Genomic DNA, 57671 nt, shown 5'->3' with positions numbered 1-57671 from the left:
AATAGGCGAAAGATTGAGGCTGTCCAAAAGGTAAAAGCAAAAGTAATCGAGCTTAAATAATTTTGACGACAAATCCCTCTCTATTAGTTAGAGAGGGAAATAGGGTGAGTCTGAAAATAGCCTAAATTATTTAAGCGGTTATTGAAGTACACTGCCTTTTTGGACAACCTCATTAAGGCAGGGGAGGTTGATTGAATTATGCACTGCTGGCTAAGTTAGATCAATTTTACCTGTCTAACCATCGATAGTGTTCTTACTGGGGTGTCATCAATATCCCGCTTCTCTATCAACTTTATGCAACAGCTCCATTCCGGAAAGCATTCGCTTGTAATTTTCCAGGATCAGTTCGGCTGATTCCTTTGGGTCGGTTACAGACGCAATGTGTGGAGTGATAGTAATCTTCTCACGTCCCCAAAAGGGATGAGACTCCGGCAGGGGTTCTTGTGAAAAAACATCGAGAGTGGCGTGGTGAATCAAATCGGTGTCCAAGGCATAGATCAAATCTTCCTGAACCAAATGCTCACCCCTGGCAACATTGATTAAATAAGCCGGTTTTTTGAGTCCTTTGAAAAGATCGAGGTCTAAAATTCCGTTTGTTTCAGGAGTTAGCGGAAGAAGACAAATAACAATATTTGTTTGATTTAAAAATGCACCGAGTTCACCTTTTGTATAGCAGTTTACCCCATCAATTGATTTCCTGGATCTTGCCCACCCGCAAACCGAAAAGCCATTTTTTTTCAACATTTCGGCAACTTCTGATCCTATTTCACCCAGGCCCATCACACCAACCGTTATGTCGCTTTTTTTGAGTGACTCTAAAGGTTTCCAAACGGCTTTTCGCTGCTGATCGATATAGTGATCCGTTTTCCGGATAATATTCAGTACGGCCGTAAGTACGTAATCTGCCATTTGTCCTGAGAGGGATGGAGCAACAATTCTGGTGAACCGGATGGATTCAGGAATGGTGTCGTCTTTAAGAAGATGATCAACTCCGGCGCCTAAAGATGAGATCACTTTCAGGTTGGGAAACTTTTCAAACAGGTTGGCCGGATGTCTCCACGCCACGGCAAATTGCACTTTTTCAGGTTTACTGATTCCCGGCCATATTTCTATATCCAAATTTGGATCAAGCTCGAGAAGAGCCTCCTTATACGGCTTCAGATTTCTGTTTTTAGAGACAAGCAGCAGAGACATAAATCAGTTTATGAATTCAATTTTCAGCGCTCTTCAAAATAGCAGAAATCTGCCGGATGTGTGTACATATTTACAAACTGCATTTTTTGCTGTGATATGTGTGGGATGAAGCACAGAGATGAAGAGTCTATGTCCACATATTGGATAAGATTATTCATTCATCAAAACTAAAAGCAAGCATGGCAGAGGCATAGATCTTTTTAAATAAATGAACAAAATATTGTCATTTAACATTATTCACACATATATTAGATATGTGTTAACCCGAAAAGACTTACTCTATGAAAGCAGCTATCGCCTATCCCAAAATTGCAGAAAAAGAATCTCAAACGACAGGATTGAATGAAACCGGATTTCCATCACCGGCAACCGATCATCTGGAGAGCCGGCTCAATTTGCATGAGCATATCGTAAAACATCCCGCGTCCACATTTTTCAGTCGGGTTGAAGGGGAGTCGAACAGTGCACTTGGTGTAGAAAACGGGGATCTATTGGTGGTTGACAGATCACAGGCTCCCAAGAATAATTCGTTGGTTTTGGCCGTCATTGATGGAGAAATTACCATATGCAGAGTTGAGAGACGCTTCAATGAATGGTACCTGTTTTTCGGAGATGGAAGTTACCGGCCGGTCAATTTTGATGAGGATACGGTGATTTGGGGTAAAGTGACGCATGTAGTGCATGCTGTGTAGTAACCATCAGAATTTGATTTATGCCCTCGGCTTTTGCTCTGATCGATTGTAACAATTTCTATGCTTCCTGTGAGCGGGTTTTTGATCCATCTCTTCGAAACCGCCCGGTTGTCATCCTTTCCAATAATGACGGATGTGTGATTGCACGTTCTAACGAAGCAAAAGAGTGTGGAGTTGAAATGGGAGTGCCCGAATTTAAAGTTCGTCCGCGGGTAAATCGCCATAATATTGCAGTTCGCTCTTCAAACTACGCGCTTTACGGTGACATGAGCCGTCGGGTGATGGAGACCATTCAAACTGTGACGCCCAATATGGAGGTCTATAGCATTGACGAAGCGTTTGCGGAAATTTCGGGCCGCGATCATCAGGAGATCATCGAGAAAGGAAGAGAGATCAGAAAAAAGGTTTTGCAGTGGACGGGAATTCCGGTTTCGGTGGGATTAGCCCGGACAAAAACACTTGCCAAGCTCGCTAACGAAACGGCGAAATCTGATAAGAAATTGGAAGGCGTGATGGCGCTTCGCTCAAAACGGGATCACCGGAATTTATTGAAAAGTACAGCGGTAGATGATATTTGGGGAGTTGGAAGAAATTATTCAAAAACACTGCAGAAATATGGGATTTTTACCGCCTGGGATCTGATTCAGCAGCCCGATTCCTGGATCCGGGGCCAGATGAAAGTGACCGGCTTGCGAACGGCGTGGGAGCTGCGCGGTCATTCTTGCCTGGAGATTGAGCACGCTGTTGATCAGCGGAAGGGAATTTTGAGCTCGAGATCATTTGGCCGCCCGGTCTATCAAGTAAATGACCTGGTTGAAGCTGTATCATCGTTTACAGAGCGGGCATCCGAGAAGTTGAGAAAACAGAGCAGCCTGGCAGGAATGATTACGGTGACTTTGGTGACTGACAAATACTCAAACCCCGGATTACCCTATAAGTTCGGATTGAGTGTGGATCTGGAAACGCCAACGGCAGATGTAACTACTTTGATCTCAATTGCAAGAAAGTGCGCCATTCATCTTTTTGAGAAAGGAAGGAAATATAAAAAAGCGTGGGTGATGCTAACCGGTTTGGTACCTGATTCTGAAATTCAAACCGGACTTTTTTCTGAAGTGGACTATTCACATCAGAAAAAATCACTGATGGAGAGCTTGGATCATATCAATTCCAGGTTTGGAAAGCGTACTCTCCATTCGGCTTCATCGGGCATTGATCAGCCCTGGCAAATGAAACAGCAGTTTCTGAGTCCGAAATACACGACCCGATGGGATGAGATATTAAAGGTTCGCCTGTAGATTTTTGTCTGTCCAAAACGGATATCTTCAGTTAATAATAGATATTCATTTTTTTACATCTTCGATTGTTAGATTACGGTATCAATTAAAACTTAATCCGGATTCGATGCTAAATCAGTTACTAAAGAAATCTCTATATCTTTTCCTTTTCTCCACACTACTTTCAGTGATATTCTTTAATCAAACTGTTCAGGCTCAGGGACAGCTTACATTTGAGGATGTCATGAAATTTGAAGACATCAAATCACCCGTCATTTCAGACGATGGAAACTGGGTGGCATATGGTGTCTGGCCGGAAATCGGCGATGGAAAAGTGGTGGTGAAGAGTGTTGATGGCCGCCACGAGTTTACGATAGAGCGAGGAGAACGTCCGCAAATAAGCTCTGATGGGAAATGGGCCGGAACTCTTGTTCAGCCACCTTATATCGAAGCTCAAAACGCAGGTGAAAACGGTCCCAAACAGGGACTGACTTTGCTGAACACATCCTCAGGAGAGACGATGGAGTTCGAAGAAGTTAGAAATTTCTCTTTTTCAAATGACGGGCGATGGGTGATGATACATCATCATCAAACCAAAGAAGTTAGCGATGGAGAGTTTAAAAATTCCGAGATTGGTCTGCCGGTTACCGTTTTAAATCTGGAGAATAATCAGCAACATTCGATGCCTTTTGTGAATGAGGCAGAAATGGACAGCACATCATCCTATTTCGCCTATTCGGTTGTTGATACATCCGGACAGGAGAATGGGCTTTATGTTTTAGATTTGAAGTCCGAAAATGAAAGTCCGGAAAAAATTATCGGTGATGAACATTCCTTTTACTCAAACCTCAGCTGGAACGACAGTGAATCAGTTCTGGCATTTACACAAAGCAATTTTGATCCTGAATTTGAATTTTACCCATCTGATGCAGTGATTCAAACCTGGACGGCATCAAGCAAAGAATTTGAAACACTTGTTGAAGCTGAGGATGTAGCAGATGGTTATCGATTGCGGCCAAATAACAATCTGACCTGGACCAGAGACGGAAACCGGATATTTTATGGTGTGATGGATGCCGGAATGGTTGCCTTGGATGAAGACAGGTCTGAACCCGATTCACTGACTGCTGAAAATTTATATGATGTTGATCGAATCCTGGAAAAAATCGAAGGAGATGTTTGGCACTGGGATGATCCACAGATCAAAACTCATGAAAGAGTGACATGGAACAGCAGGAAGAATCATCTCTACACGGCTGTTTACCATTTAGATTCAGGGAGATCGGTTCAGCTTGCAACTCAGGAGATTCCCGATGTACGACCGGTTCATCATACCGGTAAAGCGCTGGGTTCGTCTGATCTTCCATATCAGAAACTGCGAACCTGGGATGGGACCTATCGCGATTACTATCTGATTGATCTTCAAACGGGTGAAGCGGAACAGTTCCTGGAACAGCAACGATTTGGGGCTGAACTGTCTCCAAATGGGGAGTATGCAGCTTGGTTTGACGGTGCTGACTGGCATCTGAAACAAACGGGGACCGGCGCCACAAGAAACCTTACGGCTGATATTGAAACTCCATTCTATGATGAGGATAACGACCGCCCCCAGCCACCCGGTTCTTACGGTATAGCAGGATGGACCGATAACGACCGCGCGGTATTGATCAATGACAAATTTGATATCTGGCAATTCGATACCCGAACCGGTGAGAATTTCAGAATTACTGAAGGCCGTGAAGAGAACCGGATTTTCAGAATCCGCGATTTGGATCCGGATAAGGAGACGTTTGGACGAACTGAGCGACTGTTGCTAACTATGTTTCATGACTTGGATAAGAACTACGGATTTTATGAAGCGCGTGTTGGGCGAACCGGGACGAGTCGAATAATGGAGGATGAAAAACGCTTTGATATTGTAGCTTCTGCAGTGAATGATGACGCCATTTTGTTCACACAGCAAACCTATCAGGAATACCCGAATCTGTGGGTGGCATCAGATCGTAGATTTCGCAGTCCGGCTAAAGTGTCGAATCTGCACGAAGATCTCCTGGATCGATATGCCTGGGGAGAGGCGGAGCTAATTGACTGGCTGAATATGGATGGAAAAACCGTGCAGGGGATCTTGATCTATCCGGGCGATTACGATCCAAATAAACAATATCCCGTATTTATTTACTACTACGAGCGATTTTCGCAGCGTCTGCACGATTTCAATACGCCTGTAACCAATCACCGGCCGAATCTTGCTCAATATGCGAGCGACGGTTATGCTGTTTTTCTGCCTGATGTTTGGTTTGATGTACCGATACCGGGATATTCTGCGACCAAAAACCTGGTTCCGGGTGTACAAAAGCTGATCGAAATGGGAGTTGCTGACCCGGATGCGGTCGGTTTACACGGACATTCATGGAGCGGCTATCTGACGGCTCAAGTTGTAACACAAACAGATATTTTTGCAGCAGCCGTGGCTGGTGCTCCGGTGGGTAACATGACCAGTGCATACAGCGGTATTCGATGGGGTTCAGGCCTTGCAAGACAGTTTCAGTACGAGCAGACTCAGAGCCGATTGGGTGTAAGTATGTGGGAGAATTTAGCGCCCTACATCGAAAACTCACCGGTTTTCTTTGCCGACAGAATTAATACTCCAATCATGATTCAGCACGGCGATGCCGATGAAGCTGTGCCGTGGTATCAGTCCATTGAGCTCTATTTAGCTCTCCGACGTAATGCAAAGGAGTCCGTCTTTTTGCAATATCATGACGAACCGCACCACTTGCAAAAAATGGCGAACCGGCTGGATTATGCAATGAAAATGAAGGAGTATATGGATCACTATCTGAAAGGTGACCCTGCACCGGCATGGATTACGAACGGTGTTCCATATCGTGGCGAGTAGATTTACTGCAAAACCTCCGGATGGAGAAATTTGGAAGTTTTTTGCTCCAATGGCTTTTGAATTCAAATAGTTGAATGAATGGGATTGTGGCCTTGTTCTTTTAATAAACGTGAGTTCAAGATAAAGGTGCTTCAAATAATGCAATTCGTCACATTGAGCACAATTTTGAGGGTGCTTTTTCCTCGAAATGAAGTCGAAATGTGTTTTCGACTTCGTTCCGACCAAAAAAAGTCGAAACTGCGCTCAAACTGACGATCATCTAGAAAAATCATATCGAACTCAGATTAAATTAGGAATCGTAAATCAAACGAGGAGAAAAAAATGGAATGGAATGTCTATTTAGCCGGTGAAATTCATTCAGAATGGCGTGAAGAGATTGAAAAGGGAGTTGTGAATGAGAATCTGCCCGTGGAAATTTCGGCACCTGTTACGGATCACCCCGCATCAGACAATGTAGGAGTGGATATTTTGGGTGAGGAGAAAAGTGATTTTTGGAAAGACCACAAAGGTGGCAAGATAAATGCCATTCGCACCCGAACTTTAATTGAACAGTCAGATATTGTAGTTGTGAAGTTTGGCGAAAAATATCGCCAGTGGAACGCAGCGTTTGATGCGGGTTATGCCTCAGCATTGGGAAAGAAGCTGATTGTGATGCATCCCGAAGAGCATACTCATGCCTTGAAAGAAGTGGATTCAGCGGCTTTGGCTGTATGCGAAACCCCACAGCAGGTTGTCGAAATTCTAAAATATGTGACGGTAAAAACGTAATCAGTAATGCTTTCCCGAGAGGCGTTGGAGAGTTTGTTCAGCTTGCCACAAATGTCGTCTTTGGTGTGCGGCCATCACCAGAAAAAGATCCGTAAGCGACATGGGAAGAAATTTAAATACAGGATGTCTCCCTTTTATTTTATTAAGATCGGCAGAATTTGATTTTAGTTCGTCCAGCAGTTCGATCACCATCCTGTTGGTTTCACGCAGGTCCATTGTTGTGGATTGCATACCGGTTTCAGCTGAAGCCTTTGGGTACATTGGGGTGAGTGTTGGAATTTTGAGTTTATAGGGTGGCTCCATAATTTTAATGATAACTAATGCCGGGATACTTGGTTTGAACTGAGGATTGTTGACTCTTTTGTCTTTGCTTTCTCTTTCAATCTGGTCAATGCTTCTGATGTAGAGATTGTTAAACCTCCGCAAATGCCTGAAAATCTCGTTTGCGCTCCAAGTGTCTGAATCCGGTTTTAACAGAAAGAGATCTTCAGGTGCTTGAGACAGCTCGTCAATACGCTCAAGAGCTTTGGTATATTCAGAGATAATATCTGTATAGCTATATGATTTACCCATCTGAAAGCCTCTCTTTTAATGCCTGTACTCTTTCATAGGATTCATGTATCCGATCCTCCTCTATTTCTCCCGATTTAATTTGGTTTAAAATAATTTGAACAGCTTTTGGGACTATATCGGGATCATAAACGGAGTTATTTCCAAACACTAAAATATCTACACCTGCATTTATAGCTTGTTTGATAGATGTTTCAAGTCCGTAAAAGGATCGGATAGCCTCCATCTGCATATCATCTGAAAAAAGCACACCTTTAAATTCAAGTTCATCTCTTAACAGATCCGTTTGTACGGCTTTGGAGAGTGTGGCCGGATGCTCCGTGTCGAGATTTTCATTAAATACATGAGCTGTCATGATGGCAAAATCTCTCCCGGATTTGATCAGGTTTTCATAAGGTTTCAATTCAGATTCTTGCCATGTGTCTGTAACATCGGCCATGCCCACATGAGAATCATTCCATGCGCTTCCATGTCCCGGAAAATGTTTGAGGACTCCGGTGATGCCATGCTTTTCAAATTCGTCCAAAAAAATGGATGCATGCTTTGTTACCAATTCAGGGTTTTCACTAAAACTGCGCTCAATGGCGCCGATAACCGGATTTTCCGGATTGGTGTTCAGATCAACAACGGGTGCGAAATTTATGTTAAACCCGAGCTCTTCGAGTTGAGCACTCATAGATGAGGCATAATAACGGGTTGAGTCAGCATTGTCGATTTCACCTAAATATTCAGCAGATACATGCGGTTGAAAACCTCTTGTTGGTTTTAGTCTTGCCACCCGGCCGCCTTCCTGGTCTACTGCAATCAGCAGTTCTTTGGCAGAAATCTTCTGTAACTGCGAATTGAGATTTTGAACCTGTTCAAAAGAGCGAATATTTCTTTCAGCGGTGGACGTGGGGACGTCATAATCAAAGAGAATGACTCCCCCAAGATGATACTCAGTCAAGTCACGGACAATATGATCAGAATCATCAACTGTGAATCCTCGAAAACCAATCATGAGCATCTGACCGATTTTCTCCTCTAAAGAAGGATTTTGTTCTGTTACAGGTTGACTGCAGGAGCTGTTACAAAAAAAGATGAAAAAAAGAGAAATAAGAGAAAATTTTGAAAAATTCATTGCGTTAAAATATCGTATAAGTATATGTTATTATTGATAATAATTGTTCACAAGATTGAGCTTGAACTACTGATATATTAAAACTTTTTAACCTTTTATTTTGTAACAAATTTGGGTCGATTTACTCTTGTAGGTGTAAGTCATGATATACCAATTGAATATTCACATAAAAACACTACGTAAGCAAACCGATAAGTACAGAACTTGGTGAAAAAACTTCTTAAACATTTAACTGATTTAGCAAAAGTCACCAAATACAGATTAATTGATATATAAAAGTAAAAGGTTCACCAGGGTAAGTTTAGGAAAAAGTGACGCCATACCGTTTTATGGCAAGTTGGCAGCCAGCAGAATAAAGATTAGCAATCAAATTTTCACAAATATGAATCATTTACAGATATGATTGAGAGCAATATAAATAATGAACTTGAAAAAAAGATTGACCGGTATGTGGGAGGTAATCTTAATGAAGAAGAAATCGACGAACTATGGTCTGAAGTAATTTTTGACGACTACTACTATGACTATATGAAAACTGTTGCCAGCTTAAAGGGTTTGGCCGATGGTGAGAAAAAATCAAATATTCATTTCCTTAACCGGAGTTCAACCTTGCAATGGATAGCGGCTGCGGCAATCGTAATTATTGCTTCTGGCTTAATCTTATTCAATGTTTATGATGAGCAGCAGTATAATGTGCAGCCTATAAATTCTATCGAATTGGATTATTACAGGTCAGCTGAAGGAGTTACAGAATCTACTGATGTTAGCGAAATTATTATGTCAGTAATTTCTGAAGCTAATCGTGGAAACATAGAGTCAGCAATTTCTATAGTAGAAAACAGCCTAAGTGAAATTAGCTCACAAGAAGGTAAAGCAGAACTTTTGGCTACCGCAGGTTCTATTTACTATAACGAAGGCATGTACTTGGAAGCCACGGAGTATTTTGAACGCTCCCTTGATTACGAAATTGAAAATGTCATCATTCAGGAGCAAAACTACTGGTATTTGGGTAATGCATACTTTCAGTTAAATCGAATTGACGAGGCAAGAACCACATTGGAAAAAGCTTACCAGCTCAATGGAGCGTATAGCAGAGTTGCCGAACGATATATACAGGCGCTGGCATCAGAATAAATTTTTAATACCGACTTTTATCAGCCCGAATTCTATTGTGAATTCGGGTTTTTTTATTGCCGTTAATAAAAAGAACTTGAGATAATAGGTTGAAAATAAGTAAGTCTTTTCTTTGAGCCCGAAAAAGGAAGAGAGGATAGGGAGCTTATAGCCAAAAAACCGCCGTTAGGCTTTTACAATTAATGCCGCTCTAGTCTGAGCGTGAGTTCGATACTTTCATTGAATCGACATAGGTGTACATATCTAAAAGTAAATCCTGAGAGACAGATAGCTGCCGTGCAAGTAACTGAAGCCAAAGCTAATTGGAGAATTGAGCTGTAAATTAAATACAATCCAATATTATGGATAACATGTCTACTTCACATGCTCTTTGTCGCCAGTAATATCAGGAACAGGCAAAAGGAATGGCTCCGTCTTGTTTAAGCTACAGTGAATTGTTTTCGTCGTCCTGTCACAACTAAGCCCGTTAAGAAAAGCATCGCCAAAAGCAGAGATCCGGCAAACCAATTTTTATTTGTGACGACCGGCCTGTTGTCTCCGTTTAAAATATAGGGACCCCAAAAGTGAGGGTTCGCGTTCTTATGTTTGATGAATTGTATTTTCGTTAGTTGAAGCGCCTTGGATTTTGTCTCTCCGTTATTCAAATGCTTATAAAACTCTTCAGCAAATTCTGCGGCATAATGATCATTTACAGACCAAGAGTTAAGCACCAGACTGTTAGCACCTGCGTAACGGAGAGCCCGGCTGATACCCATCACTCCACTGCCTTGAAGGGAACGGTCGCCACCCGATTCGCATGAGTTCAGCATAATCAAATCATTTTGCAGATTTAGCTCAAATAGCTCGTAAGCGAATAAGCGACCCGAAAGTACCTGATTTGACTTTTCTGTCTCATCGGCATAAAAATGAAGGGTGGAAAATAGCGGATCACTTTCAGAAACTTCACTATGCGTTGCCATATGCAGAATACTGCTGTTACCGGCATTATTTCGGAATTTTTGAACAGTGGCGTTTTCGTTAATAAACGTTTTATTTTGATCTAACCGATTCAGCTCTTTACTAATATTTATGATCTCCTGTGGCGCTTTTGGCAATGACACAAGATTTCGTGAGGTGGCATCATTTTGAAAATCGTTCACTCCAAACCCTGAAAATCCGTATTGATGATTAATTCTCTGCTGTCGCTCTGTTAAGTCATTAAGGCTGTTTAGGGTACGAACTTCTGCTTTTTCAATCAGATACTTAGCGGAGCCGAAACTGTTTGATGATTCAGGGCGGTTTATAGGAATGATTCCAAAAGGGAGCTGATGAAAATAACCATCAGCCATTACAATGATGGAGTTTGACTGATTAATGATTGAGTCAATATCGATCAACTGCCCTATCCTGTAAAATTTCTCCAGATCCGTTTCTCCAACAAGAATAGACTCTATGGCACTTTCAAAAAGTGCTCTGTTTGATTCATCCAGATGAATTTTTTTGATTTTTAAATTTGACTGATCGATAACGGATACATACAGCTGATCCTTTATTTCCGTCATATGAACCAGAGACTCAGAGAAACCAAGTTGACGTTGAACAGTTTGAAGGTTTAGCGGTTGATCAATTGATGTTTCCTCAGGTGACGAAAGCATTTGTCGTTCAGCGGACAATTTTGAAAGGCGATTTTGCAGTGAAAGCCGATCACTATCACTAGCAACTAAAATTTGTCGTCGAATCCGGTCCATCTGTTGAGTCAGATTCTTAATGGCAGTAAGTGTCTCCTCACTTAAACGGGAAGAGCGTACCAGAGGATTGTCCGTCAGGGTAGCATCGTTAATGGTTTTAATTCGATCAAACAGGATCAGAGCATCGGCGTACTGTTTGTTCTGTAGTAGATAATCAGCATATTTTTCAAACAGGTAGAGATACTCCTCTTCCACTGTCCAGTAACCTGATTCTGCTTCGGAAGTATTACGGGAGCGCTCAAAAACCAAATCGGCGGCTTCTGAATATAATCTTTCAGCCTCTGATGTGTTTCCAAAATAAGATTCTATATCGGCCTGAATGGTTTGTGAAAGAATGAGTTTAGGAAAATCAAGATTTGAGATATCATGAGCACGAAATTCACGCATTAATTGGCGCGCCTCGTTGTAATCGTTTGTTTTAATATCAATTTGAGCTATCTGAATTATAGCTTCAAGAAAAGTAAGAATATCCGATTCCCCTGCTGACCTAGATTTTACTCGTTCAAATAGGCGCCTGCTTTCATCAAAATTTTCCGTAGAATTAGAAATTTTTGCCTTTTCAATATCAACAATATTTTTAAGTCGATAACTAGATGAATCAGATAAAAGTGAGTCAGCGATTTCAATATTTCTCAGTGCATTGCTTAAATTTCCCAAGTAATTAAATTCAAAAGATGCTTTTGCAGTATAAATTGTAATCTGATTGTCAATTTTTCCTGCCTCTGAGGCTAATTCTATCGCTTTATCGATATAATCACTTGCTAAAGCCCAATTTTGATTTCGTGAATATACTATGTGCAAATTTCGATATATCCGAGTTTCATAATCAATATTTCCAATGCTTTTTGCAATTTCCAAGGCTTTTAATTGGGTATTGATGTAATTCGTATTTTCTCCAGTTTTAAAATAAACTAAGCTCAGATTATTGAATAAACTTGCTTGAAAGGATGTCGGGAGTTCTTCTGCTTCATTTAAGATCGATAAAAAAATCTCTTTTGCTTCCTGATACTTTCCAATCTGATATAAATAGCCACCATGAGAGGCAAGTATCGAATTAAGTGTGGAGTTTATTTTAAAATGTTTACTAATAGGTATTGTGAATTTCCGCTGTGTTTCAAGACTTTTGTCTATATGTCCCAAGCTGTACAGCGCGAATTCAGCTCCCCACAGCAGGTTTAGTTTGATTCTTGAGTGTGGAAGATGTTGAAGATGATGAAACTGATCATACATCGAATTGATGGAGTGATATTCGTCAGTTTCATAATAGGCTTTTAAAATAGTAGCGGTTTGGTAGCTCCTTTTGATACGGTTTTCGAAGCTCCTATTGGACGAATTTTCCCACAGGGTCTTAACAGAATCGAAAAACTTTTCAGATGTTACATTGATATTGCTCACGTGAAACGAGATCAAAAAATGCTGAAAGCCAATGGTAGAATTGATAAACGCTTCATTGCCAACTTGTTTGCCGTCTCTGACTAACTGATTGAGAGATCTGAATTGTTTGCTTTGAGCCGTATCGTAAAATTTGGTATATCCTTCAGTACGATTGTCAATATTTTCTTCCAGAAGAAGATAGCTTAGCAGCAAAAGTTCATCTTCTTTCTGAATCGCCAATTCATAAACAAATTCTTTGAGATCCGCTTGAGTAGTTAAGGCATCTCTTATTTCTTGACTCTCTAATTCATCAATAATCAGCTCTCTATGTTCTACAGGACTGGAGTAGTACAGGGTGCCTGTAGCCCAAATGGTTTCTGTACTGACCTCTTGATTAATTTGGTCATTTAGGAAATTTTGGACGTAGCTCTCCCAAGAGTTTGAATTGGACATAAAAAATGTCAGGAGCAGAATGACTTTAACCATCATGCAGATATCTCAAGGGTAAATCTAAAGCGTGTAATTAGTACCAATGTACTAATTAATTAAGTAATTATTTGCTTTGTTACCATTCGCCGTCAGTCATGACAGGTTTAACGATGATGGGTTCGAGGTCATTTCCGGCTTCGGCATCCCAGGTATCGCCGGCGCGTTCCACGGTGGTGGTTTCCTCGGTAGGTTCGTCGATCAGATCAACGTTGGCATCGGTAACGGTAGCACATCCTGTGAAAAGGATAGAGATGGTGAACAGAGAAGCAATCAGAGTTTTCATAGCAATCGTGTTTAGTGAGTTGAGTATTGAGCAGTTGTTAGAAAGTAATGGATTGGTTGTTTACCATTCGCCGTCAGTCATGACAGGTTTAACGATGATGGGTTCGAGGTCATTTCCGGCTTCGGCATCCCAGGTATCGCCGGCGCGTTCCACGGTGGTGGTTTCCTCGGTAGGTTCGTCGATCAGATCAACGTTGGCATCGGTAACGGTAGCACATCCTGTGAAAAGGATAGAGATGGTGAACAGAGAAGCAATCAGAGTTTTCATAGCAATCGTGTTTAGTGAGTTGAGTATTGAGCAGTTGTTAGAAAGTAATGGATTGGTTGTTTACCATTCGCCGTCAGTCATGACAGGTTTAACGATGATGGGTTCGAGGTCATTTCCGGCTTCGGCATCCCAGGTATCGCCGGCGCGTTCCACGGTGGTGGTTTCCTCGGTAGGTTCGTCGATCAGATCAACGTTGGCATCGGTAACGGTAGCACATCCTGTGAAAAGGATAGAGATGGTGAACAGAGAAGCAATCAGAGTTTTCATAGCAATCGTGTTTAGTGAGTTGAGTGTTGAGCAGTTGGTTAAGAGAGTAATGAGTTGGTTACCATTCACCGTCAGTCATGACAGGTTTGACGATAATGGGTTCGAGGTCATTTCCGGCTTCGGCATCCCAGGTATCGCCGGCGCGTTCCACGGTGGTGGTTTCCTCGGTAGGTTCGTCGATCAGATCAACGTTGGCATCGGTAACGGTAGCACATCCTGTGAAAAGGATAGAGATGGTGAACAGAGAAGCAATCAGAGTTTTCATAGCAATCGTGTTTAGTGAGTTGAGTATTGAGCAGTTGTTAGAAAGTAATGGATTGGTTGTTTACCATTCGCCGTCAGTCATGACAGGTTTAACGATGATGGGTTCGAGGTCATTTCCGGCTTCGGCATCCCAGGTATCGCCGGCGCGTTCCACGGTGGTGGTTTCCTCGGTGGGTTCGTCCATTAGATCTACATTGGCGTCTGTAACAGTTGCACAGCCGGCAGCAAAAAATAGAGCGATAGCAGTTAAAGATAATTTTGAAATCAGTGTTTTATATGTATCCATGATAGTTTCCATGTTAGTTAGGTTTAGTAAAATATATATTTGTCCTCAAGAACAAGAGTATTTGGTGTCTTTATTGTTACAAAAGAAATTGTAAGTTAAATAAATCTAATTGTCTATGGAAGGCTGTAAATTTTAATAAATCAAACTTTGTAGACGATTTTATTTACAAAAATGATTTGTACTCTCTGTATCGGTTTATATATTCTTTAAAGTATCATCAAATGGAATATCGATCATAATATTGGTTGATAAGCCGTTCAATAATAATTGATTAGGATACAGATTTGGCTAGAGTTGATTATTCGGAATTAGTAGAAGCTATACAGAATGGGGACGATCTGACGGCGAACAGGCTACTCGAAGAGTTGATGCCAAGGATTGTAGACTACCTTGTAGTTACCATGAAAGCCGATCGAAATGAAGCCCGTGAATGCACTCAGGAAGTTTTTACTGAGGTATACGATCGAATAAGGAAAGATAAAATCAGAGAGCATAAATACATTTTTAGATACATCACTCTTTCTGTAAAGAATGAATATGTCCGCTACAAAAAATATCAACACCGATTTGCATCACCGGATGAAGCGTACGATCAGGCAGAGCCGGCCGAACAGATTCGAAACTTAATGGATGAAGAGCGAATGCAGCATTTGGAGGAGTGTCTGTATGAGCTGGATCGAGAGAGCCGTTCACTGATTCAATATATGTTAAAGCATCCGGATAAGAGCAGCAAAGAGTATGCGGATCATTTCAACATATCGAGTGGAAATGTTCGAATACGGAAATCAAGAATTCTGAATGTGCTGCATCACTGCTATAAGAGAAAATCCTCTAAGTAGTCATTCAGAAGGGGATTGTTAATGAAAGTGCTGTTCCCGTGAACTGTATATTTTCCAGGCTTTCAATTAAAGGTTTACTCTGATTTCTGCTTAAAACGTAGAGGATCAGATCAAAAGTAAACAGAAATCCGCCCTGCAAAATCATGGACTGGCCATAACCGACAAGACGGTCACTCTCCTTTCGAAGTCCCCTCTCCCATAAGTAGGCTCCGATAGCCATGTATCCAATATCTAGACCGGCGTTAAAAAGAAGAATATTCTCAAAGTTTTGAAACTCACTGATGGTTTCCGAAAGCGATAAGCCCGGAGAAGAGTTGCGTAATCCATAATAACCAAAGCCCGCAATCCCGAGATTTACGGTATTCCATGCAGCATTCATTTGATGGAAATACTTAGTTCGTCCGCCGGTTTGAGTCATACCAATACTGCCGATAGCAATGTTGGTAATAGCCCAGCCTCCCAGAATTAGCATACCATTACTATTCAAGTAAATGCGATCGCGATTGATTTGCTCCAAATCCAAAGATGAATTTTGGGCTATGATCCAGCCTGAAAATAAAATCTGAATCAGAAGAAATAAGAAGAGAGTTTTTTTCATATCGCCGTGGTTATCATTTTCGTAATTAACTTATTTTTATCGAGAAATCATTCATTTTTGTTCAATAAATCAATGACGCGGTTTTCTACGATTGGAAATATTTTTCGATTTTCACCCGGCTGAATAATATGTAAACCTGTGAACTCACCAAAAGCCGGCAGGATAATTTCTTGATCAGAAACTGAAAAACAGGGGAGTCTGAGCCTCTGTTTTCCTTTACCCTTTAGCTTTACTCCCGGATGAATATGACCTGAAATGATTGTTTTGTCAGATTTCTTTTGTAAATCTGCTGCGTCGTGAACAAGCAGGAAATCACCTAACTCCATGCGATCGATCACCTCAATATCTGCGGACCGGTAGAATGAGGTGTGAAGCTGATCGTGATTTCCGGAAACCAAAACTATATTTAAATCAGGAAAAGTTTTGCGCCACTCTTCAAACTGAAACCACTCTCGGTTTGCACTGCTGTGAAAAAGATCGCCCAGAATGATCAATTTTTGCGGCTCGGAGAAGTCGATGAGTTTTGATAGACGATCAAGGTTTTTGAGATTAGCTTTTCCGGGCGCTGCAATTCCCAATTTTCTAAAATGACCCGTTTTTCCAAGATGTAGATCACTCAGTATCAGATACTTTCTATCCGGCCAGAACAGAGCTTTTTGAGGGAGCAATTCCAAACGTTGATTTCGAATGGTGATATTTACGGTATCTGTCGGCAACATTCTGAATTAATCCTTCTCCAGTTCTTTTTGCATTTTCATGATACGATCGAGCAACTTTTCGGATGAAAGGCGTTCACGCAAGCGATCTACAAAAATAGGAAAAGCGAGTGGCGAAAAACGATCTACTTCTTTTACAATAATCTCCTGTTTGTTGATTCTTTCCAACGCCAGTCGAAGCCGGGATTCGTCCAGTTGCTGATCTAACACTTCATCGTAAGCCTGCTGCAGCAATAGGTGGTCAGGTTCATATTCCGAAAATACATCAAAAAAGAGAGAGGAAGACATTTGAAGATGCTTGCCGGCTTTTTTGTTGCCGGGAAATCCGGAAAAGACCAATCCGGCAATTTGACTGATTCCACGAAACTTTCTCTTTGCCAGTTCGGTGTCGTTCAAGCTGCTTAAAATATCAGGAATCAGGTTCTCGTGTGAAAAGAGATTGTTCTCTAAAGCTTTCAATATTGGAATATCCTGATCAGAAAGCAGTTCAAATCCGTAATCATTCATTGCAATAGAGAATGTGATAGGAGTCAGTTTTGAAATTCTGTGGGCGATCAAAGCCGACAGACCTTCATGAACGTAGCGTCCCTCAAACGGAAAGAAGAAACAGTGACACCCCTCTTTCGACCATGACTTCTCAATTAAAAACTGCTCTTCGTTGGGAATAAGAGACCGTTCCCGCTGAACATCCAGGATGGGCTGAATAGAGATTAACTCTTCACTGTCAGTATTACCTTCTGCAGCTTCTCTGAATTTTTTTCGAAGCAGTTCCGACATATTGGAAGAGAGCGACATTCGTCCACCAAGCCAGCTTGGTACCTTGCTGGACTTCTGTTTCGAGCGCCGGACAAAAACCGTCATGTTTTTTATCTGTACCAGTTCAAGATTCCTGCCGGCAAACCAGAACGTGTCTCCAATATTGAGCTGGGAGATAAACCACTCTTCAATTCTTCCGAGTCTGCCACCCTTGAGATACTTTACAGAGAGCATTGTGTCGCTCGTGATGGTCCCGATCGACATTCGATGCCTTCTGGCAATCCTGCGATCAAATACTTTCCAAACTCCATCTTCATCGATCTCCGTTTTTGAATAGTCATCATATCGGCCAAGCGAAGATCCACCCGTGTGGATAAAATCCAGAATTGAGTTCCATTCCTTATCTTGAAGTGTTTGATAAGCAAATGTCTGCTTTACCTCATTGAAAATCTGATCCGGCTCAAAACCTTCAGAAACTGCGAGCGTAACCAAGTACTGAGATAAAACATCGAAAGGCTTGAGAATTGGAGTACGGCTTTCAACCATTTCATTGTTGAGAGCATCTTTCAGCGCTGAGGCTTCAATCAGTTCCAGTGCATTGGTGGGCACAAACCAGATGTTACTTTCAGCGTCAGGCCGGTGACCACTTCGACCGGCACGCTGCAGAAATCGTGAAATTCCTTTTGGGCTGCCAATTTGAATGACTTTATCAACCGGGCGGAAATCTACTCCAAGGTCCAGGCTGGATGTACAGACTACAGTTTTCAAGGTTCCTTGGTGAAGGGCATCCTCAACCCAATTCCTGACCTCTGATGACAGTGATCCGTGATGAAGGGCGATGGTGCCGGCAAGTTCAGGTTTAGCTTCCAGAATGTTTCGAAACCAAATCTCGGATTGAGATCTCGTGTTTGTGAAAATCAGGGTAGAACCGGTTTCGTCTAAAATAGGAAGGATTTTAGGCAGCAGCTGGATACCAAGATGACCCGACCATGGAAATTTCTCCACATCATCAGGCAATACGGAATGGGCGTTAATTTTTTTCTGAACATCAGCCCTAATGATGGATCCTTTTTTTGCACGATCGGGGCCTAAAAGAATGTCCATCGCCTCCTCCAGATTCCCAATGGTTGCAGAGATGCCCCACGTTTGCAAATCAGGTTTTAATCCAAACAGTCTTGATAGACCAAGTTCAGTTTGTGTGCCACGCTTTGAGGCAATCAGCTCGTGCCACTCATCCACTACCACGGACTTCAGATGTTTAAATCTCTTTGGATACTCTTTCTGGGCTAACAAAATGTGCAGGCTTTCCGGGGTTGTGATCAGTACCTCCGGCATCTGCTTTTTCTGCTTCTGTTTTACTGATGAGGAAACATCGCCTGTTCTGCGCTGAATTTGCCATGGAATATCAAGCTCATCAACCACTTCCTGCATCGCCTGTTCAATATCCTTGGCGAGTGCTCGTAGCGGGGTAATCCACAGCAGCTGCAACCCGTTTTTCTGAAGCTGAGTATAATTTTCAGAATGCTCGTTGATCCATCGAATTAAGACCGGCATGAAAAGCGCGAAGGTTTTACCACTGCCAGTGGGCGCATTTAACAATCCACTTTTATTCTGTTGAATTTTTTCCCAGACGTTTTTTTGCCAATCGAACGGAGTAAGGCCTTTCTCGTGAAACCACTTTTCAATTATTTTTTGTCCTTGCTTGCTACTCATAGATGCTTTGTGAATCAATCAGATAGTTTAAATACCTGAAATGCCGATGCCGTTCCCGCCCGGAATAGCAAAAGGATGAAAATTTTCTTGATAATGAGTAGAAAAAACGACAAAATGAAAGCGCTTCGTTTTAATATCAAACTTAACAGAGATTGTCATGTGGCTGAACATCAAATCATTTGAAGAATACAAAGAGGTTTACGAACAGAGCGAAAAAAATCGCGAAAAGTTTTGGGAGCATGAGGCGGGGACTTTTTACTGGCGGAAAACCTGGGATAAAGTTCACTCCGGCAGTTTTGAAAAAGGGGACATCAAATGGTTTGAGGGCGGGAAGCTGAATATTACTGAGAATATGCTTGATCGGCACCTCAACACGATTGGCCACAAAACGGCATTTATTTTTGAGCCGAATCACCCTGACAGTTTTCGTCGAACGATCACCTACCGTCAGCTTCATGAGGATGTCTGCCGGTTTGCCAATGTATTGGAAAGCAAAGGAGTAGAGAAAGGAGACCGTGTCTGTATTTATATGGCAATGACACCCGAGCTGATTATATCCGCGCTGGCGTGTGCAAGAATCGGGGCCGTTCATTCGATCGTCTTTGCAGGGTTTTCTGCTCAGGCACTTGCTGAGCGAATTCAGGACTGCGACGCAAAAATGCTGATTACCAACGACGGTCTTCGCCGTGGCGACAAACACGTTCCATTGAAAGATATTTCTGATGAGGCCCTGAAGGAATGTGACACTGTAGAAAGCGTTATCGTCTGTCAGCGAACGAACCGCGACATCGGTTGGGTGGAAGGACGCGATGAGTGGTGGCATATGCTTATCAGGAATGCTTCCAAAAAGCACACGGCAGTTGAGATGGACGCGGAAGATCCACTGTTTATTCTATATACTTCCGGTTCAACCGGCAAACCCAAAGGAGTTCTGCACACCTGTGGCGGATATATGGTTTATACGGGTTATACCTTTAGAAATGTATTTCAAGTAGAAGAAGAAGATATCTATTGGTGTACGGCAGATGCCGGCTGGATTACAGGTCATTCCTATATAATGTACGGGCCGCTATTTAACGGGGCTACGGGTATTATTTTTGAAGGCACGCCGGTTTACCCAGATGCCGGCCGATTATGGGAAGTTGTTGAGAAGTATAAAGTCACGCATTTTTACACGGCGCCAACCGCTATTCGGGCACTGATGAGTTACGATCTGGATTATGTTCGGAAGTATGATCTCAGTTCATTGAAAGTTCTTGGTTCAGTTGGTGAGCCGATCAACGAGGAGGCGTGGCACTGGTACAATGATCACGTCGGTGGCGGACGCTGTCCGATTGTGGATACCTGGTGGCAAACTGAAACAGGCGGTATTTCGATTTCACCGCTGGCGGGAATCACACCAACCAAACCGGGTTTTGCGACACTGCCGCTGCCGGGAATTTCTCCAGTTCTGATGGACGAAAACGGTAAAGAAATTGAAGGTAACGGTGTAAACGGAAATCTTTGTATTAAACATCCATGGCCGGGAATTGCCCGTACGGTTTGGGGTGATCATGAGCGCTATCTTAAAACGTATATGAGTGCTTACAAAGGCTACTATTTTACCGGAGACGGCTGCCGGAGGGATGCAGACGGATATTATCGTATAACCGGTCGTGTGGACGATGTATTGAATGTATCAGGCCACAGATTGGGTACAGCTGAAATTGAAAACGCCGTGGATGAACATCCGAACGTTGTTGAGGCTGCTATTGTCGGGTACCCGCATGATGTGAAGGGGCAAGGTATTTTTGCCTTCATGGTTTGTGAAAAACAGCCGAAAAGTCCGGAGGACTTCAAGCAGGAAATTCACGATCTGGTTAAGAAAATCATCGGCCCGATTGCCAAGCCTGATAAAATTCAAATCGTTTCCGGTTTGCCCAAAACCCGTTCCGGAAAAATCATGCGTCGTATTCTAAGGAAAATTGCAGCGGAGGATCTGGACAATATCGGGGATACATCAACACTTCTGGATCCGGCGGTGGTGGAGGATATCAAAAAAGGGAAGGCGTATTAATGAACCAGAAGAATTGTTGCGGAGTGGAGGTTTTCCACTTCGTGCATTTTAGCCGGTAACGAATCCGGTTGTCAATAATATCAAGCTGAAAAAGAATAAGCTTAGCCTAAACCTCGTACTGATAATAATGGGATGAAATAGCATTCCGTAAGTAAGAGGATGTCCCTTCAGCCAGTTGTAGTAGTGATGACGGTGGAGCGCTCCCATAGCTGTGGTGACATGGCCGTGCAGAATTGTCAGCATAAAGGGCAGCGCAAAAATAATCGATCCCGGGTAAGCAATCATTTGGTTTACACCGAGTGAGTCACACAAAAAATAGTAGGGCCAGGCAAAAATCAGCAAAAGAGGTACGGATAGAGCCCAATTTATGAAAGCGATTCGGCGGTAATTTTTTTCACTCAGTTCAGATGTGGACATTCGGGGATACGATAAATACTCTGTTCACTTTTGCGTTTTGCTTTTCAAACTCAGTTAAATCTGACTCGCTATCAGCATCTCAATATCACGGTAAGGCATTTCAAACTGCTCGGCTAAGCCTTTTTTGGTGAGATGCTTTTTATATACATAAGCTCCGTTCCGAAGGGCTGTGTTATTCCACAAACACTCTTCGATTCCCCCGCCGTCTCCCAATTCAACAAGATAGGGGACGATCACGTTGTTAAGCGCATAGGTTGCAGTTCGGGCCACATTGGAGGGGATATTGGGCACACAGTAATGAACCACATCATATTTTCTGAAAACGGGATTGGAGTGCGTGGTTGCCAGGCTGGTAGAAATACAGCCACCCTGATCGATAACCGTATCAACAATCACGCTTCCCGATTTCATGGACTGAACCATAGGATCGGTTACCCAGCAGGGTGCGCGTTCGCCCTCCGTCATGGCGGCGCCAATAACTACATCCGCAAATTCCAGTGCGGTAGATAGATATTGATGATTGGCCGTCGCCGTAATGATGCGGCGGTCGAATGAATTTTCAAGGCGGCGGAGCATGGCGAGATCATTATCCATCACAAAAACCTGAGCTCCATATCCCAGCGCTGTGCGGGCCGCGTACTCACCGGTAATGCCCGCGCCAAGGATGGCGACCGTTGCAGGTGGAATTCCGGAAATACCTCCCAGCATGATACCCTGTCCGTCGCTTCCGTTCTCCAAATAGTGTGCAGCGATTTGAACCGCCATTGACCCGGTGATTTCGTGCATCATCCGAACAATCGGAAATTCATTGTCGCGGCTCTTGATGTATTCGTATCCGATAGCGCAGACACCCTTTTTGATGAGTGCGTCCAGAAAATCCGTTGAAGTGTGGCCGAGATGGAGGGCGGATAGCAGAATTTGATTCGGCTGCATCCAGCCAAGCTCTATTTTAGTTGGAGGTGCCACCTTTACAATCATCTCCGATTTTCTAAAAAGCTCTTCAGCACTGTGAGAAATCTCTGCACCGGCCTCGGCATATTCACTGTCTGTGAAATGTGCATCAGCTCCTGCATTTTTCTCTACATAGATTTCATGCCCGTTGGCAATTAGTATGGAAACTCCGCCGGGTGTGAGAGAAATTCGCCGCTCATCATTCGATGTCTCCTTGGGGAGCCCGATTTTCAGTGATCGGGCTGACTTGGTCTTCATCAGGCTTTTTTCAAGTGTTTGAATGCCTAACTGTTCAGTATCAAAAGGGTTGATTTCCATATCAATGCAATCTGAATGAGCGTGTGGACTATCGGGTAATTATTGGGATGTAATTTTTTAGTTAACGGAATCACCCGTAAAAGTGTGAAAAATCTGTTATGTTAATCTAATCAAATTCAACAAGATCTTCATTTAGATATTCACCTGAAAATGGCAAACCATCCCAGGACAAAAAAGAGTTTAGGTCAGCATTTTTTAAAGGACCCAAATATGATCCAAAAAATTGTGGATTCTATTCCGGCTCAAAAAGAAGATCGAATCGTGGAGATCGGGCCGGGAGCGGGTGCGATTACCGGTTTAATACTACAGGCGTATGACGACGTAGTTGCGGTAGAGATTGATCAGAGAATGGTAGAGCATCTTACAGAGGAGTACCCGGATCTGAAAATTGTTAATGAAGATATTTTAAAAAGTGACTGGTCTGAATTTGTGATTGCCGACAAACCTGTTCATGTGGTTGGAAATCTTCCGTACTATATCACCAGTCAGATTCTGTTTAAGGTTTTGGAGTATAGAAAGCATATCACTTCAGCTCTTTTAATGATGCAGAAAGAGGTTGCGGAGAGAATTGTGGCCGAACCACGGAATAAAGAGTACGGAATTTTGAGTGTTCAGACTCAGCTGATGAGCAGCCCGGAGATTTTGTTTGATGTGCCTCCCGGTGTATTTTCTCCGCCGCCCAACGTGAACAGTGCCGTATTAAAACTGACGTTTGATCAACCGGACTTGACATGTTCGGATAAGAATTTAAAAACTGTTGTAAGGATGGCATTCAATCAGAGAAGAAAGAAATTGAGCAATGCCCTGAAGCGCCTGGATACGGAGTTACCTGAAGATGAATTTGATTTTAATTTGCGCGCCGAAGCACTGACACCTGAAATGTATGAAAAGTTGACAGCCCGCCTTGAACAACTTGGCACATTTTCATGACTTTTTTGAAAAATTACTCTTCCTAAAGCCCACCGAAAGAGTAATTCGTATACCATTTGGCAAATTTGTGTCTTTGGTACGGATGTTGCAGACATCAAGACAGAATAAAAAGCGCAATCTTTGCGCCACAAAAAATTAAACGATTAACCAAAAACCTAATAAGTAAGGAGTCATCATATGGCTAGTATAAAACCATTAAGCGATCGAGTGCTTGTTCGCCCGATCGAAGCTGAAGAAAAAACCAGCTCCGGAATTATCATCCCTGATACTGCAAAAGAAAAACCACAGCGGGGAACCGTGGTAGAAGCAGGTCCCGGAAAAGTTGAAAACGGGAACAAGATCGACATGTCTGTTAAAAAAGGAGATGAAGTACTTTACGGAAAGTATTCCGGAACCGAAGTTACTCTTGATGGAGAAGAGTATCTGATTATGAGAGAATCAGACATTCTTGGTATTGTATCCTAAAACATTTGTCAAAAACGATTTAATAAACACTAACAAAACAACATAAAATTATGTCAGGAAAACTAATTCATTACGATGCGGAAGCACGTGACGCACTCAAACGAGGTGTGGATAAGCTTGCCAACGCTGTAAAAGTTACATTGGGTCCTCGCGGAAGAAATGTAGTTATTGAAAAATCTTTCGGTGCACCTACAATAACCAAAGACGGTGTTACTGTTGCCAAAGAGATTGAACTCTCTGATAAGGTTGAAAATATGGGCGCACAGATGGTACGTGAAGTTGCGTCTAAAACAAATGACAATGCAGGTGACGGTACAACAACCGCTACTGTTTTGGCTCAGTCTATCATTCAAACCGGTCTGAAAAATGTTACTGCCGGTGCGAATCCGATGGAACTGAAGCGCGGTATTGAAACTGCGGTTAACGCGGTTGTCAAAGAGTTAAAAGCTCAGAGTAAACCGGTTGGTGACAGTCTCGACAGTATTCGTCAGGTAGGAACTATTTCTGCCAACGGCGATGAAGAGATCGGTAACAACATTGCCGACGCTATGGAAAAAGTTGGTAAAGATGGTGTAATCACCGTGGAAGAGGCAAAAGGTACTGAAACATACCTCGAAACTGTAGAAGGTATGCAGTTCGACAGAGGTTACCTCTCACCATACTTTGTGACCAACAGTGAGAACATGACCACTGAAATGGAAGACCCATACATCCTGATTTTCGACAAGAAAATCTCAGCGATGAAAGATCTTCTGCCAATTCTCGAGAAAGTTATCCAAACCAATAAGCCGCTATTGATTATCGCTGAAGATATTGAAGGCGAAGCACTGGCTACATTGGTTGTGAACAAACTTCGCGGATCACTGAAGATTGCAGCTGTTAAAGCTCCGGGCTTTGGCGACAGAAGAAAGCAAATGCTCGAAGATATCGCAATTCTGACCGGTGGTACTGTAATTAGCGAAGAGCGAGGCTATAAGCTTGAAAATGCTACACTCGACTTCCTCGGTACAGCAGACCGATTGAACATTACCAAAGACGATACAACTCTTGTTGGCGGTAATGGAAAATCTGATGACATCAAAGGGCGAATCAATCAGATTAAATCTCAGATTGAAAACACTACTTCAGACTACGATCGTGAGAAACTGCAAGAGCGTCTTGCCAAGTTGAGCGGCGGAGTTGCAGTACTCTACATCGGAGCTGCTTCTGAAGTTGAAATGAAAGAGAAGAAAGCTCGCGTTGAAGATGCACTTCACGCTACACGAGCTGCCGTAGAAGAGGGAATTGTTCCCGGCGGTGGGGTTGCATACCTGCGCACACTCAAGGTTTTCGATAAACTGAAAGCTGATAACGGTGACCAGGAAGTTGGATTCAACATTATTAAGCGTGCGCTTGAAGCTCCATTAAGAGCGATTGCGAATAACGCCGGTGTTGAAGGATCTATCGTGGTTCAGAAAGTGCTCGAAGGCAAAGATGCTTTCGGTTTCAATGCACGAACTGAAGTGTATGAAGATCTGATCAAAGCGGGTGTTATCGATCCAACCAAAGTTACCCGAACTGCACTTGAAAACGCTGCTTCCGTTGCCGGCCTATTGCTGACAACCGAAGCTGTAGTTGTCGACAAACCATCTAAGAACGATGACGACGACAACGGCGGAATGCCAGGCGGTGGAATGCCAGGCGGAATGGGAGGAATGGGCGGCATGGGAGGAATGATGTAATTCATTCCCCATAAAACCCGAACTGATCATTCAGTTTGAATTTGAAAGCCTCATTTCCAGTTTTGGGAGTGAGGCTTTTTTATTGAAACGCAGAACCCAGTGGGAAACCGCAGAACCGTAGAACAGAAAAACAGAGGAACCGATGAAGTAGGTACAGAAGCAGAAAATTCTATTCTGCCTCAAATACACTTTATCGGTTTTACGATTCGTCGGTTTTTCAGTTCTACGGTTTTCCTGTCTACCGCTAATCTTTAAAAAGAATTGTAAGGAATCTTGATTTCCGGTTTCATACTGAAAAGAGAAATAAACCGGAAAGTTATGAAACGAAAAGTATATGACCTTGAAGATCGGCTGATTAATTTTGGTGTGATAATTATTGAAGCGGCTGAATCGATGAATAAAAAACGGTATGCCGGTCTTTATTTGTCAAAGCAATTGATTCGGTCGGGAACATCACCGGGCATTCATTATGGAGAGGCGCAAGCTGCTGAGTCGAGAAAAGATTTTATTCACAAGATGAAAATTATTCTTAAAGAGCTCAGGGAAACACGTGGAAATCTCAGGATGAGTTATCGTGTAAATTTGTTTCAATCAAGCAGGGATATTGAAGGTGTTATTGCCGAATGCACAGAATTGATCGCAATATTTGTAAAAAGCATTCAAACCGCTGAAAGAAATGGGAGAACCGAAAAGAAAGGAAAAGTGAAACCGATAAACGGACGAACGGAGAAACTGAAGAACCGATGAAGTGGTAATCCGTTCATTATTGCCACAGTTTTTCTCTTACTTTTTTCGGTTCTGCGGTTTATCGGTTTCTCTGTTCTACGGTTTCCCTACTGGTTCCGCTCTATGCAGGCCGAAGAAAACTTAAAACATAAATCAGCCGCATGAATGCCTTAACTGATTATCCACTTTTTTGTTGCCAGTCCAGTGTGATTACACCCCTCCCGGCTAACGCCGTACTCCCCTCAATGGGAGACAATGCCTGCTGATTTCTCCAGTGATGTAGCATTCTACTTCTTAGCTGTATCCTCAACCTCGTCAAGCTGTTCGAGGGAAAGACCTTCTATCAGCGTGTCGTAGTTGGTAATATCTTTTGGTAAGATGATTTGATTTTCATCTTTGGCCAGCCCGTCCAATACTTTTAGATACTTCTGCTTTAGCTGTAGTTTCATTGCTTCTTTTCCTTTAGGCTGTGAAATAGCATCGGCGATTTGTTCAATAGAAACCGCGGTGGCTTCGGCGATCGCCTCAATCTCATTGGCCCACCCTTCGGCTTCGTTTATTCTGCGCTGCATTTCTGCTTCAGAGATATTCACCATCTCGGCTCTGCGCCCCTGGGCGTCGTTCACGTTGGAATCCCGAACACCCTCTGATTTTGCGATTACGGCCCGTCGCTCTCTTTCAGCGGTCATCTGACGCTCCATCGCTTTTTGAACCGTTCGGGGCGTGTTGATATTTTTAATCTCATATCGATGCACGCGGATTCCCCAAAGCTTTTCTACATCCCCTAAAACTTCAACCACTTTCTTGCTCATCTTGGCCCGTTCCTCAAATGTTTCGTCAAGATCGAGAAGTCCAATTACAGAGCGGGTTGTGGTTTGGGCAAGCTGAACCGCTGCATATCGATAATTTGTAATTCCATAACTGGCGTTAACCGGATCGACTACGCTTATGTAAAGCACGCCATCAACTTCAACTTTCACATTGTCTTTAGTGAAACATTCCTGTGGTTCTACCTCAATCGTTTCTTCACGAAGGTCCTGCTTGTAAACGACCTTGTCCACAAAAGGAATCAGAGCGTGAAATCCGGGTCCAAGCGTTTTGTGATAGTTTCCAAGCCGCTCAACAATATGGGCGTACTGGTTTGGAACCAATCGGAGGGCCTGTAAAAATTTGAATGTAAGATAGATTGCGAAAATCGCCAGAACGACCTGGCTAAATATATTTAATGCACTCATGCTGTTGGCCCCTGTGGATTTGCTGTTGATGATGAACTGTTGTTTTGAGTGTGTCGCTGAAGTGTTCCAACACCTTCAAAAAATGTTTTCAGATTGGCTGTTTCCGTAGGCAGAACCGAAACATTAGTATTCTTAATGATTTTGCCAAACTGATCGATGTACTGCTCTACAAGTTTTGTCTTGACAGCTAAATCGCCGCCGGGTTTTTCAATGGCTCTGGAAACGCGTCGGATTCCATTGGCGGTAGCCGTAGCAACCAACTCAATCTCTTTAGCACGACCTTTTGCCTCATTGATTCTTTTCTGCCGCTGAGCTTCCGAAATTAAAATCTGGCTCTGCTGCTCACCCTTCGATTCGTTAATCCGCGCTTCCCTGTAACCTTCAGAATTTGTTATTTCAGCACGTTTTTCACGCTCGGCCTCCATCTGCTTCTCCATGGTATCCACAATATCATTGGAGGGACTGATATTCTTGATTTCATACCGCATCACTTTTATTCCCCAGGGATCGGCTGCATCATCGATCTCTTTAACAATGTTTTCATTCATCATATCCCGTTCCGAAAACGTATCATCGAGCGTGATTTTACCAATTTCGCTTCGCATGGTGGTTTGTGCAAGATTCACGGCTGCGGCTATATAATTGGAAATGCCGTAGCTGGCGCGATATGCATCCATTACCTTGATATAGATTAGCCCGTCAACGGCTACTTCAATATTATCTTTGGTAATACAGGTTTGGCTTGGCACATCAATAACCTGCTCCCGCATTTCCTGCCGGTATGCGGCACGGTCGATAAAGGGGATCATAAAATGAAATCCCGGAGAAAGCGTCTTTTTATACTTTCCAAGGCGTTCCTGGATTACCTCTTCGCGAAACTCCACAATGATGAAAAGACGCGTAATAATCACAAATAGAATGGCAAAAAATATGAGTAGTGCTGTCCACATAGTTAGTTTTTATTTCGATTTTTAAGTTGCTCTTTAGATGGTTCTTTCACGCCCAGGGCTTCAACAATCCAGGTTGTGTTTTCACGATATTGTATGCGAACCTTTTCACCTGCCTTAATGGTGCCGTCGAGAGATTTGGCTCTCCAGCTTATTCCATTCAGCCGAATTCTTCCACTGTTATTCTCTTCATTTATCTCTTCAATAACATCCACTACTTGATCCATGGCCTCGTAGTCTTCATCCGCAAACTTAAAATAACTTTCAGGTTTCAAGTACTTTTTTATAAACGGACGAATCGCAATGGTAAGAACAACAGACAAAGTCAGCCATACGGCTAAGGAACTTCCGGTACTTGAAAGGAGTCCTAAAAACCGGAGTATACCGACTGTAATACCGCTGAATCCCAGGAAAAGTGCTACACCTCCGGGAAGTGCCATTTCGAGCAGCATTAACAAAAAGCCGCCCCCTAGGAAAATCCAGGTCAGAATATCTGCATCCATAGAGTATGAATAGATTGATGTTTTTGGTTAGATAGGAATTTGTACGGTTAAAGTCTACAAAAGTTATGCAACTTATTTTAAACTGCTAAAGATCTAATATTTTTACACCTATTCACACAGGAAATCTTAGTTCTGCCAATAAAAAACGTATCCATGACAAAAACAAAAATGGCATAAACCAATGTGCAGTGAAAGGTTTACTCTATGATGAAAGACGGTGTCGTGTTGGTTGATGAAAACATAGTTATAATGTAATTCTGCCTCCTTTCAATCCCATACCGATTATTTAGTTTGAAATTTTCGTTACGGCAATTTTTTAAAAAGGTTTTTTATGCTCAATAACGTGCAGAGTACTGCCAAAAGACTCCTCATTTTTTCTTATTTTCAATCCGAAAAAGAGCAACTCATCATTTAAATTTGCCATACCATGTATTCAAACCTGAAAGACGATCTGCAAGCTGAACTGGATCAAATCAAAAAAGACGGACTTTATAAAGAGGAGCGTGTCATCACTACGCCTCAGGGTGCTGTCATCAAGACCACAAAAGGTGCGGAGGTCATTAACTTTTGTGCAAATAACTACCTGGGCCTGTCTTCTCACCCAAGGGTTATCGAAGCGGCAAAGAATACAATTGATAAATATGGGTATGGAATGTCGTCGGTTCGATTTATATGCGGTACACAAACTATTCATAAAGAGCTGGAAGCAAAAATCTCTGAGTTTTTAGGCACTGAGGATACGATTCTCTACGCTGCTGCATTTGACGCAAACGGAGGAGTGTTTGAACCGCTGCTTGGGAAAGAGGATGCCATTATTTCCGATCAGCTGAATCACGCCTCTATTATTGATGGAGTTCGTCTCTGCAAGGCGCAGCGATATGTTTATAAACACAACGACATGGCTGATCTGGAAGAGCAACTTAAAGCCGCTTCCGGCGCACGGACAAAAATTATCGCTACAGACGGTGTATTCTCTATGGACGGCACCATCGCGCAGCTTGATAAAATTTGTGACCTAGCAGATAAATATAACGCATTGGTGATGAGTGATGAGTGCCACTCAACAGGATTTGTCGGTAAAACCGGTCGTGGTGTTCATGAGTACAGGGATGTGATGGGTCGTGTGGATATTATCACCGGAACGCTTGGAAAGGCACTTGGCGGTGCATCAGGTGGATTTACCGCTGCTCATAAAGAGATTGTGGATATGCTGAGACAGCGTTCACGTCCATACCTATTTTCAAATACGCTTGCTCCTGCCATTACCGGGGCTTCCATTGAAGTCTTGAAGCTACTGAGTGAAACGACTGAGTTGCGCGACAAACTCGAAGATAATACCACCTATTTCAGAAAAGCGATGACGGAAGCCGGATTTGACATCAAGCCGGGAAATCATCCCATTGTACCGGTGATGCTGTACGACGCGAAAGTATCGCAGGACTTTGCCGAAATGCTTCTCGAGAAAGGCATTTATGTGATCGGTTTCTACTACCCGGTTGTTCCGAAAGGAGAAGCGAGGATTCGAGTACAGCTTTCAGCGGTTCACGAAAAAGAGCATCTGGATAAAGCTATTGAAGCTTTTACTGAAGTGGGTAAGGAATTAGGGGTTTTGAATAAGTAGTGGTGATTTGAGGAGCTCCCCTCCTGAGTAAGGAGGGGACAGGGGAGGTTGCCTCCTTGAATTACAGCATAGGTTATCAATTTTCCGAGATAAAAAAATGTTAAATCCTAAAAAGACCAAAAACCAAAGAAGATTTCTTCGTAAGAACATGACCAAATGGGAAGTGCGACTTTGGAATGATCTTAAAGGGAAGAAAATGTTCGGATTTAAGATCAGAAGACAGTTTGGAGTAGGCAACTACATAATTGATTTCTACTGTCCGAAGTTAAAACTGGCAATTGAGATTGACGGTGATGTTCATCACTATTCAGACAAAAAGAAAGCTGATAAAGCTAAAAATGACTATGTGAATGAGCTTGGAATTAAAATGGTAAGAATCCAAAATTCTGATTTTGAGGAGGATTACGAAACTGTTTTGAAGTATCTTGAAAGGGTATTTAAAGCTCGAGCTAAAGAGTTTGGACTTACAATAGATGATGTTTGAGGGACAACCTCCCCTTAATCCCCTCCTTACTCAGGAGAGGAAATCTACCATACACATAAATTAGAATAAATAATAAGTTTCAATGAGTAGAATATTAGTAACCGGCGCCCTCGGGCAGCTGGGCAGTGAGTTAACGGCTGAACTGAGAAATATCTACGGTGCCGGAAATGTAATTGCAACCGATATCCGGGAGCCGAATGAGCAAATTGGAGAGGGTCCGTTTGAGCATCTGGATGTAATGGATAAAGCACGAATTGAAGAGGTGATTGAGAAGTATGACGTTACAATCATATATCATCTTGCCGCGCTTCTGTCTGCCAATGCTGAGCAGAATATTAATTTGGCCTGGAAGCTTAATATGGATGGTCTTCTCAATGTGCTGAGTATCGCCAGGGAGAAGAATTTAGAACGAATTTTCTGGCCAAGCTCCATTGCCGTTTTTGGCCCAGATGCTACCAAGAAAAATACACCGCAAAACACACCGACAAATCCGACAACTGTTTACGGTATCACAAAAGTGGCTGGCGAACAGTGGTGCGCCTATTTTTATAACAAATTTGGTGTGGATGTACGGAGCCTAAGATACCCCGGTCTCATTGGCTATAAATCCCTGCCCGGTGGCGGAACGACCGATTATGCCGTAGATATTTATCATAAAGCTCTTGCCGGTGAAACATTCTCCTGCTTCCTGAAGAATGATACGGCTCTCCCGATGATGTACATGAGCGATGCGGTAAAGTCGACCATCGAGCTGATGCAGGCTGACGAGGAAAAGATCAAAGTTCGAACCAGTTACAACGTGGCTGCAATTAGCTTTACCCCGGAAGAAATTGCGGGTTCTATCCAAAAACAGATTCCGGATTTTGAAATTGAGTATGAGCCCGATTACCGGCAGGAGATTGCATCATCCTGGCCCGACAGTATCGATGACTCAGCTGCAAGAAACGACTGGGGGTGGAAGCATGAGTTCGACCTTGATAAAATGACGGAAGATATTCTCAAAAATTTGCCTAACGTCATCGAAAAAGCAGAAAGTTAATATTTAAGAGAGGATATCGAAATGAAATTTCCCCTCCTGAGTAAGGAGGGGATTAAGGGGAGGTTGCTTTTTTTATTTCATTTATCGAAATGTGTTAATCCCGTAAATGCACTGTTTGAAAACAGTAATTAAATCTCTTTCTGAATGCCCATTCAACCCGAACAATTTATTCTGATTATTGAAGCCGCCGGAACGTTTATCTTTGCGGTATCGGGTGTTACGGCGGCAATTCGGAGCCGGTTTTATCTGTTTGGTATTTTTGTTCTGGCGTTTGTGACGGTAATAGGTGGCGGTACGATTCGTGATATTTTGATCGGCAATCTTCCTGTCAGCGTTGTGATAAATGGCAATAAATTTTTATAACAGGGCTAGTTTCAGTAAGTAGCTCTTATCGACGCTGACAGAATCACGCAAAAGCACCGTGAGTGCTGTCAGGTCTCATCAGTTCAAACATCCGCGAAATCCCAAAATCCGATTTATCCGCGTTTCTTCTTTTGATTGATAATATAATTTACAAACATAAATTCAATCGCAGCGGCTTCAAATCCCTTCCAGTTTTTGATCATTTTTTGGAAATTCTTATCTGATGTGTTGTCCGGATCTCCACCATAACTCCTGATAATGTATCTTCGCAATCCTTTCTCTTCTCCACTCTTCATATTGCTTGGAAAAACCGCCTCGGTTGTTTCACGGAACAACATCAGGTCTTGCGCTGAGGTAGGACCGATTCCGCGGACTTTCGAGATCTTATCGTAAAATTCCTGCGGGCCGGCTTCCTTATCCAGATATGTCATGTCAACTTCACCGGCGAGAATATCCTGCGCAAGTCCGACCATATACTCTCCTTTTCTGAGGGTTGGTCCCATCTTCCGAATCTGAGCCGGATCCGCTTTGGCAAGCTGAAATGGTCGTGGCCATGCGGGAAGGGTTTTTCCGTTATGGGTGAGATGAGTTCCATATGCTTCCCGCACCTTGAACGCCATTTTTTTCGCCGTTGGTTTATGGGCCATCTGCATCTGGATAATTCGATTCATGATATCCTCCAGCAAGGTACCGCGTGACATTCGTTTCAGACCGTAGAATTCAGTCAGTTTAGGTCCGAGTATAGGATCATTTTCAGCCTGATCATAAAGCGGGCGCAAGTCAAGATTGGTACCTAGAATTCTGGCCAGTGTTCGGTTTGTCTGCTCAATTTCATCTTTAGTAAGATCTTCGGCTGATTCGATATGAAACTCCGGGTTTTCAGGATCACCGTTGAAAAAGATGGTTGCTACGATGTCTCTTTCATCGAGCGGGATCGGCCTTGTGAAGCCCTCTTCAAAAATAGATTCGGGATCATGCTCGTGGTCGAAGTAATTCTCTACATCGAGACAGATAAACCAGTCGTGTGGCGGAATAGATTTTAGTGTCCAGGATGACATAAGCGAGTGTTAAAATCGATTTTAATTTCATGTTCAATGATACTGAAACACTGATAGAGTTATGGAACGTTCTCGGGTTTGATTAAACCGCAAATTAAGAAGATGATACGCCGAGCTGCTCAGAGTAAGGTTCTCTGCTTGCTTCGGTCACAATTTTAGCATTTACAGGAAGTGGTGTTGAATTATTACTACGGTTTTAGTAATTAGTAAAATGAAGAATTTAATCTACTTACCTGTTGCCGCTTTAATTTTCCTTTTAGCAGGGACTGAGGCTTTCGCGCAAACCGTCATTAGCGGGAAAGTCCTCAGTGCTGATGGTTCGCTGATCCCGAAAGCAGAAGTTTCAACTATAATTCCGGGCATAAAGGATATATTTACTGATAAACAGATCAGGGTAGAAGTAGCAGAAGACGGTGCTTACCGGCTTCAACTCGATCAACCGGGAATTTACAGTTTAACGGTAAGAGGTGTTTTTCATCATACCATGTACATACCGGTGTTGGTTTATGATCAGCCATCCATGGAGATAAACGTTCTGATGCTTCCAAAGGCCTATAAAGATGGAAGGCATTTCGGAAACGAAGGCTATCTTCAGTGGATTCGGGTGCTGGGTAATTTCAATGATTACGATTTTCATTCAGGAGAAGAATTTACTTTAAATAAAGATGGCTCTATTTCAACCATGGTTCCGGTTACGTCTGATACCATGCGTATTCAGGTAAGTGGGCTCAATTATGGGATGGGTACCAGTGCGATCACGCCCGCTGACAGGTACGAACAGTTATCTGACAACTCATTCGTTTCGGTTTTATATAAAAATCTGCCCGCAGATTCACTCGAAATCCGCTATATACCGAATGAAACCATTCCATATCGACGAACAGTATTGGAAGACAGAACTCCCAACAGTCTGCCAATCGATGGATTTCTTGCTTTTAGAAATGATCATGACAGATATTGGGTTGAGCCGCTTATCGCTATGCGGTCAATTCCTTTCCGGTACAGGATAGTGGATTACAGTTTTTCTGAAGGAATTCCGCCAACGGATCAGCTCGAATTTCAAAACAGCGAAATTGAGTCATTTTTTGATGTGGATTGGCGTAGATCCATAGATGAAATAACTGGCGCATTGAAGAACAGTTCACTTCATGAACAGCAGGTGAATCTGCTGCTTGTTGCCTATGTGGGAGTCGCTCATCGCGCAAATATGAGCAGAGATTATTTAAAGAGCATAAGGGGCAATGATAAACTTCCCGAGTTCGAATATAATCCGGAAATCATAGAGAGGATTTTTGAAGAGGTTGAACCTGGTCATACCGTTTGGGCCAGAAGTAGCCAAATACCACTTTTTCTTATGGATCTGCAACAGTTTGATGAACGAAGTGTAGCCTATTTTACCGATCTTGTTCGCAACCATAACAGTGATGATCTGGCAGTACGGGTATCTCAGGCTATTGTTGAAAGAACAGCTCAAAACTATACATCGGTTGATCAGATGCCCGTATATCAGGCTATTTTGCAGCGCTTTGGTGAAGGAAATGCTCTGTTGCGTGCTGAGATGATTTTTGAAAAACAGCATCGAAGTGATTAATACTGTGTACATGGTTTCAAATCATGTTAGTTAGTTGATTTGAAGTTTAGGAGTCATTACCGGTGACAGATTAGGAAAAGCTTCAAATTGCGCATCAAACACCCCTCCCGGCTAAAGCCGTACTCCCCTCAAGGGGAGATTTATTCTGTCACCACCGAAATAGTGTTGCCACGGTTTGGGCAAAGTTAGTTGCTCAAAATGACGCAATGTTAATTTTTGAGCAGCTTATTTAATTTCAAAGGGACCTGTCTCCATAAGATTTTTTCAGTTTTTTATAAAAAAGTGCTGATTTGGCGAAAAGGAAAATTATATTTTGCCTGTCAAACTGATGAATAAACTGAATGTTATGAGAATCGTTGTTGTATCTGTTTTTCTACTTTTATCCTTCTCGTCTGAAGTAATGAGTCAGGGTTTCAATTCCCTGAACGGACGAAACCACCCCTATTTGAACTGGCAGGTAGCCGAAACAGAGCATTTCAGGATAATCTATCCGGATCGTATTTCTGAGATTATCCCACAGGCGGCAGCAGTAGCAGAGGAGAGTTATACCGCTCTGTCTGCAAACCTTGAGGTTGAGTTTTCAAAGAAAATTCCGATTTATCTCTCCGACGTGGATGAAATCGTAAACGGCTTTGCTAACCCAATAGGCAAGGGTTATACGATGATTTGGGTGAACTTGAACGACTATGCAGAAACCAAAACCGGAAGCGAAAAATGGCTTCGGAAGGTGATCGCGCATGAGCTGGGTCATATTTTTCACTTCAAAGCGGTTTGGTCAGATTTTGGGCTGCTCAACTATTTGATTGCAGATCCGCTTCCACGCCACTGGACCGAGGGCTTGGCGCAGTATCAAACCGAATATTGGGATTCCCAGCGAGGCGACCGGTGGCTGAGAAAAGCTATTTTCGACAGCAGGCCGGGGTTTAACGATGGTCAGTCGATCGAAAATGGACGCTTGATGTATGCGGTTGGAAATTCACAGCTTCGTTACTTCACCGAAACGTACGGAGATAGCTCACTTGTAAATCTTCTCTCTCAACGGGATAAGTATTTTGGGCTGGAGTATCACGATTTTAACAGCTCTTTTAATGATATCATGGATGGTGGATACTCTGCTTTTTATGAAGAGTGGCGCAAGCATATGAACGTTTACTACAACACGCTTGCATCCGGAATGGAGCGTACTGATTCACTGAATACTGATTCAAAAAGCTTGCCAGGTCAATTCCAGTACGACATGGCTGTGAGCCCGGACGGGTCGAAGATTGCGGTTTTGTCGCTCGAATCTCTCTCACGACCTGTTCGGAATCTTCATATCGTTCAGAATGATTCAACGATGAGCGGGCAAAAAGTTGCGGAGGGTTCGATTAATTCAGATCTGGCATGGAGCGCAGATGGGACAACACTCTTCTATTCGCGTATGGTTCGGGGAGAAAACTCTTCTCTTTTGAATGACATTTTTCGTTTTGATGTTGAATCAGAAAGAGAAACTCAGATTACGCATAGTCGAAAAGCCAAATACCCAACGCCGGGTCCGCTTGATAATACCATAGCCTACATTGTGAATGAAAATGGAACCGGCAATCTTTTTCAGATGGACCTGGAGACGGGTGATGAGGATCGAATTTCAAGTTACCGGGGGGATGTTCAACTGATTCATCCGGTTTGGGTTCATGCCGAACAGTCGTGGCTGCTTCAAAAATTTGATGAGCAGGGGAATCGCTTTATGACTTTACTTGACCCGCTTTCCGGCCGTGAGAAGACACTCGACCCGGGAAATACGGATAATCGAAATTTTGTATTGAGTCCGGACAGAAGTAAAGTGGCTTACACATCCTTGAGAGATGAAGTGCCAAATGTGTTTGTCTACGATTTTGATACAGAGGTAGAGAGGCGCGTAACCAATCTTTTTACGGGAGGAGAGATTTTTGGCTGGGTATCATCAACGGATACACTGGAAACCGAAAAGCTGCTAATCAAAGCAAGTGAGACGAAACGAAGAGATCACGCCTATTGGATTGATCCGGACCGCGAAGTGTTTATGAGTGAAAATAGGGTTCCGGAAGTCTACTCGAGCTGGAGGCAGAAGCAGGCCCCGAACATGATCTCCTCCGGTATTGAACCCGATGAGAGTCTGATCGTTAATCAGTATACGTACCGGCCTATTAAAAATTTGACACATGCATCATCATTCATACTGCCCTACTTTGCAGATTCGAGAAATTGGGGAGTGTTTGGGGTGACCGGTTTTACAGAACCGCTTGGAAAGCACATCTTTGCAGCAACCGGTAATATATCATTCGGAAATTTAGATTACTCATATGGAGTTTTAAGCTATATCAACAACCAGTTTTATCCATCTATAACCACCTCGATCTATAAAACTCCGGGAAGTGCCTTTTTTTACGGAGATAAATTTCTGGTTGAAGAGCTGATTGGCGGGCAAATTACGGTAAATGTGCCGGTCGACCGTTTTGAAGCACCCTATCAAAATGGAAGTATCTACACGCGTCTTCGCCGTGTTTTGATACATCCTTTTGATCGCGGTGTTTTTGCCGGTTCATTTCAGGTGCCGGCTCCTGAGGAAGCACAGCAAACGGACCTTACTGTTGGATTTCAGATTAAAAAACAGAGACCGTGGAAAGACAATGTGATCCACTCACTGGATGGCTGGGGAGTTCGGGGATTGGTAACCGGCGCAGAGAAAATATTGGGATCAGAGGTGAGGTTTGCAACGGCAGATTTGAGTGCATATACGGTGTTTTCGGCTATTGGATTGCAGCGCTTTTATCTATACGGACGCTATCAGCAGCAGTGGGGTTCTCCTTTACTGCAGAACTATATCGGATTTTCCCGTTTGGATAATATTCATTTGAGTTTACCCGGTGAAGTACCGCTCGAACTGTTTAATCAGGCTGAAAGGGTTCGTGGATACCGTCAATTCATTGCCGGAGATCGGGTTGCATTTGGTCGGTTTGAGTATCGCATTCCGTTTCTTCCCTCTCTGAACACCACCATTTTAGGATTGGTTAATTTTGGTTCTACATCAATTTCACTGTTCACAGATGCAGGTGTTGTGTGGAATGCGCGGTTTGAAGATGGTAGCACAGGCAGAGAAGAAAGATGGGGAGCCGGTACGGAGCTGAAAAACTCAGTGAATATTGCGGGCATCAGGGTTGCACATTCAATTGGGATCGCGCAGCCGGCGCAAGATCTGTTTACGGATGCTGATTATGATCTCTACTATAGGGTAAGGGCTACGGTTCCATTTTGATTAGATTTGAGATCTGAGTCTTGAGTCATGAGAAAATTTCTCAAGACTCAAGACCCACGACTCAATACTAGGTTTTAAATTCCTCTCCTCAATCCACGTTCGGTAAATCGCCAATCTTCGATGGATGTGTTGATCTCTCTGTCACTCCAAGTGATTTCTGTTTTTCGATCTTCGCGCAGATCATACATCGTCATTTTGGCCGGACTCCAGAGCTGATCCGTAATCTGTTCCATGTCTTCTGCTTCCAGTCGCTTGATCTGCTCGTCTTCGTCATTGAAATAGTGAATCTTCTGAAGCGCATACTTCTCTTTCAGGATTTCAAACTCAACATACGCATATTGATCTGATTCGGGCTTGGATGCGCGAACGAGATAATAGTCATCGTACTCTTCCAACCATTCAAATTCATAATCGTCCGGATCCTGGTCTCCTAGATCTTCATAGGTAAAATCACTTCCCATAAATCGGTCGCCGCGTTCGGCCGAACCGATCGTTTGAATTCTTCCGACGGACGGTAGATATAGTCGTTGATCTGTATTTCCATCTTCACGAACGGTTAAGAATCCGGTTCCTCTTACATTGCCGGGATCGGAAAAAACAATCAAGCTCTTGTTGTCATCGCCATCAATCATGTTCCAAGACTGCATTGTTCTGGTGCGTGTTCGACCACGCGGGTCCGTAATAACCATCTCCATTTGTGCTGTTTCTGATTCGATGGAATTTCGTCGGTCATCCACCTCTTCAAAAATGGATCGGGCTTGCTCTTCATCAGTGATTCTCTCTTGTGCATTGATCGTAGCCGATAGTGCAAATAATAGGATAATTACGCTGAACAGATATTTCATGGTTTGTCTTTTTGATAGAGAAAACATTGCCTGATTTTTAAACGTTCGAAGGTGTGAATTCATATCAATAGAATTGCGTAACAGATTGGCTATATTTGAGCGATCTATTATAAATTTTTGAAATAAGTGTAACTATGACAGATTTATCCGGTCAACTAAAGAAAAAAGCTGAAGAGCATTTTGACTACATGGTTTCCGTGCGACGTCATCTGCATAAAAATCCCGAAGTAAGTTACAAGGAGTACGATACCACAGAGTTTATTCTGAATGAGCTGAAGCAGATGGGGATTGAAACTCACCGTCCGCTTGAGACAGGGTGTGTGGGAATTATCGAGGGAAAATCTTCAGACCGGGTGATTGCCCTGAGGGCCGATATCGACGCGCTGGCTATGGATGAAGATGGAGAGGCCAAAAAGGAGTTTAAATCTGAAAGGCCGGGTGCAGCGCACTGCTGCGGTCATGACGCTCACACGGCCAATATGTTGGGGGCTGCAAAAATCTTGATGGATTTGAAGGATGAGATCAAGGGAAAAGTCATCCTGATTTTTCAGCCGGGTGAGGAGAAACTTCCCGGTGGCGGAAGGCTGTTGATGGAATCCGGGTTTTTGCAGAAACAGGGAGTTCGGGAGGTGTATGGCCTTCACATGAATCCCAATTACGAAGTTGGAAAAATTGCGACAAAACTCGGACCGCTGATGGCTCGGCCTGATGAGGTTGAGATAGAAATTTATGGGAAAGGCGGTCACGCGGCATCCCCTCATGAAACCATTGATCCGATTGTGCTGGCAGCTCAGGTAATCATACAGTTTCAAACGATTGTGAGTCGCAACATCAACCCGACAGAGCCGGCTGTAGTTACCATAGGGAGAATTCGGGCGGGATCAACGTACAATGTTATTCCGGAAAAAGCGGAGCTGATTGGTACAGTGAGAACATTTTCCCGTGAAACGGCTATGTTGATCAAGGAGAGAATGGACGCTATTCTGAAGGGCGTAGTGGAAAGCGCGGGCGGTAGATATGATTTTCGATTTAATGAAGGCTACCCTGCCATTGATAACGATGAAAAGTGCACGCAGAACATTATTCGTACAGCAACAGAGCTGTTTGGAGAAGATCGGTTGGTAGAACTTGATAAGCCGGTGATGGGAGGCGAGGATTTTGCTTTCTACCAACAGGAGTTTCCGGGGGCATTCTACTTTTTGGGATCAAGAAGTGAAGAAGCTGATTCAGGCTGGAGCTGGCATCATCCAAAATACAATATCGACGAAAAGGCATTTCTGACCGGGTCTGCACTCATGGCGGGATTAGCTTTGAAGGAGTGATTTGATGAAACTCGCATTTGATAATCCGGTCGGCGACTATTTTCAACTCACTGATGAACAGGTTGAAGAGGGTTTAGAGGCATCTCGAAAAAGCCCGAGAAAACGGATGATTCTGCCGATTCATCGCAGACAAAATGCAGAGGTGCAGCGATTGATCAATTTTCTACAACCCGGAACGTATATCCGTCCGCATAAACATCCGATGGATCATGCAACTGAATCGATCGTGATTTTGAAGGGAGCCATTCGATTTTTCACCCTGGATGATGAAGGTGCTGTTATAACGGATCGAATTCTGAAATCAGAACCCATTCCTGGTGTAATCGATATTGAGCCGAATACCTGGCACACCTTTATTGTGTTGGAAGAGGATACGATTCTCTTTGAGTGCAAAAAAGGGCCTTATAATGCAGAAACGGATAAGAAATTTGCTCCTTGGTCTTCTGACGAATCAGAGCCAAATGCTTTTGATAACCTGAAAAAACATCTGAATCTATGAAACGGGAATTTTCATTCTGGGAACGCGAGGAGTGGCTGAAATCACCCGATTTACTTGTGATCGGCGCCGGAATTGTGGGAGCATCTGCGGCACTTTTTTATAAACAGAACCATCCGGATCACGATGTGATAGTTGTGGACAAAGGATTTGCTCCGGAAGGCGCAAGCACCCGGAATGCCGGATTTGCCTGCATTGGCTCAGTATCTGAACATCTGGCGGATTTAGAGATAGCGGGTGAAGAGACCGTAATGAATCGAATTAAACGTCGCTGGGACGGCCTGAAGCTGTTGAAGTCTACCATGGGAGAGGAGGCAATCGGCTATGAATCGGTTGGCGGTCATGAGATTTTTACAGACTCGAATCTATTTGAGGAGTGTAATAAAAAAGTAGATTGGCTCAATCAAAAAATGGAAGAGACAATTGGTGAAACTGACGTCTATTCCGTGAAAGAGTTTGAAGGTTATCCGGCCATATTCAACAGATTGGAAGGGGCTATCAACAGCGGCTTGATGATGCGATCACTTCACCAAAAGCTATCAGAGGCCGGGGTTAGAGTGCTTTGGAACAGCAAGGTAAATTCTATCGGATCAAACCGGGTTGAGTTTGATGAAGGTGTGGTTCTAAAACCGCGGAAAATTTTATCAGCGGTGAACGGGTTTACATCAAAGCTGATGGATCAGCCCATAAAACCAGCGCGAGGATTTGTATTTGTTACCGAACCTATCGACGGACTGAAATGGCGAGGGACGTTTCATCATGATCGCGGCTATGTCTATTTCCGAAATGTGGGTGACAGACTCCTGCTGGGCGGAGCGCGAAATCTGGCAAAAGAGGAAGAGACAACCGATCAGTTTGGAGTGAATAAAAAAATCAAAGATTACTTGTATGGTTTTGCGGATGATATTCTGAAACTGCCGTCCGGATGGGAAACAGACATTGAGTGGAGCGGAATTATGGGGATGACCGAAAACAAAGAGCCAATAATCGAGGAGGTTCAAAAAGATCTTTATGTGGCTGCCGGTTTGAGCGGAATGGGAATTGCGGTTGGGATGGAGGTTGCCTCACAGGCTGTCTCAAAAATTGAAAAGAATTGAGCTACTCTTTGTTTAAAAACGATTTGATAAAGTTCCAGCAGTTCACTCATCATCATTGCGGTGGCTCCCCAAAGCGGCACGCTTATGGATATCCCAGTAGGGTACTTCCAGTTTCCGATCCTGAAGTTCCCAGATCTCTCTTTTGAGAAGCTGATCATTTAAAAGCTGGTCCATTTTTACGATAATAATCTCTTCCACTTCATTGGGATTGCGAATCAAAGCAGGTTTTTCATCCATAAATCCAACAAAAGGATTAATTCGATTGTCACTTCTGTCGAGATAGAGCGGACTGATGGAGCCGGCTATGTTAACAGAATGAGGATCTATCCCAACTTCCTCACGAGTTTCCCTGAGAGCGGTTTCAACGGGTGTTTCATTAACCTCGGCCCTACCACCGGGAAAGCTGATTTGACCGGCGTGCCTGATCAAATCAGTACGCAGAGTTAATATAACGTTGATATTTCAGGTTTTGATCGGGGAACAGCGGAATGAGAACACTGCTTGGATGTCCTTCTGAATCGTTGCTAGGAGTCCTTCTTTCAGGTTCACAATCGGTTGGGACGGGACATAATTTCAGTTGCGCATCCCACCCCGGAAGTGGTTGCCGGAGCCGTTCTTTTAGGTATGGGAAAAATGGGTGGTTAGGCATCTGTACTTTTTCTTAGCTGCAAAACAAAATAGCGTGATGGGCGCTTAAGATCTACAATTTTATTTAAACGGATGTGGAATAAACCGTGGTACATTCTTTTGATACTCTCTGTAATCCTCGCCAAATCGGTTGGTTAAATTTTTCTCCTCAAAGTAGGAGCCAATCCAGAAGTAAAGGGCAAAGATGATGATGGTGTAGAGAAGATTTGCAGTCATAACTGGAGAGCAGATCAGGACTAACATTGCAAACGTGTACATCGGGTGACGCATGTATCGGTAGAGTCCTGTGGTAACCAGTTTTCCGCGTTGCGGCTCATCCAGATAGTTTGGCAGTTTTCCCTCCCGAATGTTTGACAGTACCTGCTTGATGCCAAGAAATACCATTCCGTTCTGAGCAAAAATCGATTTCAAAAAGAGCCAGGCAAAGACGATCTGAAGAGCTATCAACAGAAAAAAGGGAAATCCGTTTAGTTGATAAAGGATGGAGTCTTGCGGCAGAGTAATCCACCAAAGACCAATTATAACAATTGAAACCAGATTATAAAGTGCACGATACCATGCTTTTAAATTCGGTGACAATCTGAAGAGTTTAGCTTTGAAAGAGTGAGATGCAGTGATGCTGTGCATCAGGGCAAATGCCAGAAAAATGATGGTCGGAATCAGATAGTCGGCTAAATGCTCTGTCATGCTGTCGGGTGAATATTGGATTTCAAATTAATCGGGATGGAACGCAACAAAAGGGTAATGAATTTCCTATTTTCCATGCTTAAAAATGACGAATTAATCAGAATTAAAGAAAATTTCTATGTCACTTCTTGTTGTTGGTTCCGTTGCGTACGACGGTATTGAAACTCCTTTTGGAAAAAAAGATAGAATCCTGGGTGGTTCAGCCACTTACATCTCTCTCGCAGCATCCTATTTTGCAAATCAGATTAATCTTGTCGGTGTTGTAGGGAAAGATTTTGCCGATGAAGATATTGAGCTGCTAAAAAGCAAGGATATAGACCTCGAAGGGCTTCAGATTGATAAAAGCGGGAATACATTCTTTTGGCAGGGAAAGTATCACTACGACCTCAACAATCGTGACACGCTGGACACCCAGCTGAATGTATTTGAGCATTTTGACCCGATTATTCCTGATGGATATAAAGATTCAAAGTATGTGGCACTTGGGAATATTGAGCCGAGTCTGCAAGAAAAAGTATTGGATCAGGTGAACAATCCCGACCTGGTGGTGATGGATACCATGAATTTCTGGATTGAGGGAACGCCCGATGCACTCAAAAAGACGCTGAAAGGTGTAGATTTGCTTGTGATAAACGACTCAGAAGCAAGAGAGCTGGCTGAAGAGCCCAACTTGATCAAGGCGGCTGATAAAGTTAGAGAGATGGGGCCGGACTCACTGATTATTAAAAAAGGGGAGCACGGTGCACTGCTTTTTGCCGGCGACGAAATTTTTTCTGCTCCCGCTTATCCCGTGATTGATATTTTTGATCCGACCGGCGCCGGCGACACCTTCATGGGCGGGCTGCTGGGATGGCTCTCTTATACGGATGACCTGACTCCAAACAATATGCGAAAAGCAGTCATATTCGGATCTGTGATGGCCAGTTTCTGTGTGGAGAAATTTGGTCCTGAGAGGTTGAAGGATTTGACGGAGAAGGAGATTTATGATCGTTATCGTGAGTTCAGACAGCTGAGTGAAATTCCTGAAATAGATTAAGGAATATAATTTATGAAAAAGCCGGACACGATTTTTCTTGCATCAGGAAATGCTCATAAGATTGAAGAGCTGAAGCAGGTGCTTGAGCCTTTGGGAATTGATCTGAAATCCACGCTAGACTATTCGGACGCGGAAGAGGTGGAGGAGGATCAGCCTGACCTGCAGGGCAATGCTTTGAAAAAAGCACAGTATTGGTTTGAGAAGACTGGCCTCCCCTCAATTTCGGATGATACGGGATTGGAAGTTGAGGCTTTGAATGGAGCGCCCGGGGTTTATTCTGCACGTTACGCGGGTGAGAATCCTACCTACGATGATAATGTGAATAAGCTATTAGCTGAGCTGAAGGACAAGACAAATCGCTCAGCTCAATTTCGAACGGTGATTGCTTTTGTGGATGGCTCAGATCACTATTTCTTTGAAGGTATTTGCCGGGGCAGAATTATAGATAATAAGAGAGGAGATAAAGGATTTGGGTACGATCCGGTGTTTGTTCCCGAAGGTTATGAAAAGACCTTTGCCGAACTCAGTTCTGAAGAGAAGAATAAAATCAGCCACAGGGGAAGAGCCGTCCAAAAATTCATCGATTTCCTGAGTAAATAAGGGTTCACCGCTGAGGCGCGGTGTACGCTGAGATTGAATGTGGTACATACTTGCCACGGAAGCACGGAAATTCACGGAAGGTTAAAACAGAACCCTTCGAATATCGATTTTCATCTTGCCAAAATTCAGGATCAATCCAACTTTACAGCCGGAGCATTTTAGATAGTTGATGGTCTGAGCCATATCTTCAGGCGGAATCCCATCTTTCGCTTTTATTTCGAGAATTACGCTGTCAAATACGACAAAGTCTGCAAAAAACTTATGTGGCAGGATGGCATTCTTGTACTCAATCTCATATTTCTTTTCCCTCTCATAAAAAATATTTCTTGTATAAAACTCATATTCCAAAGCGTCTTTGTAGACAATCTCCAGGAAACCGGTGCCCAAATTCTTATGCACCTCAATGCCAGCCCTAATGATCTGATCTGTCTCTTCCTTTAGTGGAAAAAAATCCTGTTTAATTTTTTCACTCATATCCTCTCCGTGCTCTTCCGTGTTTCCGTGGCAATAAAAAATTCATATTTAAAGTATGACACAGTTATTTAAATGCCCTTACAATATTTAGGAGAGTGGTTGTTCAGAATAAGAGTTAAAGTTGCCACGGAAGCACGGAACTAGACGGAACAATTAATTTCAAAAATTCTTACAAAAAACCTCCGCGTACTCAGCGACCCTGCGGTGAACCCACTCTTTTTCTTTGAATCCGATCTTGATTTTCCTTTCTTTTACAGATTCATAAAACAAACGGATTCATGGGATTTACTCTGCTCGACGGCATTATCATTATTCTCTACCTGGTGGCGGTAGCCGTATTTGGCATCTGGTCAGCCGGGACCCAAAAATCATCCACCGACTATTTTCTGGGCGGACGTGAAATGCCATGGTGGGCAATACTCTTCTCTGTAGTGGCAACCGAAACCAGTACGCTCACTTTTATAAGTATTCCGGCCGTTGCCTACGGCGGAAATCTTCTCTTTTTACAGCTCACATTCGGCTATATACTCGGTCGTATTATCGTTGCAATCTGGTTTTTGCCCGCCTACGTGAAGGGTGAAATGACAACCGCCTATCAATTCCTGGAAAAACGATTCGGTTCCGGTATGCGTAAAGCGGCCAGTTCCACATTCATTGTTACGCGGCTCCTGGCCGACGGTGTGCGCTTGTTCGCAACCGCCATTCCACTGGCCATCATCTTCCGTTTTGCAGGAGTGTTTGATGCCTGGGGAGACGGAGCCATTTATTTACTGGCGATATCGGTGATTTCGGTAATCACTCTGATTTATACGTTCCTTGGCGGTATCAAGGCGGTAATCTGGATGGATGTGGTACAGATGGTTGTGTACATCGGTGGCGCGCTATTCGCCCTGATTCTGATGATCGGTAAAATTGATGTCGGTTTCGCAGAGATCATGACTACACTGAGCAGTGACGGTAAATTTACTCTGTTCAACTGGGGCGGCGGACTCTCTATTCAGGAATTTTTAGCTGATCCATATGTTTTCTGGGTTGCTGTGTTTGGCGGGGCGGTTTTCTCTATCGCATCTCACGGTACCGATCAGTTGATAGTACAGCGACTGTTGGCTACGGGCAACCTCAAATCCAGCCAAAAAGCGCTGATCTGGAGCGGGTTTGTTGCAAGTGCACAATTTGCCTTTTTCCTGTTTATCGGTTTGATGCTGTATGTATTCTACTCCGGTGCGGATTTAGCAGAACTGGGACTGAGAACTACAGATGAGATCTTTGCAAAATTCATTGTAGATCAAATGCCGGTAGGTGTTGCGGGCTTGATCATTGCTTCGCTCTTTGCGGCGGCCATGAGTAGCCTCAGCTCGTCGTTGAACGCCTTGGCATCATCTACCACCTATGATATCATCAAGCCGCTGTTTGGGCAGGATTGGGATCAGGAGAGAGAACTATGGATATCGCGACTTACCACCATTGCCTGGGGATTTATTCTCACCGGTTCGGCTTTTCTGTTTACCTGGCTGCAGCTTTCAGGAGGGGAACAGCCGGCTGTTGTTGAACTCGGATTGGGAATCGCATCCTATACCTACGGAGGACTGCTGGGAATCTTTATGCTGGGAAGGCTATTTCAAAAACCGGATAAAACCGATGCTATGATCGGATTTTTTACCGGATTAATTTCGCTGCTTTTCATGGTTGAGGGTGCACTACAGCAATTCCTCCCCGGAGAACCGCTTACTATTGCGTGGCCGCTCTACACATTGGTCGGCGGAGTTATTGTGATTGCGGTTGCAAATGCATCACATTATCTGAGAAAGTTGATCAGGAAATAACCAACTTCTCAGATCTCATGACTCATGTCTAAGACAAAGAGATATACTTCACATTTTGAACACCGTCGATCTTACAGATCTCTTTAAACTCATCGTTGGTAAGCTGCTTATCGATAATCACTGCAGTAATCGCTTTGGTTCCTTTACCCGCTCGGCCAAGACTCAGTGCACCAATGTTGATATTTTTGGCAGCAAGTGAACCGGCTACGGAAGCAAGCATTCCCGGCTTATCCTGGTTTTGATACATCAGGATATCACCTTCCAGACGGAGTTCAATTCCATATCCGTCAATTTCCACTATGCGATAGTCGTTAGGCCCAAAAACGGCTGCGGACATTTTTTTGTAGGGAGCATCATCACCCAGTTCAATGGTGATCAGATCTTTATACATTTTGCCATTGCTGCTGGTTGTTTCACGAATATTCATACCGCGCTCTTTAGCAAAATGTCTTGCATTGATCAGGTTCAGTGACTCTGATACAGATTCCGAAAGCATTCCTTTCAGGATACCATCCGTAAGAATATCCGCAAACTTTGATGAATCGCCGGTGTACTCAAACGAAAAACTGTTGGTGTTATCCGGCATGATCTGACCCGTAACTTTGCCCAACTTTTCGGCCAGCTCTACATAGGGCTTAACCTCTTTGTTGGTCAAGAGTGAGATCGATTTCCCGTTTAAACTTCCTTTGTAGTTTTTGTTTTCAAGCGCATCAGAAATCTGATTTGCTATCTGAACGGCCACTTTTTCCTGAGCTTCTTCTGTTGATGCACCCAAATGAGGTGTACAGATAACTGCAGGATTTTCGAGCACTTTATAAATTTCCGGTGTGGGCGGTTCTGTTGTGTAAACATCCAAAGCTACGCCCGCGATAGTTCCATCTTCGATCAGCTTTGGCAGGTCCTCCTCTTTATAAATTCCGCCTCGTGCACAATTCACAAGCCGCATACCCTTCTTCATCTGGTCAGAGTTCTCAACTGAGATGATTCCGCGGGTTTTATCAGTGAGCGGAGTGTGAACGGAAAGATAATCCACGGTAGAGAGAAGCTCGTTCAGATCCATCAGTTCAACTCCCAGTGATCCGGCGTGATCTTTTGTGGTAAAAGGATCATAGGCATAAACATCCATTCCGAACGCTTTCATCCTCAGCGCAACCTCAGAGCCTATTTTTCCAAGTCCAACAATACCGAGTTTTTTACCGTGAACTTCAGTTCCCATAAAACTCTTCCGGTCCCATCCGCCGCCTTTCACACGTGCAACGGATTGAGGAATGTTTCGCGACAGTGCGAGAATCATTCCACAGGTGTGTTCTGCTGTAGAGATAGTGTTACCGTCCGGTGTGTTCATCACCAGAATTCCTTTTGCAGTGGCGGCGGGGATATCAATATTATCCACTCCAACACCGGCGCGGCCGATGACTTTTAGTTTGTCGGCATGCTTAAGAAGCTCTTTTGTGATGGTTGTACCGCTACGTAAAACGACGGCATCGTACTTGCTAATTTCTTGTTTTAACTCTTCGTCGGAAAGTTTGCCCGGAATGTGGGTTTCTACACCTCTCTCTTTAAAAACTTGAGCACAGGCGGGGTCTACGTTATCTAAAAGTAAAGCTTTGAAGGACATGAGAACTATTATTTTTTATTCAGTGTAATCGTAATCTTTAAATTCTGTAATCAGGGATTGGATCTCCTGCACTCCTTTTCCTGTATCCCCGGAACATGGAATAACCGGGACTTCAATATTCATTTTTGAGAGAATATCTCTAACCTTTTTTTCAGCCTGGCTGAGTTTATTTTTTGAGATTTTATCAGCCTTGGTAAGCAGTACTGCAAAGGGTTTCTGTTTGCTTGCCATCCAGTAGAAAAATTCTTGATCCAAACCGGTGGGATTGTGCCGGCTATCCACTAAATGCAAAATCAATTTTAATGGTTCCCGTTGTAGCAGGTACTGTTTAATGTCTTTACCCCAACGGTCTCTCTCTTTTTTGGGTACTTTTGCAAATCCAAAGCCGGGTAGGTCTACAAAATAAACTTCATTGTCAATATTGTAGTAATTCATCTGCTGGGTTTTTCCCGGGGTGTTACTTGTTCGGGCCAGCTTTTTTTGGTTGGTGATTTTGTTGATAAGGGTGGATTTACCCACATTGGACCGGCCTGCAAAACAGAACTCCGGCAGAGACTCTTCAGGACACTCTTTGATGGATGGCGCGCTTGTGATGAACTCTGCTTTTCTGAAATTCATCAAACGATTTCGTTTTCTTCTTTTTCAATACCAAAATCAACAGGAACCGGATAATTTCCGGTAAAGCACGCGGTGCAGTAGTCGAGCTCAGATTCGTTGGCTTCTTTCACCGCTTCAACCAATCCTTCTGCGGAAAGATATCGGAGACTGTCTACACCAATTTCCCTGGCAATAGCTTCCACATCACGGTCAAATTTATTGGCAATGAGTTCTTCAGGACTTGGAAAATCCATTCCGTAAAAGCAGGGATGGGTAATTGGAGGAGAGCTCACCAGAAAGTGAATTTCCAGAGGGTTGGCATCACGGATCATGTCAACCAAGTAACGTGAAGTGGTGCCACGAACAATCGAGTCGTCCACAATGATAACCGGCCGACCCTCAATTACACCTTTAACGGTGTTGAATTTTGTCCTGACTTTCTGCTCTCGCGATTTTTGTCCCGGCGAAATAAACGTTCTACCCACATAGTGATTTCGGATCAGGCCGATGTCGTATTTGCAATCAAATCCGAATTTTTGATTTTCGTGGGCGTAACCGATTGCGGCGGTATTACTGGAATCCGGAACCGATATGACAATTGGCCGGCGATCTTCAGCTTTGGATTTTACAACCTCATCCAATGGGTGTTCCTTGGCAAGTTGTTTCCCCAGGTTCCGTCGGATTTTGTCGACCATTTCACCAAAAATCTTGCTGTCAGGACGGGAGAAGTAGACATACTCAAAAATGCACTGACTGCTTTTAGTACCGCTCTTAGGTTCAAGCCGCAGAGATTTCGGTTTCTGTTCTTTAGAGGTTTCCCTGTCAATGATCAGCACTTCCCCGGGTTCTACATCCCGAATGTATTCTGCACCGATAATATCAAACGCACAGGTTTCACTCGCTACAGTGTAAGATCCGTCAATTTTTCCAAGAGCAAGTGGACGGAATCCATTTGGATCACGAACAGCAATGAGTTTATCGTCCGTTAAGATCACCAAACAATATGCGCCTTCAATCTGACTTAGAGCATCCATAATCTGATCCATCTGATTTTCTTCCCTGCTATGAGAAATCAGATGCAGAATCAGTTCGGTATCGGATGTGCTTTGAAACAGAACACCTTCATCACGGAAACGCTCTCTGAGAGTCCGAGCATTTGACAGGTTTCCATTGTGGCCAATTGCCAGATTCCCATTGCGATAGTGAACGCGGAACGGCTGTATATTCGCGGGATTTTTGGAAGAACCACTTGTTGAATAGCGGTTATGCCCGATAGCGGAACGCCCTTTCAGTTCATTCTTAATGATTTTTGGGTCATCATAAACGGAAAGGACCAGTCCAAAACCTTTATGCATCGGCATAGTGTGCCGATCTTTTTTTTCATCAAAATAGGTGGTTACAATTCCGGCCGATTCTTGTCCGCGATGTTGCAGTGCGTGCAGGCCGTAGTAGGAGAGAAGGGCAGCGTCTTCATGGTCATAGATACCAAAAATGCCGCAGTAGTCATGAGGTTTGTCGATCATGCCTGGGATTAAGATCAGGGATTAACTTAAGCCTGAAAGATATGAATTTGATGAGTAAATATCAGAGTGAATTATAAGCTTCTGCATGGCTGGGACATGACCGATAACTCATCAGAAAAATTTGAACGAGATACGTTTTTCTTCTCAGATTCGTATACTTCACTTATGGATAAACTAAAATTTTTATCAGCGGTAAAAATTGTTTCCCGTATTCTGCTGGGCGCATTGCTTCTCTTTGCGGGGTATTTGAAGGTGCAGGATAATACGGCACTTTTTGAGTCGGTTGCTTACATAACCTGGATCCCACTTTTTCTGAAGTCACTGGTTATCGATACTCTGCCCTGGATAGAGATTGTTGTAGGCGGCCTGCTGGTTTTTAATCTCTTTGAAAAGGTTGTAAAACCGGCTGCGTTATTGATTTACTTTAGTTTTTTCATTTTTGCGATCTATGGATTGGGAGCAGGAATTGAGGGCGATTGCGGCTGTTTCGGAGATCCGGATGAGGCTACGATTATTGGAACTTTACTGGGAAGCGAATTTGGCTGGAAGATGGTTATCCGGAATGGGATTTTTCTTCTGATGGCAGCAATTCTTTTTATTCCGTCTAAGAAAGTGGCTTACGATCCGGGGGATTGATTATCCGGTTTATTGATATTCACATCAACAGGGCGCATATCAATAGCTGTGGTCATATTTGAACTGAACGTGAATCCATTCTCAATAAGTGCCCTTCTGGCTTTCTCCATTGCCCGGGTTCGCACTACGCCTAAGTTGAGTTCCTGATCTTTTGAGCTGATCCAAAAAAAGGCCTGAATTTCAACAAATGAAGGATCAAACCCTTTGATTGAGGTAGAAGGAGCCGGTCGTTTTAATACACCTTTGGATTCAGATATTGCTTTCAGGATGACCTCGAGCGCTTTTTCAGAATCGTCGTGATAATCAATTCCGACGGTAAAACTACCTCTTCTAAGGCCATCCAGTGTGTAGTTCCGAAGCGGCTTTGTAAAAAGCTGGGAGCTGGGCACAAATACATCACTACCATCTATCGTTCGAATGTGTGTTTGCCTGAGTTGAATACTTTTCACGCGCCCGGTGATATTTTCCGTTTCTATTACATCGTCGGTATTAAACGGGCGACTGAATGCAAGAAAAAATCCGGCCAGAAAGTTCTCCCCGATATCCTTGAAGGCAAAACCGAGCATTACAGCTGTGAGCCCGCCTCCTGCAACCAGACTTGCCGCCAGTGCGCTGTAGCCAATCAGGTTCAAAAAAATGATGATTGATAGAAAAATTCCGATTCCGGAAACCATTTTTCGAAAAAACTCGTGGTAGGTCGTTGGCATATCGGTTCGCTTAAGTATCCGGACTACAACTTTCGCTACAATTCGCCCTGCAATGTAGATGACGAGAGCTGCAACCAGTGCGAGGAGCAGACGAGGGAGAAATTCAACAAGCTGTTCAAACTCCATCACAAATGAGTCAACCAGTGGTTCAAGCATTTAAATCGGGTTTAATTTCTTTTGGATGAAAATCTGAAACTGAGCCCTAAAAACCTAATAGACAAAAGCTGACGGTTCAGAGCTCAATAGGTGTAAGTTTATCTTCAATTTGGTTGCGTTTCTCTTCAAGCCAGGGAGGAAGGAATAGCTTTTTCCCCATCTCATCTTCATTATGATGAGCTATGCCGTAACCGGGCCCGTCTGTTGCCATCTCAAAAAGTACACCGCCCGGAGTTTGGTAATAGACTGATTTGAAAACGTGACGATCCAAAATCTTGGTCGGACTAAGCCCCATTGCTATAACACTTTCTCTCATCTCAGCAAGTTCCTCTTCATCTTTTGCCCGGAATGCGACATGATGAACCGTTCCCCGGCCGGTTCGATTGTTAATGGGCCGGTCTGTAACAACGTGCAGCGCGCGAAGATTGAAATAGCAAATCGACCTATTCAACTGGTTCCAAAGCGGGTGCAAGCCTCGTATTTTAAGTGATTTTCGCCCTTACAGGGCTTTCTTTTGTGGTTGTAGTAGATGTATTTAGCATAGCGCGCTGCACTATGTTATTGACGTTGTCCCTTTGGGACAAACACGTTCTTTTTTGACTCTTTCAATTCTTTAACAAATAGAGTCGCCTTGTTTGCCGTTTGATATGATTTTCAAATTTGATTGAATCAGTTTTGTTATCGAATGACTTGAAGAAAACGAGTGTCCATGGAATTCCGGATTTGGTGGAAACAGTCATTCCGTTATTATGCCGATCTAATCTCTCCTGAGGAGTTGCCGAAGTGTGACCGGTGTAATATTTATCCTTTGATTGACTGTATATGATATAAGTGTAGAACATTTTCTCTTGATTTGTTCTGCAAATAAAAAAAGGCTCAAAAACAAAAAGTCTTTGAGCCTTTTAAAAATGGAGCGGGAAATCCCGACTGACTCGGGACGCCCCCAACTTGGTCCCGGCTGCTGTCGGGATGCTCTGTCACTGAACTTTTAATTTATTAACAGCATCTGTACTAGAAACAAAAAAAGCCCAAAGAATATATCTTTGAGCTTTTTTAAATGAGCGGGAAACGAGATTTGAACTCGCGACCCCCACCTTGGCAAGGTGATGCTCTACCACTGAGCTATTCCCGCAGTTTCAAGAGTCATAAATATACGAGTCTCCAGGGGTCCTTTTCAAGACTATTTTCTGATTTTCTTTAAAACTTTCTCAGACTTAATATTGGCATGGATAAAATCATCTGACGGAATAACAGGTTTATCCCTGTATCGGTCCACAATGCAGAGAAAACCCAAGATTTCACCTCTGTCTGCCTGAAACTGGTGGATGGCCTCCGGTGCGATATAGATTACATCGTGTGTGTCAATTTCTGAAATTTGATCATCCAGAATCACAGAACCGGAACCTTTCAGAACTACAACACTGTGCGGATGTCTGTGCATTTCCAGCGAAGAGTATCCATCAGGCTCTATTTCAAAATAGCGCGTATGACTGTTCAATTCCGAAGTCTCATCATCCAAAAGAGAGTAGCGTGAAATACTCTTAAAATTAGAACCCTCAGTTTTATACTTTTTTGGTTCTACACCATTCCAGCCCTGATCGGCGGATTTTATGATTTTTGAACTACTCTTCATGCTGTTTGATCAATGCTTTTTGAAATTCATTAGCGGCAACTTGCAGGCCGTCCGGGTGTTTATATAAACTCCCTCCAATCAAAAAGATTATATCCCGGCCATACTGCTCAACCAAACCGGGAATTGTATTCAGTTTAACACCACCGCCCGGAGCAGGAAATGCGGGTTGAATGGAACCGAGATCTTCCTGGCACGATCGATTGATAGCTTTGCAGGTGTCGGTTGAAAACGAAAATCTCCCCTGTGCATTTGGGTAGATAATTGCATCTGCCCCGAAGGAGCGAGTGAGCCTTCCAAAATAGAAACTTGGATCTACACCGCTTTCGTTAATCAAATATGAACCGGAGAATGTGGGATGAGCCATGATCGGAAGTTCCCCAAGCTTTGCAAGTTCGTGCATTGTTTCAAATCCGACGAGCTGGGGTGCCACCAAAACACCATCCGCTCCAAACTCCACGGCTTTTTGATAACGCTCTGTAATGCGAATAGCTGAAGTTGTGATATTTGGGAAGTAGAGTGTCTTTTTACCGCTATGCTGTTCGCCTTCCCTGATGGCCTGGGCGCATTTTTTTACGCGCGTTTCAAATGGGGCAGATTTTTGATTCGTCAGGCCGTGATCATCTTTGATGATATCTATGCCTCCTTTTGCAAACTGAAAAGCCATGTTTGCAAGTTCATCCGGGGAGGAGCCTATGGGTTTGATAACGGCGCAGCTGAGCGAGCGATTCTCTACCCGAAGTAGATTTCCTGATTCCTTTTATACCAAATGAGGGACCTTTCAGCAACCGGCCTAAATAGGAAGGATCAGCGTCAATGAGTCTGCACCACGGCTGAAGCGAAATATTTCCAAACAGTACATTCAGGAATTGGGTGGGATCTTCATCAACCAGTTTAGTGTCAAACAGAATCGATGACTTCCACGTCTTGTCATCAACCTGATTCAGTGATTCAACCCGGGCGATATTATCCACAGATGAATCGGGGACAACTTCGGGCGGCATTTCAACAGATTGTTCAATACTGATTTGCCGGGCTTTTGAGGCAGCATCATTTTCGTCTGAAGCCTCAATCTGATATTTAGCCCAAAATGTGTTCCGGATGCTCATCTGTTCACGTTACCGAACAATGGTTTCAGTTCGTTTAGGTCCGGTTGATACAATCGTAAAGTCTACACCAATATACTCTTCAATAAACCGGATGTATGATTTAGCTTTCTCGGGCAGATCATCAAAAGATGAGATATTTCGTGTTTTGGTCTGCCAGCCCGGAAATGACTTGTAAACCGGTGTCAGTCGTTCAACATCTTCCGTATCAGATGGGAAATGGTTGATCGTTTCACCATCAAGTTCGTAATGAGTACATACTTTGATGGTTTCAAAGTCGTCCAACACGTCCATTTTCGTTAATGCAAGCTCATTCATACCGTTCAGGCGAACAGCGTATTTTAAAGCAACTAAATCAAGCCAGCCACAGCGTCTTGGCCGTCCGGTGGTTGCACCAAATTCCTGACCGTTTTTTCGAAGTTTCGCTCCGGCTTCATCATCCAGCTCCGTTGGAAAAGGGCCATTTCCCACACGGGTGCAGTACGCTTTTGTAATGCCAAGAGAGTGTGTTATGGCTAGAGGTGGAATTCCGCTTCCGGTGCATGCTCCGCCGGCTGTTGGCGATGATGAGGTAACATAGGGATAGGTACCGTGATCTACGTCCAGGAGACTTCCCTGTGCTCCCTCAAGCAGTATCGGCTCATTTGCCTCAATCGCTTCGTGGAGTATCTGAGTGGTATTGCAAATATAGTCTTTAATGGTGTCGGTAGCTGATTTCAGGTCATTGATTATTTCATCAGCGTCCAGTTCCGGCTCATTGTAAACATGCTTGAGAGCGGTATTTATATCAGAAAGATTCTTCCGGATTTTAACTTCCAATTCCTTCTGATTTAAAAGATCACCCATTCGAATACCGATACGGGAAACTTTACTGACATAAGCCGGGCCTATGCCACGACCCGTTGTTCCAATTGCATCACTGCCGCGGTTTTTCTCTTTTACCTGATCCAATACTTTATGATAGGGCAGGATGACGTGAGCTGAGTTGCTGATGAAGAGCCTCTCTTTTAGGTTGATATCCACGAGTTCTTCAACCTCTTTGATCTCCTCGACCAGAGCGGTAGGATCAATCACAACGCCATTTCCGATAATGCATTTAGCGTCTCCGTTAAACATACCTGACGGGATGAGGTGGAGTACGATTGTTTTGTCGTCAAACTTTAATGTATGTCCCGCATTGGCACCACCCTGATATCGAACCACATAGTCGGTTTCGGCGCTTAAGAGATCTACAATTTTACCTTTTCCTTCGTCGCCCCATTGGGCGCCAATAATGATTCTTACAGCCATATATCCCAAAAAAAAGGAGGTGCTGTATACACCTCCTTATTAAGTTAGTTAAAGTGAATACGTTTATTTTTCCTCAAATGAAGCAACGGCTTCATCCACAGAGCGGAAATGTTTAAAAACGGTAATGAGCTTAGTTACCATCAGCAGACTTTCGATTTTATCCGAAGCGTTTGCTATACGGAGATCGCCGCCGGCTTTTCTTAAAGTGGTAAGTCCGCCAATGAGCATACCCAAACCGGATGAGTTCATGAATTTAACCTTGCTTAGATTTACCACGACATTTTTTTTGCCCTGATCAATCAGTTCATGGAGTTTTTCATTCAGGTTTACCGCATCCGGCCCGCCCATTACATTACCTTTCAATTCTATGATTACGCAATTATAGCGTTCAGAAACATTAAAGCTCATATTAATTACCTTTTATGTTGTTAGTTAACAATCTAAGATTTTG

59 protein-coding genes and 1 tRNA gene (1 of these 60 only partly in view) are annotated in these 57671 nt (G+C 43.4%); 25 read left to right on the top strand and 35 right to left on the bottom strand.

Annotation, left to right across the window (positions count from 1 at the left end):
- Positions 1-267: 267 nt before the first annotated feature.
- Positions 268-1194 (bottom strand): glyoxylate/hydroxypyruvate reductase A, encoded by a 927-nt coding sequence (locus U5K35_RS04365; RefSeq protein ID WP_322570247.1) that lies wholly within the window; start codon positions 1192-1194, stop codon positions 268-270.
- Positions 1195-1475: 281 nt separating this feature from the next.
- Here U5K35_RS04365 and U5K35_RS04360 point away from each other — a divergent pair, with 281 nt between their 5' ends.
- The 4 genes from U5K35_RS04360 to U5K35_RS04345 all read left to right on the top strand — a co-directional run bounded on the left by U5K35_RS04360 (position 1476) and on the right by U5K35_RS04345 (position 6827).
- A complete protein-coding gene (locus U5K35_RS04360; RefSeq protein ID WP_322570246.1) occupies positions 1476-1886 on the top strand; it encodes a translesion error-prone DNA polymerase V autoproteolytic subunit in 411 nt (136 codons plus the stop codon).
- A gap of 20 nt (positions 1887-1906) precedes the next feature.
- Positions 1907-3181: a Y-family DNA polymerase gene (locus tag U5K35_RS04355; protein ID WP_322570245.1), complete on the top strand. Its 1275-nt coding sequence runs from the start codon at positions 1907-1909 to the stop codon at positions 3179-3181.
- A gap of 106 nt (positions 3182-3287) precedes the next feature.
- Positions 3288-6059 (top strand): alpha/beta hydrolase family protein, encoded by a 2772-nt coding sequence (locus tag U5K35_RS04350; protein ID WP_322570244.1) that lies wholly within the window; start codon positions 3288-3290, stop codon positions 6057-6059.
- A gap of 321 nt (positions 6060-6380) precedes the next feature.
- Entirely contained in the window at positions 6381-6827 is a 447-nt protein-coding gene (locus tag U5K35_RS04345) for a YtoQ family protein (protein ID WP_322570243.1), read from the top strand.
- Here U5K35_RS04345 and U5K35_RS04340 read toward each other — a convergent pair whose 3' ends face one another.
- On the bottom strand, positions 6828-7400 hold the full coding sequence (locus U5K35_RS04340) for a DinB family protein (protein ID WP_322570242.1): 573 nt from the start codon (positions 7398-7400) through the stop codon (positions 6828-6830).
- Entirely contained in the window at positions 7393-8517 is a 1125-nt protein-coding gene (locus U5K35_RS04335; protein WP_322570241.1) for a glycoside hydrolase family 3 protein, read from the bottom strand. The genes U5K35_RS04340 and U5K35_RS04335 overlap by 8 nt, the downstream gene beginning before the upstream one ends.
- A 399-nt stretch (positions 8518-8916) precedes the next feature.
- Here U5K35_RS04335 and U5K35_RS04330 point away from each other — a divergent pair, with 399 nt between their 5' ends.
- Positions 8917-9651 (top strand): tetratricopeptide repeat protein, encoded by a 735-nt coding sequence (locus U5K35_RS04330; protein ID WP_322570240.1) that lies wholly within the window; start codon positions 8917-8919, stop codon positions 9649-9651.
- 419 nt (positions 9652-10070) lie between these two features.
- On the opposite strand, the gene U5K35_RS04325 is transcribed toward U5K35_RS04330, so the two are convergent.
- From U5K35_RS04325 to U5K35_RS04300, 6 genes are all read right to left on the bottom strand, one after another.
- Complete coding sequence (locus U5K35_RS04325) at positions 10071-13241, bottom strand: CHAT domain-containing tetratricopeptide repeat protein (protein ID WP_322570239.1); 3171 nt, start codon at positions 13239-13241, stop codon at positions 10071-10073.
- Between the two features lie 76 nt (positions 13242-13317).
- Complete coding sequence (locus U5K35_RS04320; RefSeq protein WP_322570238.1) at positions 13318-13524, bottom strand: hypothetical protein; 207 nt, start codon at positions 13522-13524, stop codon at positions 13318-13320.
- Positions 13525-13584: 60 nt separating this feature from the next.
- On the bottom strand, positions 13585-13791 hold the full coding sequence (locus U5K35_RS04315; RefSeq protein WP_322570238.1) for a hypothetical protein: 207 nt from the start codon (positions 13789-13791) through the stop codon (positions 13585-13587).
- A 60-nt stretch (positions 13792-13851) separates the two neighbouring features.
- Positions 13852-14058, bottom strand: a complete 207-nt coding sequence (locus U5K35_RS04310; RefSeq protein ID WP_322570238.1) for a hypothetical protein — start codon at positions 14056-14058, stop codon at positions 13852-13854.
- A gap of 58 nt (positions 14059-14116) precedes the next feature.
- Positions 14117-14323 (bottom strand): hypothetical protein, encoded by a 207-nt coding sequence (locus tag U5K35_RS04305; RefSeq protein ID WP_322570238.1) that lies wholly within the window; start codon positions 14321-14323, stop codon positions 14117-14119.
- 60 nt (positions 14324-14383) lie between these two features.
- Positions 14384-14608 carry a hypothetical protein gene (locus tag U5K35_RS04300; RefSeq protein WP_322570237.1) on the bottom strand — a complete coding sequence of 75 codons (225 nt, stop codon included), beginning with the start codon at positions 14606-14608 and terminating at the stop codon, positions 14384-14386.
- Between the two features lie 284 nt (positions 14609-14892).
- On the opposite strand from U5K35_RS04300, the gene U5K35_RS04295 reads away from it, so the two are divergent.
- Positions 14893-15447, top strand: a complete 555-nt coding sequence (locus tag U5K35_RS04295) for a sigma-70 family RNA polymerase sigma factor (RefSeq protein WP_322570236.1) — start codon at positions 14893-14895, stop codon at positions 15445-15447.
- 4 nt (positions 15448-15451) lie between these two features.
- Here the strand turns inward: U5K35_RS04295 and U5K35_RS04290 are convergent, their stop codons facing one another.
- From U5K35_RS04290 to U5K35_RS04280, 3 genes are read right to left on the bottom strand one after another with little or no spacing between them, the layout of a single operon-like run.
- A complete protein-coding gene (locus tag U5K35_RS04290; protein ID WP_322570235.1) occupies positions 15452-16045 on the bottom strand; it encodes a DUF6992 family protein in 594 nt (197 codons plus the stop codon).
- Between the two features lie 47 nt (positions 16046-16092).
- Positions 16093-16764 carry a ligase-associated DNA damage response endonuclease PdeM gene (gene pdeM, locus U5K35_RS04285; protein WP_322570234.1) on the bottom strand — a complete coding sequence of 224 codons (672 nt, stop codon included), beginning with the start codon at positions 16762-16764 and terminating at the stop codon, positions 16093-16095.
- Positions 16765-16770: 6 nt separating this feature from the next.
- Complete coding sequence (locus tag U5K35_RS04280) at positions 16771-19230, bottom strand: ligase-associated DNA damage response DEXH box helicase (RefSeq protein ID WP_322570233.1); 2460 nt, start codon at positions 19228-19230, stop codon at positions 16771-16773.
- 157 nt (positions 19231-19387) lie between these two features.
- On the opposite strand from U5K35_RS04280, the gene acs reads away from it, so the two are divergent.
- Complete coding sequence (gene acs / locus U5K35_RS04275; RefSeq protein WP_322570232.1) at positions 19388-21286, top strand: acetate--CoA ligase; 1899 nt, start codon at positions 19388-19390, stop codon at positions 21284-21286.
- 48 nt (positions 21287-21334) lie between these two features.
- Here acs and U5K35_RS04270 read toward each other — a convergent pair whose 3' ends face one another.
- Together U5K35_RS04270 and U5K35_RS04265 are read right to left on the bottom strand one after the other, a co-directional pair.
- Positions 21335-21703 (bottom strand): hypothetical protein, encoded by a 369-nt coding sequence (locus U5K35_RS04270; RefSeq protein WP_322570231.1) that lies wholly within the window; start codon positions 21701-21703, stop codon positions 21335-21337.
- Between the two features lie 54 nt (positions 21704-21757).
- Positions 21758-22972: an alanine dehydrogenase gene (locus U5K35_RS04265; protein ID WP_322570230.1), complete on the bottom strand. Its 1215-nt coding sequence runs from the start codon at positions 22970-22972 to the stop codon at positions 21758-21760.
- Positions 22973-23122: 150 nt separating this feature from the next.
- Here U5K35_RS04265 and rsmA point away from each other — a divergent pair, with 150 nt between their 5' ends.
- The 5 genes from rsmA to U5K35_RS04240 all read left to right on the top strand — a co-directional run bounded on the left by rsmA (position 23123) and on the right by U5K35_RS04240 (position 26835).
- Positions 23123-23902 (top strand): 16S rRNA (adenine(1518)-N(6)/adenine(1519)-N(6))-dimethyltransferase RsmA, encoded by a 780-nt coding sequence (gene rsmA, locus U5K35_RS04260; protein WP_322570229.1) that lies wholly within the window; start codon positions 23123-23125, stop codon positions 23900-23902.
- Between the two features lie 177 nt (positions 23903-24079).
- The gene (gene groES / locus U5K35_RS04255; protein ID WP_069133402.1) at positions 24080-24367 is read left to right on the top strand and encodes a co-chaperone GroES; all 288 of its coding nucleotides are present in this window, start codon (positions 24080-24082) and stop codon (positions 24365-24367) included.
- A gap of 50 nt (positions 24368-24417) precedes the next feature.
- Positions 24418-26088, top strand: a complete 1671-nt coding sequence (groL, locus tag U5K35_RS04250; RefSeq protein ID WP_322570228.1) for a chaperonin GroEL — start codon at positions 24418-24420, stop codon at positions 26086-26088.
- Between the two features lie 99 nt (positions 26089-26187).
- On the top strand, positions 26188-26343 hold the full coding sequence (locus tag U5K35_RS04245) for a hypothetical protein (RefSeq protein WP_322570227.1): 156 nt from the start codon (positions 26188-26190) through the stop codon (positions 26341-26343).
- Between the two features lie 63 nt (positions 26344-26406).
- Positions 26407-26835 carry a four helix bundle protein gene (locus U5K35_RS04240; RefSeq protein ID WP_322570226.1) on the top strand — a complete coding sequence of 143 codons (429 nt, stop codon included), beginning with the start codon at positions 26407-26409 and terminating at the stop codon, positions 26833-26835.
- 266 nt (positions 26836-27101) lie between these two features.
- Here U5K35_RS04240 and U5K35_RS04235 read toward each other — a convergent pair whose 3' ends face one another.
- Genes U5K35_RS04235 through U5K35_RS04225 form a run of 3 tightly spaced genes read right to left on the bottom strand, consistent with a single transcriptional unit; the run spans position 27102 to position 29499 of the window.
- Entirely contained in the window at positions 27102-28049 is a 948-nt protein-coding gene (locus U5K35_RS04235; protein WP_322570225.1) for a stomatin-like protein, read from the bottom strand.
- The gene (locus U5K35_RS04230) at positions 28046-28999 is read right to left on the bottom strand and encodes an SPFH domain-containing protein (RefSeq protein ID WP_322570224.1); all 954 of its coding nucleotides are present in this window, start codon (positions 28997-28999) and stop codon (positions 28046-28048) included. The genes U5K35_RS04235 and U5K35_RS04230 overlap by 4 nt, the downstream gene beginning before the upstream one ends.
- Positions 29000-29001: 2 nt before the next feature.
- The gene (locus U5K35_RS04225; RefSeq protein ID WP_322570223.1) at positions 29002-29499 is read right to left on the bottom strand and encodes an NfeD family protein; all 498 of its coding nucleotides are present in this window, start codon (positions 29497-29499) and stop codon (positions 29002-29004) included.
- Between the two features lie 427 nt (positions 29500-29926).
- On the opposite strand from U5K35_RS04225, the gene kbl reads away from it, so the two are divergent.
- The 4 genes from kbl to U5K35_RS04205 all read left to right on the top strand — a co-directional run bounded on the left by kbl (position 29927) and on the right by U5K35_RS04205 (position 33006).
- On the top strand, positions 29927-31120 hold the full coding sequence (kbl, locus tag U5K35_RS04220; protein WP_322570222.1) for a glycine C-acetyltransferase: 1194 nt from the start codon (positions 29927-29929) through the stop codon (positions 31118-31120).
- A 97-nt stretch (positions 31121-31217) separates the two neighbouring features.
- Positions 31218-31604, top strand: coding sequence for an endonuclease domain-containing protein (locus tag U5K35_RS04215; protein ID WP_322570221.1), 387 nt, complete (start codon positions 31218-31220; stop codon positions 31602-31604).
- An 82-nt stretch (positions 31605-31686) separates the two neighbouring features.
- The gene (locus U5K35_RS04210; RefSeq protein ID WP_322570220.1) at positions 31687-32643 is read left to right on the top strand and encodes an NAD-dependent epimerase/dehydratase family protein; all 957 of its coding nucleotides are present in this window, start codon (positions 31687-31689) and stop codon (positions 32641-32643) included.
- A 144-nt stretch (positions 32644-32787) separates the two neighbouring features.
- Positions 32788-33006 (top strand): TRIC cation channel family protein, encoded by a 219-nt coding sequence (locus U5K35_RS04205; RefSeq protein WP_322570219.1) that lies wholly within the window; start codon positions 32788-32790, stop codon positions 33004-33006.
- Positions 33007-33119: 113 nt separating this feature from the next.
- Here the strand turns inward: U5K35_RS04205 and U5K35_RS04200 are convergent, their stop codons facing one another.
- On the bottom strand, positions 33120-34064 hold the full coding sequence (locus U5K35_RS04200) for a hypothetical protein (RefSeq protein WP_322570218.1): 945 nt from the start codon (positions 34062-34064) through the stop codon (positions 33120-33122).
- A 211-nt stretch (positions 34065-34275) separates the two neighbouring features.
- On the opposite strand from U5K35_RS04200, the gene U5K35_RS04195 reads away from it, so the two are divergent.
- The gene (locus U5K35_RS04195) at positions 34276-35655 is read left to right on the top strand and encodes a carboxypeptidase-like regulatory domain-containing protein (protein WP_322570217.1); all 1380 of its coding nucleotides are present in this window, start codon (positions 34276-34278) and stop codon (positions 35653-35655) included.
- Positions 35656-35983: 328 nt separating this feature from the next.
- The gene (locus U5K35_RS04190; RefSeq protein WP_322570216.1) at positions 35984-38929 is read left to right on the top strand and encodes a BamA/TamA family outer membrane protein; all 2946 of its coding nucleotides are present in this window, start codon (positions 35984-35986) and stop codon (positions 38927-38929) included.
- Between the two features lie 74 nt (positions 38930-39003).
- Here the strand turns inward: U5K35_RS04190 and U5K35_RS04185 are convergent, their stop codons facing one another.
- Entirely contained in the window at positions 39004-39837 is an 834-nt protein-coding gene (locus tag U5K35_RS04185) for an outer membrane lipoprotein-sorting protein (protein WP_322570215.1), read from the bottom strand.
- A gap of 71 nt (positions 39838-39908) precedes the next feature.
- Here U5K35_RS04185 and U5K35_RS04180 point away from each other — a divergent pair, with 71 nt between their 5' ends.
- From U5K35_RS04180 to U5K35_RS04170, 3 genes are read left to right on the top strand one after another with little or no spacing between them, the layout of a single operon-like run.
- Complete coding sequence (locus U5K35_RS04180; protein ID WP_322570214.1) at positions 39909-41096, top strand: amidohydrolase; 1188 nt, start codon at positions 39909-39911, stop codon at positions 41094-41096.
- Positions 41097-41100: 4 nt separating this feature from the next.
- Positions 41101-41595, top strand: coding sequence for a WbuC family cupin fold metalloprotein (locus tag U5K35_RS04175; RefSeq protein ID WP_322570213.1), 495 nt, complete (start codon positions 41101-41103; stop codon positions 41593-41595).
- Positions 41592-42689: an FAD-dependent oxidoreductase gene (locus tag U5K35_RS04170; protein ID WP_322570212.1), complete on the top strand. Its 1098-nt coding sequence runs from the start codon at positions 41592-41594 to the stop codon at positions 42687-42689. Before U5K35_RS04175 ends, U5K35_RS04170 begins: the two co-directional genes overlap by 4 nt.
- 42 nt (positions 42690-42731) lie before the next feature.
- Here U5K35_RS04170 and U5K35_RS04165 read toward each other — a convergent pair whose 3' ends face one another.
- Positions 42732-43130, bottom strand: coding sequence for an NUDIX hydrolase (locus U5K35_RS04165; protein WP_416221588.1), 399 nt, complete (start codon positions 43128-43130; stop codon positions 42732-42734).
- Between the two features lie 267 nt (positions 43131-43397).
- Positions 43398-44024: an isoprenylcysteine carboxylmethyltransferase family protein gene (locus U5K35_RS04160; protein WP_322570210.1), complete on the bottom strand. Its 627-nt coding sequence runs from the start codon at positions 44022-44024 to the stop codon at positions 43398-43400.
- A gap of 118 nt (positions 44025-44142) precedes the next feature.
- On the opposite strand from U5K35_RS04160, the gene U5K35_RS04155 reads away from it, so the two are divergent.
- Together U5K35_RS04155 and rdgB are read left to right on the top strand one after the other, a co-directional pair.
- Complete coding sequence (locus U5K35_RS04155; RefSeq protein WP_322570209.1) at positions 44143-45060, top strand: PfkB family carbohydrate kinase; 918 nt, start codon at positions 44143-44145, stop codon at positions 45058-45060.
- Between the two features lie 12 nt (positions 45061-45072).
- Complete coding sequence (gene rdgB, locus U5K35_RS04150) at positions 45073-45660, top strand: RdgB/HAM1 family non-canonical purine NTP pyrophosphatase (protein ID WP_322570208.1); 588 nt, start codon at positions 45073-45075, stop codon at positions 45658-45660.
- Positions 45661-45741: 81 nt separating this feature from the next.
- Here rdgB and U5K35_RS04145 read toward each other — a convergent pair whose 3' ends face one another.
- The gene (locus U5K35_RS04145; protein ID WP_322570207.1) at positions 45742-46134 is read right to left on the bottom strand and encodes a GxxExxY protein; all 393 of its coding nucleotides are present in this window, start codon (positions 46132-46134) and stop codon (positions 45742-45744) included.
- Positions 46135-46412: 278 nt separating this feature from the next.
- Here U5K35_RS04145 and U5K35_RS04140 point away from each other — a divergent pair, with 278 nt between their 5' ends.
- Entirely contained in the window at positions 46413-47957 is a 1545-nt protein-coding gene (locus U5K35_RS04140; protein ID WP_322570206.1) for a sodium:solute symporter, read from the top strand.
- A 28-nt stretch (positions 47958-47985) separates the two neighbouring features.
- On the opposite strand, the gene serA is transcribed toward U5K35_RS04140, so the two are convergent.
- The 3 genes from serA to purF are packed head-to-tail and all read right to left on the bottom strand — an operon-like array spanning position 47986 to position 51695.
- The gene (gene serA, locus U5K35_RS04135; protein WP_322570205.1) at positions 47986-49575 is read right to left on the bottom strand and encodes a phosphoglycerate dehydrogenase; all 1590 of its coding nucleotides are present in this window, start codon (positions 49573-49575) and stop codon (positions 47986-47988) included.
- A gap of 15 nt (positions 49576-49590) precedes the next feature.
- Complete coding sequence (yihA, locus tag U5K35_RS04130) at positions 49591-50193, bottom strand: ribosome biogenesis GTP-binding protein YihA/YsxC (RefSeq protein ID WP_322570204.1); 603 nt, start codon at positions 50191-50193, stop codon at positions 49591-49593.
- The gene (gene purF, locus U5K35_RS04125) at positions 50193-51695 is read right to left on the bottom strand and encodes an amidophosphoribosyltransferase (protein ID WP_322570203.1); all 1503 of its coding nucleotides are present in this window, start codon (positions 51693-51695) and stop codon (positions 50193-50195) included. The genes yihA and purF overlap by 1 nt, the downstream gene beginning before the upstream one ends.
- Positions 51696-51761: 66 nt before the next feature.
- Between purF and U5K35_RS04120 the strand changes: the two genes are divergently transcribed.
- Entirely contained in the window at positions 51762-52331 is a 570-nt protein-coding gene (locus U5K35_RS04120) for a MauE/DoxX family redox-associated membrane protein (RefSeq protein ID WP_322570202.1), read from the top strand.
- Here U5K35_RS04120 and U5K35_RS04115 read toward each other — a convergent pair.
- The 10 genes from U5K35_RS04115 to secF form a co-directional block, all read right to left on the bottom strand.
- Positions 52313-53194: a mechanosensitive ion channel family protein gene (locus tag U5K35_RS04115; RefSeq protein ID WP_322570201.1), complete on the bottom strand. Its 882-nt coding sequence runs from the start codon at positions 53192-53194 to the stop codon at positions 52313-52315. The two genes, U5K35_RS04120 and U5K35_RS04115, sit on opposite strands and share 19 nt — an antisense overlap.
- A gap of 76 nt (positions 53195-53270) precedes the next feature.
- Positions 53271-53645, bottom strand: a complete 375-nt coding sequence (locus U5K35_RS04110) for a VOC family protein (protein ID WP_322570200.1) — start codon at positions 53643-53645, stop codon at positions 53271-53273.
- A 154-nt stretch (positions 53646-53799) separates the two neighbouring features.
- Complete coding sequence (locus U5K35_RS19525; RefSeq protein WP_416221579.1) at positions 53800-54036, bottom strand: GIY-YIG nuclease family protein; 237 nt, start codon at positions 54034-54036, stop codon at positions 53800-53802.
- Positions 54037-54254: 218 nt separating this feature from the next.
- Positions 54255-54326: transfer RNA gene (locus U5K35_RS04105), tRNA-Gly, on the bottom strand.
- Positions 54327-54374: 48 nt separating this feature from the next.
- A complete protein-coding gene (locus U5K35_RS04100) occupies positions 54375-54827 on the bottom strand; it encodes a cupin domain-containing protein (protein ID WP_322570199.1) in 453 nt (150 codons plus the stop codon).
- Complete coding sequence (locus U5K35_RS04095; RefSeq protein WP_322570522.1) at positions 54817-55521, bottom strand: RuBisCO large subunit C-terminal-like domain-containing protein; 705 nt, start codon at positions 55519-55521, stop codon at positions 54817-54819. Before U5K35_RS04095 ends, U5K35_RS04100 begins: the two co-directional genes overlap by 11 nt.
- The gene (locus U5K35_RS04090; protein ID WP_322570198.1) at positions 55502-55933 is read right to left on the bottom strand and encodes a hypothetical protein; all 432 of its coding nucleotides are present in this window, start codon (positions 55931-55933) and stop codon (positions 55502-55504) included. Before U5K35_RS04090 ends, U5K35_RS04095 begins: the two co-directional genes overlap by 20 nt.
- A gap of 9 nt (positions 55934-55942) precedes the next feature.
- Positions 55943-57220 (bottom strand): adenylosuccinate synthase, encoded by a 1278-nt coding sequence (locus tag U5K35_RS04085; RefSeq protein ID WP_322570197.1) that lies wholly within the window; start codon positions 57218-57220, stop codon positions 55943-55945.
- 63 nt (positions 57221-57283) lie between these two features.
- Positions 57284-57628: an STAS domain-containing protein gene (locus tag U5K35_RS04080; protein WP_322570196.1), complete on the bottom strand. Its 345-nt coding sequence runs from the start codon at positions 57626-57628 to the stop codon at positions 57284-57286.
- A 32-nt stretch (positions 57629-57660) separates the two neighbouring features.
- A protein-coding gene (secF, locus tag U5K35_RS04075; protein ID WP_322570195.1) for a protein translocase subunit SecF crosses the window boundary here: on the bottom strand, positions 57661-57671 show its 3' end. 919 nt of this gene lie beyond the right edge of the window; only the last 11 of its 930 coding nucleotides appear in the window; its start codon lies beyond the right edge, outside the window; the stop codon is at positions 57661-57663.

The sequence above is a fragment of the Rhodohalobacter sp. genome (assembly GCF_034521535.1).
Lineage (GTDB): Bacteria > Bacteroidota > Rhodothermia > Balneolales > Balneolaceae > Rhodohalobacter.
This window is presented reverse-complemented; position numbering and strand designations above follow the sequence as displayed.

Bases quoted from the DNA above. Each gene is read 5' to 3' on its own strand.
- U5K35_RS04365 (WP_322570247.1), bottom strand. From the start codon at position 1,194: ATGTCTCTGCTGCTTGTCTCTAAAAACAGAAATCTGAAGCCGTATAAG.
- U5K35_RS04360 (WP_322570246.1), top strand. From the start codon at position 1,476: ATGAAAGCAGCTATCGCCTATCCCAAAATTGCAGAAAAAGAATCTCAA.
- U5K35_RS04355 (WP_322570245.1), top strand. From the start codon at position 1,907: ATGCCCTCGGCTTTTGCTCTGATCGATTGTAACAATTTCTATGCTTCC.
- U5K35_RS04350 (WP_322570244.1), top strand. From the start codon at position 3,288: ATGCTAAATCAGTTACTAAAGAAATCTCTATATCTTTTCCTTTTCTCC.
- U5K35_RS04345 (WP_322570243.1), top strand. From the start codon at position 6,381: ATGGAATGGAATGTCTATTTAGCCGGTGAAATTCATTCAGAATGGCGT.
- U5K35_RS04340 (WP_322570242.1), bottom strand. From the start codon at position 7,400: ATGGGTAAATCATATAGCTATACAGATATTATCTCTGAATATACCAAA.
- U5K35_RS04335 (WP_322570241.1), bottom strand. From the start codon at position 8,517: ATGAATTTTTCAAAATTTTCTCTTATTTCTCTTTTTTTCATCTTTTTT.
- U5K35_RS04330 (WP_322570240.1), top strand. From the start codon at position 8,917: ATGATTGAGAGCAATATAAATAATGAACTTGAAAAAAAGATTGACCGG.
- U5K35_RS04325 (WP_322570239.1), bottom strand. From the start codon at position 13,241: ATGATGGTTAAAGTCATTCTGCTCCTGACATTTTTTATGTCCAATTCA.
- U5K35_RS04320 (WP_322570238.1), bottom strand. From the start codon at position 13,524: ATGAAAACTCTGATTGCTTCTCTGTTCACCATCTCTATCCTTTTCACA.
- U5K35_RS04315 (WP_322570238.1), bottom strand. From the start codon at position 13,791: ATGAAAACTCTGATTGCTTCTCTGTTCACCATCTCTATCCTTTTCACA.
- U5K35_RS04310 (WP_322570238.1), bottom strand. From the start codon at position 14,058: ATGAAAACTCTGATTGCTTCTCTGTTCACCATCTCTATCCTTTTCACA.
- U5K35_RS04305 (WP_322570238.1), bottom strand. From the start codon at position 14,323: ATGAAAACTCTGATTGCTTCTCTGTTCACCATCTCTATCCTTTTCACA.
- U5K35_RS04300 (WP_322570237.1), bottom strand. From the start codon at position 14,608: ATGGATACATATAAAACACTGATTTCAAAATTATCTTTAACTGCTATC.
- U5K35_RS04290 (WP_322570235.1), bottom strand. From the start codon at position 16,045: ATGAAAAAAACTCTCTTCTTATTTCTTCTGATTCAGATTTTATTTTCA.
- pdeM (WP_322570234.1), bottom strand. From the start codon at position 16,764: ATGTTGCCGACAGATACCGTAAATATCACCATTCGAAATCAACGTTTG.
- U5K35_RS04280 (WP_322570233.1), bottom strand. From the start codon at position 19,230: ATGAGTAGCAAGCAAGGACAAAAAATAATTGAAAAGTGGTTTCACGAG.
- acs (WP_322570232.1), top strand. From the start codon at position 19,388: ATGTGGCTGAACATCAAATCATTTGAAGAATACAAAGAGGTTTACGAA.
- U5K35_RS04270 (WP_322570231.1), bottom strand. From the start codon at position 21,703: ATGTCCACATCTGAACTGAGTGAAAAAAATTACCGCCGAATCGCTTTC.
- U5K35_RS04265 (WP_322570230.1), bottom strand. From the start codon at position 22,972: ATGGAAATCAACCCTTTTGATACTGAACAGTTAGGCATTCAAACACTT.
- rsmA (WP_322570229.1), top strand. From the start codon at position 23,123: ATGGCAAACCATCCCAGGACAAAAAAGAGTTTAGGTCAGCATTTTTTA.
- groES (WP_069133402.1), top strand. From the start codon at position 24,080: ATGGCTAGTATAAAACCATTAAGCGATCGAGTGCTTGTTCGCCCGATC.
- groL (WP_322570228.1), top strand. From the start codon at position 24,418: ATGTCAGGAAAACTAATTCATTACGATGCGGAAGCACGTGACGCACTC.
- U5K35_RS04240 (WP_322570226.1), top strand. From the start codon at position 26,407: ATGAAACGAAAAGTATATGACCTTGAAGATCGGCTGATTAATTTTGGT.
- U5K35_RS04235 (WP_322570225.1), bottom strand. From the start codon at position 28,049: ATGAGTGCATTAAATATATTTAGCCAGGTCGTTCTGGCGATTTTCGCA.
- U5K35_RS04230 (WP_322570224.1), bottom strand. From the start codon at position 28,999: ATGTGGACAGCACTACTCATATTTTTTGCCATTCTATTTGTGATTATT.
- U5K35_RS04225 (WP_322570223.1), bottom strand. From the start codon at position 29,499: ATGGATGCAGATATTCTGACCTGGATTTTCCTAGGGGGCGGCTTTTTG.
- kbl (WP_322570222.1), top strand. From the start codon at position 29,927: ATGTATTCAAACCTGAAAGACGATCTGCAAGCTGAACTGGATCAAATC.
- U5K35_RS04215 (WP_322570221.1), top strand. From the start codon at position 31,218: ATGTTAAATCCTAAAAAGACCAAAAACCAAAGAAGATTTCTTCGTAAG.
- U5K35_RS04210 (WP_322570220.1), top strand. From the start codon at position 31,687: ATGAGTAGAATATTAGTAACCGGCGCCCTCGGGCAGCTGGGCAGTGAG.
- U5K35_RS04205 (WP_322570219.1), top strand. From the start codon at position 32,788: ATGCCCATTCAACCCGAACAATTTATTCTGATTATTGAAGCCGCCGGA.
- U5K35_RS04200 (WP_322570218.1), bottom strand. From the start codon at position 34,064: ATGTCATCCTGGACACTAAAATCTATTCCGCCACACGACTGGTTTATC.
- U5K35_RS04195 (WP_322570217.1), top strand. From the start codon at position 34,276: ATGAAGAATTTAATCTACTTACCTGTTGCCGCTTTAATTTTCCTTTTA.
- U5K35_RS04190 (WP_322570216.1), top strand. From the start codon at position 35,984: ATGAATAAACTGAATGTTATGAGAATCGTTGTTGTATCTGTTTTTCTA.
- U5K35_RS04185 (WP_322570215.1), bottom strand. From the start codon at position 39,837: ATGAATTCACACCTTCGAACGTTTAAAAATCAGGCAATGTTTTCTCTA.
- U5K35_RS04180 (WP_322570214.1), top strand. From the start codon at position 39,909: ATGACAGATTTATCCGGTCAACTAAAGAAAAAAGCTGAAGAGCATTTT.
- U5K35_RS04175 (WP_322570213.1), top strand. From the start codon at position 41,101: ATGAAACTCGCATTTGATAATCCGGTCGGCGACTATTTTCAACTCACT.
- U5K35_RS04170 (WP_322570212.1), top strand. From the start codon at position 41,592: ATGAAACGGGAATTTTCATTCTGGGAACGCGAGGAGTGGCTGAAATCA.
- U5K35_RS04160 (WP_322570210.1), bottom strand. From the start codon at position 44,024: ATGACAGAGCATTTAGCCGACTATCTGATTCCGACCATCATTTTTCTG.
- U5K35_RS04155 (WP_322570209.1), top strand. From the start codon at position 44,143: ATGTCACTTCTTGTTGTTGGTTCCGTTGCGTACGACGGTATTGAAACT.
- rdgB (WP_322570208.1), top strand. From the start codon at position 45,073: ATGAAAAAGCCGGACACGATTTTTCTTGCATCAGGAAATGCTCATAAG.
- U5K35_RS04145 (WP_322570207.1), bottom strand. From the start codon at position 46,134: ATGAGTGAAAAAATTAAACAGGATTTTTTTCCACTAAAGGAAGAGACA.
- U5K35_RS04140 (WP_322570206.1), top strand. From the start codon at position 46,413: ATGGGATTTACTCTGCTCGACGGCATTATCATTATTCTCTACCTGGTG.
- serA (WP_322570205.1), bottom strand. From the start codon at position 49,575: ATGTCCTTCAAAGCTTTACTTTTAGATAACGTAGACCCCGCCTGTGCT.
- yihA (WP_322570204.1), bottom strand. From the start codon at position 50,193: ATGAATTTCAGAAAAGCAGAGTTCATCACAAGCGCGCCATCCATCAAA.
- purF (WP_322570203.1), bottom strand. From the start codon at position 51,695: ATGATCGACAAACCTCATGACTACTGCGGCATTTTTGGTATCTATGAC.
- U5K35_RS04115 (WP_322570201.1), bottom strand. From the start codon at position 53,194: ATGCTTGAACCACTGGTTGACTCATTTGTGATGGAGTTTGAACAGCTT.
- U5K35_RS19525 (WP_416221579.1), bottom strand. From the start codon at position 54,036: ATGTTCTACACTTATATCATATACAGTCAATCAAAGGATAAATATTAC.
- U5K35_RS04100 (WP_322570199.1), bottom strand. From the start codon at position 54,827: ATGAAGAGTAGTTCAAAAATCATAAAATCCGCCGATCAGGGCTGGAAT.
- U5K35_RS04090 (WP_322570198.1), bottom strand. From the start codon at position 55,933: ATGAGCATCCGGAACACATTTTGGGCTAAATATCAGATTGAGGCTTCA.
- U5K35_RS04085 (WP_322570197.1), bottom strand. From the start codon at position 57,220: ATGGCTGTAAGAATCATTATTGGCGCCCAATGGGGCGACGAAGGAAAA.
- U5K35_RS04080 (WP_322570196.1), bottom strand. From the start codon at position 57,628: ATGAGCTTTAATGTTTCTGAACGCTATAATTGCGTAATCATAGAATTG.